We start from the raw sequence: 57,671 nt of genomic DNA on the forward strand, positions 1-57,671 counted from the left end.
AGAATGTTGGCATTAGTAGCGAGATGTGGGTGAGAATCCCACAGGCCGAATATCTAAGGTTTCCTCAGGAAGGTTCGTCCGCTGAGGGTTAGTCGGGACCTAAGCCGAGGCCGAAAGGCGTAGGCGATGGACAATCGGTTGATATTCCGATACCACTACTGATCGTTATTATCGATGGTGTGACGGAGAAGGATAGAGTGTGCTAGCTATTGGATGCTAGTCTAAGCGTTTAGGGAGTTAGGAAAGGCAAATCCATCCTAACAATTCTGAGGCGTGATGGGGAAGGTTTTACGGAACCGAAGTACTTGATTCCATGCTTCCAAGAAAAGCATCTAGAGAGAGATGTAGTGCCCGTACCGCAAACCGACACAGGTAGATGAGGAGAGAATCCTAAGGCCGGCGGAAGAATCACAGTTAAGGAACTAGGCAAATTGATCCCGTAACTTAGGGAGAAGGGGTGCCTGTGAGAGCAGGCCGCAGAGAATAGGCCCAAGCAACTGTTTAGCAAAAACACAGGTCTCTGCTAAAGCGAAAGCTGATGTATAGGGGCTGACGCCTGCCCGGTGCTGGAAGGTTAAGGGGAACACTTAGCGCAAGCGAAGGTGTGAACTTAAGCCCCAGTAAACGGCGGCCGTAACTATAACGGTCCTAAGGTAGCGAAATTCCTTGTCAGGTAAGTTCTGACCCGCACGAATGGCGTAATGACTTGGGCACTGTCTCAACTGTGAATCCGGCGAAGTTGTAGTGCGAGTGAAGATGCTCGCTACCCGCGATTGGACGGAAAGACCCCGTAGAGCTTTACTGTAGCTTAGCATTGAATTTCGGTATTGTCTGTACAGGATAGGTGGGAGACTGGGAAATCAGGGCGTCAGCCTTGATGGAGTCGTCCTTGGGATACCACCCTGACAGTACTGAGGTTCTAACTGGATGCCATGAATCTGGTGACAGGACATTGTTAGGTGGGCAGTTTGACTGGGGCGGTCGCCTCCTAAAAAGTAACGGAGGCGCCCAAAGGTTCCCTCAGAACGGTCGGAAATCGTTCGAAGAGTGCAAAGGCAGAAGGGAGCCTGACTGCGACACCCACAAGTGGAGCAGGGACGAAAGTCGGGCTTAGTGATCCGGTGGTACCTCGTGGGAGGGCCATCGCTCAACGGATAAAAGCTACCTCGGGGATAACAGGCTGATCTCCCCCAAGAGTCCACATCGACGGGGAGGTTTGGCACCTCGATGTCGGCTCGTCGCATCCTGGGGCTGAAGTAGGTCCCAAGGGTTGGGCTGTTCGCCCATTAAAGCGGCACGCGAGCTGGGTTCAGAACGTCGTGAGACAGTTCGGTCCCTATCCGTCGCGGGCGTAGGAAATTTGAGAGGAGCTGTCCTTAGTACGAGAGGACCGGGATGGACTGACCTCTGGTGCACCAGTTGTTCCGCCAGGAGCACAGCTGGGTAGCTAAGTCGGGAAGGGATAAACGCTGAAAGCATCTAAGCGTGAAGCCCACCTCAAGATGAGATTTCCCATAGCATAAGCTAGTAAGACCCCTTGAAGAACACGAGGTTGATAGGTCAGAGGTGTAAGTGCAGTAATGTATGTAGCTGACTGATACTAATAGGTCGAGGGCTTGACCAAGTTAAAGAAATTTCAAATTATTATGTGCAATTTTCAGAGAACAACTCTGATTAAGGAATACAATCCTAAGGGATTGCATACGTTTCAGTAACCAAATATAAAATTTGGACTGTCAGACATCTGGTGATGATGGCATAGAGGAAACACTCCTTCCCATACCGAACAGGAAAGTTAAGCTCTATAGCGCCGATGGTACTGCATGGGAGACTGTGTGGGAGAGTAGGACGTTGCCAGGTAATATTGTGGGGGTATAGCTCAGTTGGGAGAGCACCTGCCTTGCACGCAGGGGGTCAAGAGTTCGAATCTCTTTATCTCCACCATAAAGGACTACGAATGTAGTCCTTTTTTATTTTGTCTAAGGTTATGCTTAATAATGTGTATATTTGTTTTAATATTAAAAAAATTTAATAAATAAAAATAAGAGGTAATCAGGAACCTATAAAACGGGTGGTAATGCTTTCGTACCACTTTGCAAACTGCTGCACCTCAAAGGTGATTTGTTTTTTACTTCCTTTTACCGAATCACCAGTAAACAAGTCAATATATTTATTTAAATTATGCTATAGCTTTTTATATATTCTTTTAAATACTCATCGCTAAAAGCTATTTAGAACCATATCTGTAGCAGATAGGATTCAAAATACAATAAATAATAAGACTCGCTTATGCGAGTCTTATTATTTATTTATTAGATTTATTATTTCATCTATTTTTTTAGCCCCAAAGTATACATCTTTATTATTTACTATTATAGCTGGTACGCTCATAAGTTTATATTTAGTTTTTATTTCATCAAAGTTTGCTAAATCCAACATTTCTGCCTCTACATTAGGATTTTCGATTGCTATTCTTTGAGCAGATGCAACGACATCTGGACAAAGGTGACAAGAAAGTGAAACACATACCTTAAGATTGATTTTATTATTAATGTTTTTTATAGCCTTTAAATTTGTAGGCTCAATTGCTTGACCAGGTCCTGATAAATTATATATAGCTAATATAAATGAATTTAATTCGTGACCACCAGGAACACCGTGGAATTTAACACCACTATAATTTCTATCTTTATCTAATAGTCCTACTACTGGATATTTATCGGCATTTATTTTTTCTTCGATTGACTTAGTATTACCTTTGATATAAACTTCAGCTTTTAGTTTTTCACCTAAGTCAGCTATATCAAGAACCAAATCTCTAAGCTCAATTGACTTACTATTATTAGGATCTACTATAGTTATAAGAGTAACTTCATTTTGCATTTTTGATAATATAGAAGATAATTGGTTTCTTAAAGAATCATTTAATAAATGGCTTCTTCCTGATGAAGATGGCTTTAAAATTTCTTTATTAGGTTCTTCTTTTTTGGGCAAAGTTTTTTCTTCGGTAGGTTCATCAATTATACCTAAACGTTCTTTTTCTTCTGCAATATATTTTTCAGCATCAGTAGCAGCAATAGCGCCATCAGCTACAGCAGTAACAACTTGTCTTAATGCTTTAGGCCTTAAGTCACCAGCCGCGTATATACCATTAATATTAGTTTTCATATTATCATCAGTTAATATATATCCAAAGTTATCTAAATTAAGAACATTTTTAAATATTGAAGTTTGAGGAACATATCCAGCAAAAATAAATATTCCAAAAGTTCCATCTTCCTTTGGTGGATGATATTCTGATTTTTCTCCAGTTACATTATTAATTAATTTAACTGAACGTAGTAAATCATCGCCAACTGCCTCTATAACTTCAGTGTTAAATTTAACATGGATTTTAGGATTGGATTTAACCTTATCCCCAATAGTTTTTGCACAAGTAAATTCAGGCTCTCTAGCTATTATAGTAACTTTCTTAGCAAATCTAGTTAGATAAATAGCTTCTTCACAAGCAGCAAATCCAGCACCTATAACCAGAACTTCGAGCCCTTTAAAGAACTCACCATCACAAGTAGCACAGTAAGCTACACCTCTTCCCCCAAATTCTTCTTCACCAGGGAAACCAAGTTTTCTTGGACTAGCTCCTGTTGCTATAATAACACTTCTGCTTTGGATTTCTCCTATATCAGTTTTTAAAATTTTTACTTCTCCTGAGAAATCTACATCAGTAACTTCAGCTCTTTGAAATTTAACACCAAAGTATTCAGCTTGCATTCTCATTTCTTCCATTAGTTCATGTCCAGAAGTTTTTCTGATAGCAGGGTAGTTTACTATTTCAGAGGTTTTAGTTATTTGTCCTCCTGGTTGTCCTTTTTCTAATATCAATGTATTTAACTTTGCTCTACCTGCATATATACTAGCAGAAAGTCCGGCTGGACCAGCCCCTATAACGATTAAATCATATATTTTATTATTCATATTAAAATCCTCCCTTTCAAAAAGTATTTAAAACTTTTTTATAAAAAATCTTAAATATTTTTTGAAATAAAAGCGTGGCTCAATTAGCCACGCTTTAGTTAAAAGAATTATAGCTTACCTACTAAATCTAAGCTTGGTACTAAAGTTTCAGCACCTGGAGTCCACTTAGCTGGGCATACTTGGTCACCATGTTCGGCCACGAATTGAGCAGCTTGAACTTTTCTTAATAATTCTTCTGCATTTCTTCCGATTCCTAAATCATGTACTTCATAAGCTTTAATTTCTCCTTCTGGATTAACAATGAAAGTTCCTCTCAAAGCTAACCCTTCTTCTTCAATCATGACTTCAAATCCTCTAGAAAGAGTTCCAGTTGGATCCCCTAACATTGGATATTGAATTTTAGCTATTGTTTCTGAAGCATCAGCCCATGCTTTGTGTACAAAATGAGTATCAGTAGATACTGAGTAAACTTCACATCCAATTTTTTGGAAGTTTTCATAGTTATCAGCTAAGTCACCTAATTCAGTTGGACAAACAAAAGTGAAGTCTGCTGGATAAAAGAAGAATACTCCCCACTTACCTTTAACATCTGAAGATGTTACTTCCTTAAAATCTCCGTTATGATATGCTTGAACTTTAAATTCTGGTATTTGTTTTCCGATTAATGACATAATCTAAATCCTCCTAAAAATATATTTTTTTGCTTTGATAATTATTATCAATTACTTATGTATTAATAATAATTATTAATTAGTAATTTGTCAATATGTTTTAGTAAAAAATAATTATTATTAGTTAATAAAATTATAGTTACTTATATAGGCAAATTAAATCTTATATGATAAAATAGATAATAATTATTAAATAATAAAGGAGATTGAAATATGAGTATGATTTTTATAGAATATCCAAAGTGTACAACATGTATAAAGGCAAAAAAATTCCTAAAAGAAAACAATGTAGAATTTATTGATAGACATATAGTAGAAGAGAATCCTAGCAAAGAAGAGCTATTAAAGTGGATAGATATGAGTGGGCTAGAAGCTAAGAAGTTTTTTAATACTTCAGGAAAACTATATAAGGAAATGAATTTAAAGGATAAGGTTAAGAGCATTACAAAGGAAGAAGCTGCAGAATTATTATCAACAAATGGTATGTTAGTAAAGAGACCTATTCTTATAAATGGTGATAAGGTGCTTGTTGGTTTTAAGGAAGATTTATATAGGGAGATACTATAGGTGAAAGTATGTTAATGATTTTATCTCCAGCCAAAACTATAAATACAAAGATTAATAATATAGAAACTTCTAATAAGAAATTGGCTTTTGAAGAGGATACTAAAGAGTTAGTTTCTATACTAAAGAAATTTTCATTAGATGAATTATGTTCATTAATGAAAATATCAGATAAATTAGGAATATTGAATTATGATAGATATAGAAATTTTTATAATGAAGATACTAAAGAATACACAGCTATTCTTGCCTTTAAAGGGGAAGCCTATAGAGGTATAGGTGCAGAAGATTTCTCAGAAGAAGATTTTCTTCATTCTAATAGTGTATTAAGAATATTATCAGGATTATATGGGGTTATTGAACCATTAGATAAAATTAAAGAATATAGATTAGAAATGGGTACAAAGCTTAAAAATAATAGGGGCAATGATCTTTATGAATTCTGGGGAGATAGGATTACAGGTAAGATTATGGAAGCAATAGATACATCCCCAGGTGAAAAGGTACTAGTAAACTTAGCTTCAAAAGAATATAGTAGTGTCTTGAATGTGCCTATGATAAATGAAAAATATAGAATAGTAGATGTGAATTTTCTAGAATATAAAGATGGAAAACATAAGATGGTTAGCATGTATGCAAAAAAAGCAAGAGGAATGATGGCCAGATATGTTGTTCAAAATAAAATTAATACAGTAGAAGAAGTTAAAGATTTTGATTTAGATGGATATACTTATAATGAGGTTTTATCTAATGAAAATGAATTAGTATTTACTAGATAGAGAGGTGAAGATATGAGCAGACCTTGTATAATTATTTGTAACTTTAATGATAAAGAAGCAAAGCTATTGAAAACTTATGGAAGTATTATGGGATTAAAGGACCAGATAAGAGTTAACTGGACCAATGGAAATACTTTAGTAAAAGACATTTTAGAAGATAATATTTCTTCAGAATGTGAAGAAGAAATAAGAGATAGAGCAATTATATTTAATGATTTATCTAACATGAAGGTAAGTATGTTTATAGATAATATGAAAAAAATGAGAATTGCTCCTGCTATGAAGGCTATTGTAACAGAAACATCAATAAATTGGACTTTATCTCATTTATTAAAGAACCTTATAGAAGAAAGAAAGGCTGAAAGGCAAGGAAGAGAAGCAAAACACATAGAGGAATAGTAAAGATATAGGACTAGTTTGAAATTATAATAATTTTGAACTAGTCCTTTTTCTTAACATTATGAATTAATTATGGCATCTATAGTTATTTGCATTTTTTCTTCTAAGTTTTTATCTTCTAATAATACAGTAGATATTAAATCTAAAAGATACATAGTAGAAAACTGAGAGTTTATAAACTTATGTCTACCTATGAAACGAGTATTATAAACTTTTAATATTATATCCGAATAGACTGTTACTGAACTTTCATCAAAGCTTGTTATACAAGCAGTTTTAGCACCATTTCTCTTAGAAACCTTTAAAGCATTTACAACCTCTTTTGTTTCACCTGATATAGATAATCCTATAACAAGGTCTTCTGAGGATGCTATTGAACTATTAATAATCATCATATGAGAGTCTGAGATACAATGTATATTAAATCCCATTCTTATTAATCTTTGCATCATTTCAGTAGCTGTTAAACCAGAACTACCAACTCCATAAAGATATATTTTATTAGCCTTTTTTATTTCTTCAACTATATTAAATATAGCGGATTTATCTATAATTGAATTTGTTCTTTCAATTACTTCATTGTAATGACTATAGACACTTGAAAAAATATCATCACTATCAATAGATTCGCTATCATTAGTACTTAAATTAATCTGCATTTTCATTTCAACAAAGCTATCGCAGCCAATTTTTTTAGAAAATCTAGTAATAGTAGCACCAGAAGTGCCTATTATTTTAGCTAATTCTGTTATATTTATATTTTTAATCATATCAGGTTGATTTAAGATATAATCAGCAATAGCTTTTTCTTTATCTGAAAAATTATTATATTTTTGTTGTATCTCGCATATAATGTTCAATTAAAAACCTCCATAATACAGTGATATATTTAATGATACCATAATTCTTTTTTTTATAAAATAAGAGATAGGGACTTAATAGTCTCTATCTCTTTGGTATGAGTATTCTATAATGCTTTCTGAACTTCTTCACTAAATTTCTTTGCTATAAGTTGTGGTCTAGTAATAGCTCCACCAACGACTACTGAATAAGCACCAATTTCTAAGGCTTTTCTAGCCTTTTCAGGAGTATCAAAATTACCCTCTGCTATAACTGGAACATTACAGTTCTCAATTAGTGTAGAAAGAACTTGGAAGTTATTCATACCCTTAGATTGTTCAGTATATCCAATTAATGTTGTTCCTACAAAATGGAAGCCTAATTTTTCGGCTCTTAAACCTTCTTCAACAGTTGAAATGTCAGCCATAAATTTTTGTTTTGGATACTTAGCTATAACTTCTTTAAGGAAATCTTCATCTTGATTTATAGTTGCATCTAAAGCTACTACATCTATACCTTCTTTAACTAAAGCATCAACTTCCTTCATTGTAGGAGTAATATATGGAATCATATTATCATAATCCTGTTTTATTATTCCGATGATAGGTAGATCAACTTCTGCTTTTATTGCTTGAATATCAGCTATAGTGTTAGCACGTATACCAATTGCTCCACCTTCTTTAGCTGCTAAAGCCATTCTACCCATTATGAAGGAGCTATGTAGTGGTTCATTTGGTAGTGCTTGACATGATACGATTAATCCTTTATTCATTACTTTCACTCCTTATAAATTATTCTTTATCGATTATTTCATTAATTTTTTGTTTTAGAGGATCTGCTTTTGCTCCAAATATAGCTTGGATTCCACCTTTAACTTCAAGGACAGCAGTAGCCCCTAGAGCTTTTATCTTATCTTTATCTACTTTACTTACATCTTTAACGGCTACTCTTAATCTTGTAATACAAGCATCAACATCATCTAAGTTTTCTTTTCCACCTAGTGCAGCTAAGATTTCAGCAGCAGTTTCGCTCATAGAATCTTTAGTAATAACTTTAACTTCCTCACCGTCGGATTCTCTACCTGGAGTAGGAACATTGAATTTAGTTATTAAGAATCTAAATGTTACATAGTATAATACGGCCCATGCAATACCTATTAATATTACATAAATCCAGTTTGTTTTTTCGTTACCTTGTAATACACCAAATAGTGAGAAGTCAATTAATCCACCAGAGAATGTATTACCAATTGATACATTTAATATATCTGCTAAGAAGAATGATAATCCATCGAAGAAAGCATGCACTACATATAGCCAAGGAGCTACGAATAAGAACATGAATTCAATTGGCTCTGTAATACCAGTTACAAATGATGTGATTGCAGCACCTAAGAATAAACCAGCAACAGCCTTTCTCTTATTCTTTGGAACACAATGATACATTGCTAAACAAGCAGCTGGTAGACCAAACATCATTGTTGCAAAACGTCCAGCAAAGAATCTAGTACCTTCAGTAAATAAACCTACGTGATTTGGGTCAGCTAACTCAGCAAAGAATATGTTTTGTGCACCAGTTACAGTTTGTCCAGCAACTTGAGCAACTCCACCTAATTCTGTATACCAGAATAATGGGTAAATCATGTGATGTAATCCAACAGCACCAGTTAATCTTAATAAGAATCCATAAAGGAAAGTTCCTATAGGACCTAAGTTAGCAATACCATTTCCAGCGCTAACTAACCAACCTTGGAAAGTAGGCCAGATTAGGAAGAAGATTGCACCAACACCAATGGCTGCAAATGAAGAGACTATTGGAACAAATCTTGATCCACCAAAGAATCCTAATACTGCAGGTAATTGAATGTTGTGATATCTATTATGTAGATATGCAACTAATGAACCTATAACTATGGAACCAACAACCCCTGTATCAATTGATTCAACAGCAGGGTTGAAAGCACCAATCATTCCTTTAATAGAAGCATTCATTACAAGGAATGCAACAGCACCAGCTAGTGCAGCAGTACCTTTATCTTTCTTAGCAAGTCCAACTGAAAGACCAATACACATTATAAGTGCTAAGTTACCGAATACTACGTCTCCAGCAGATGACATTATTTTAAATATACCTTGTAACCAAGGAATATCTAAGAACGGATAAGCTTGTACAGTGTTAGGATTTGATAGTGCACCACCAATTCCAAGTAATAAACCAGCTGCAGGTAATATTGCAATTGGCAACATAAATGATTTTCCGATTTTTTGAAGTTGTTTAAACATAACATCCTCCTTCATTTTATAAAATTATTTTCATGATTGCAACATCAGTAAAAATATTTTTCACTGAATATGTTTACAATATACCATGAAATTATTTTCATTGCAATAGGGAAAGTGAAAAAAATTTTAAAAAATTCGTTCAATGTGATTTTTATTATTAGCTACATTTGTGATAAATATGCAAATATATTTAATCTTAAAAAAACTTGATTTCTTTATAAGAAACCAAGTTTTTAATTATACCATATATTTTTTTCGTTTAAATTTATTAGCCAATATACATGCTATACTTATTACTACAATAGATGATAATACAAAAGCCATTTCTAGAGTTGATATACTTTTATTGGAATTAAGATTGTTTTTATCCATATTACCCATAGCTGGCTTTGTTTTGTCATTTGGAACTGGTATTTGTTGCTGATTATCTTCTGGCTTAGGTAATTTATTGTTACTACTTTCAGTTTGTTGCATCATCATATCATTATCAATAGGTGGAGCAGTCATACCATTCTGATTATTATTGTTAGGAGAAGGTATATTACCATTAATTCCTCCTTGATTTATATCCATATCGGGAGGATTCATATTGCCATTTGTAGCATTATTTATTTGTGGTGGTATATTAGAAGAAATATTAGAATCAGTATTTTGATTCATAGCATTTACCTTGTTTGCGTCTCCTTTTCCACCACCCATAGATCCAAGAAGACTCATATTTACTAGGTTGGATCCAAGATATTCATCAAGGTTAACTTGATTTTGTGCTTCTTTAGTAGATGGTATAACTCCTGTAAGTTGAAGAGATATACTTTTTGATCTATAATTTCCAAGTTTATATAGTTCGTCTAAAGAATTTTTAAATTGACTATAGCTATAGAAGGCTGTAGAATCATTTTTTACATATTCATCTATAAGAGAAGCTGTAGAATATAATTTATTTTTAAATATGCCACTATCAAAATAAGTTGAAACAATATCATTAAGATATTTATGATATAAATCTTTATACTCATTAACTTCTAATAATTTTTCTAATAATGGGCTATCTGACAAGTTGGTGCTTGTAGGTTCATCAATAGGAAAATGTATGGTAGATAAATCGCTACTTGTTCTTTTTGAATTATTCATTTCACCTCTGTTTCCACCACCCATTTCAGCAGAAAATCCACCAAAGGATAGGTTTAAATCCCAAGGGAGAATGGTGCAAATCCCATCTTTCTCATATATATAGTAATTATGAAATAGATTAGATTGATAGCTATCTAAATTAACAAGTGTTGTACTTACTGCAAAATACCTTAATGTGGCATCTATATCAATATATTTTTCTAAGTTAGTTCCATTGTTTAAGTTTTTAATCATATCTATAATTTTTTGAAAATCATCATCTGTTATAGCCGTTATTGCATTATCTTTAAGTCCAGAATAATTACTTTGAGTTTCTCCAGTGTATTTTAAATTTGTTCCTGTCCCTTCAGCTTTATATAAATTTCCATGGTCATAGCCATAATTTCTTTCTAGATAAGACTCTTGTAATCCTTCAATAGCCAGATATAAACCATAGTTATTATCATTAATAGTTATATTTGAGAAAGAGTTTTCAGGTGTAGTAACTCCCATAAACTCAAACAAGTCATATGATAGGTATTCTTTTAAATATGTTGCATCTGCATAAATATTATTTAGGTTTAGCATATCTAGGCCATAGTAGCTTTGTCCAGTTACGTATTTATCAAATTTAACTTTAAAGCTATATCTTTCTGAATCAGAAGAGGCAACTTGAGATAAACTTGTATTTCCTTTTGTTCTAATACCAACATTATAAAAAGTTTCTCCATTAATTGTTATATCAGCTTTGTGATACTCCTCTTTTAGGGGATTAGATAACATATCTTGCCAGTCATCATCAGATATATTAATTTTAATATCAGAAACTTTTGTGTTATCGAAAAGTAAGGTTGAATATTGGGCAGAACTTGCATTTGATACTTCCTTTGGATAAACCAATAGAAAGGATGTAAATAGTAGAGCACATACCATGAAAATACAAGCAACTACCTTGAATTTATTACTTTTAATCAAAGTTTTATAAAACAAGGGGATTAGCCCATGTAGTCTCCATTGTAGCTTACTAATACAGCGTTATTAACACCATCAATAGAAGCTAACTTATTTATAAACTCTGTGCTCATATCCTTTAATCTTATATCAAGTGTTAGTTCGATTTTAAAGTCAGAAGAAATAGTTTTTGATTTAATAACATGCTTTTTTACGTGTTGTTTTACATAATCAACAGCTTTTTTTTCACTTTCATTATCATAGCAATTTAAAACTAAGATATAAGGATTATCTGAAGTTTTTCTGTTTACAAATATAATCATAAATAAACCTATGAAAAGAGAACCTATAACAGCTAGAGGAATTAATCCAGCACCAAGTACTATGCCAACACTAATTGACCAAAATATATATACTATATCCATAGGCTCTTTAATTGCACTACGGAATCTAACTATTGATAGGGCACCTACCATACCAAGTGATAAAACTACATTAGATGTAACAGCAAGTATAATTAATGTAGTAACTAAAGTCATTGCAATTAGGGAGGTTCCAAAATTTGCAGAATACATAACTCCATTAAAAGTCTTTTTATATATTATGAAAATAAACATACCAATTGTTAAAGCTAAAGTAAGAGCAATAAAGGTATCTAATATTGAAAAGCTTGAAGCTTTTTCTAAGAAACTTGATTTGAAAATATCATTAAATGTTAGTGATTTATCCATTTTAATTCTCCTTTTTATCCATAAATTCTACTTGCAGCATATTTAGATATAGTTGCTGCTTTTCTGTTATTTGTTTGGATGGCATTATTAATAATTTCAGGTAAAAATTCATCATATTTAACTTCTAATATAATTAAGTTTGTATCAGTTGGAGCAACAGGAAGTGAAGGATTAAAGATATTGTTTGAGTATATTCCTGTTCTAATATCCATATCAAAGGTTATTCTTACATTACCTAGTTCATATACAAAAGCCTCTCTAACGTAATCTACTATTGTTTTAGGTTTTAATAATTGATATTTACACTTACTATAAAATTCAAGAAGTAGATTATCCGTAGAATCTTTTATCCAATGAAGATTATTATTTATAATGTCTTTACATTGTTCCTTTGTTAAAATAGTACTTTCCTTTAAACAAAGTCCATTATTTTTACTTTTCTTTTCTAGTCTTATAAATGATGTATCATTATTATAGAAACGTATTCTAAATTTTTCACGCGTATTGAATCCATTAATTTTCTCCATTAAAACTTTGTCATAAATATTATCAAAATATAAACTTCTTATTTTATATCTACCATTAGAAGTGCTAGATGTATCTATCGATGCAATATGTTTTAATCTATTTCTAATTTGCAAGTAGTCAGAATAATTAATGAAGTGTTTAACTTCATGTCTATATTTTGGAGTATTCATTTAATTCACCTCCTTTTCTTATGAAGGAATTATATAGTTTAAAGCTTAAATAAAACTTAAAATATTTCTGAAAATTTTGTAGAATAATGTTGACAGGCTATAAATGAGATGATAATACAATAAATATAAAACGTATACACGGATTGTTACTGGTAATGCAGGCAAAACCTATTTCATAATATTTTTTTGTTATGGGATGGTTTTGTCTTTTTATATTTTTGAGGAGTGGAGGTTAGCTAATGAAAATTGAAAAAATACTTAATAATAATGTTGTAGTCTCAATTAATGACAAAGGACAAGAAGTAATTATTATGGGACGAGGCCTTGCTTTTCAAAAGAAGATTGGAGCAGAAATAAATGAAGGTAATATAGAAAAGATATTTACAATAACCAATAAGGATATTACTGATAAGTTCCAGCAATTGCTACAAGAGATTCCAAGTGAGTATATGTTGTTATCTGAAAAAATAATTACTTACGCTAAGTCAGAACTAGGTAAGAAGTTAAATGAAAGTATATTTATTTCATTAACTGACCATATAAATAGTACAATTGACAGATATAAAAATGGTATCCAGTTAAAAAATGCTTTATTATGGGATATAAAAAGACTTTATAAGGATGAGTTTTGTATTGGTGTTGAAGCATTAAAAATGATAAAGGAAGATTTAAATATAGAGCTTCCAGAAGATGAGGCTGCATTCATAGCCCTTCACATAGTTAATGCAGAATTAAATGAAGAAATGCCAAACCTTATGAATATGACTAAGGTTATGCAAGAAATTTTAAACATAGTTAAATATCATTATAGAATAGATTTTGATGAAGAATCATTAAGTTATTACAGATTCATAACTCACTTAAAATTCTTCGCACAAAGATTATTTAATGGAAAGACTTATACTGATAAGGATGATGAAATCTATGATATGATCAAGATTAAATATCCTATTGCACATGAATGTGTAAAGAAAGTAGAAAAATTTATAAAAGAAAAGTATACATATGATTTAACAAAAGAAGAAAAATTATATCTAATGATTCACATACAACGTGTGACAGAAAATAAATAATTAGCAGGATTGTTACTGGAACGGCAGGCAAAACCTAGATTATTCTTAGAGCATATATATTTCACCCTTTTTGCTCTAGGATTAGTTTAGGTTTTTTCTTTTAGCCAAGTACAGACAATATATATTTTTAGGATTGTTACTGGTAAAGCAGGCAAAACCTTCATTATTAATAATTTAAATAAATGGAGGAAAGAAAATTATGAATTACACAGAATTAGCAAAACAAATTCTAGAGAAAGTCGGAGGAAAAGAAAACGTTGCATTCTTAACTCACTGTGCAACAAGATTAAGATTTAACTTAAAAGATGAGACTAAAGCAGATATGGACGCTTTAAAGAAAACAAAAGGCGTTATGGGAGTTGTAAATAAGGGTGGACAATTCCAAGTTATCATAGGAAGTGACGTAGCAAGTGTTTATAAGCCACTTACTGAGCTAGGAAACTTCGCAGATGGAAATGATAATAAAAATGACGGGGAAAAGAAAGGTAAATTAGTACAAGTGTTTGATACAATAGCAGGTATCTTTACACCAATTATACCAGCAATCACTGGTGCAGGTATGATTAAATGTGTATTAGCACTATTAGTATCATTTAATTTAATAGATACATCATCACAAACATATTACATTTTAAACTTTATGGGAGATGCAGCGTTCTACTTCTTACCATTCTTACTTGCAAGCTCAGCAGCTAAGAAGTTTAAGTGTAATGCATATTTAGCAATGACAATAGCAGGGGTACTATTACACCCTAACTTTGCAGCATTAAAAACAGCTGGTGATCCAGTTTCATTCTTAGGATTACCAGTAACTTTAGCAGGATATTCTTCATCAGTTATTCCAATAATTCTTGGAGTATGGTTTATGTCATTTGTAGAACCAATAGCTGATAAAGTATCACCAAAGGTAGTTAAATTCTTTACAAAACCACTTATTACAATTTTAGTTACAGCACCAGTATTACTTATAGTTTTAGGACCTTTAGGAACTATTCTAGGTGATGGTATAGCTAGTGCAATAGCATTCTTAGATTCATATGCAAGTTGGTTAGTTCCATTTGTTGTTGGTACATTCTCACTATTATTAGTTATGACAGGAATGCATTATGGATTAATTCCAATAGGAATAAATAATGTTGCTACAGCAGGGTTTGATACAGTAGTAGGACCTGGTATGTTAGCTTCTAACATAGCTCAAGGTGGAGCAGCATTATGTGTTGCATTAAAATCAAAGAACAAAGACTTAAAGCAATTAGCAGGATCATCAGGACTTACAGCAGTTTGTGGTATTACAGAACCAGCAATGTACGGTGTTAACTTAGCATTAAAGAAACCTTTATATGCAGCTATGATAGGTGGAGGAGTTTCAGGTTTATACCTTGGAATTACAGGAGTAGGTAGATTCGTTACAGGTTCTCCAGGATTATTAGCATTACCAGGATATATTGGAGGAGAAGGATCAGCTAATATAATAAATGCATGTATAGGTGCAGCAATTGCATTTGTAGTTTCTTTCATAGCAGCTTGGATTATAGGATTCGATGATCCAGTAGAAGAAGGGAAAGAAGAGATATCAGCAACAGAAACTGTAGATAGATTAGTAGAAAAAGTTGAAATAGCATGTCCAGTTAATGGAGAAGTTATTGCTTTAGATAAAGTAGAAGATGAAACATTTGCATCAGGAATTATGGGTAAGGGTGTTGCAATTATACCTGTTGATGGAAAAGTAGTTTCACCAATAAACGGAACAGTTCAAACAATATTTAAAACTAAGCATGCAATTGGATTATTATCAGATGAAGGTGTAGAAGTATTAATTCACATAGGTATGGATACAGTTCAATTAAATGGAGAACATTTCACAGCTCACATTAAAGATGGAGATAGAGTAAAGGTTGGAGACCCATTAGTAGATGTAGATTTAGAAGCTGTAAGAGCAAAAGGATATGAGACAGTAACTCCAGTTATAATAACAAATTCAGATCAATATTTAGATATAGTAGGGAAATGTGATGAAAAGGCTAAAGTAGGAGAAACAGTAATCACAGTTCTATAAGCAGTAAGGAGATTAATTATGAAAAATATAATTCCAGAAAATTTCTTATGGGGTGGAGCTATAGCAGCTAACCAATGTGAAGGAGCTTATCTTGAGGATGGAAAGGGCATGTCACCGGTAGATATTCTACCGGGAGGTGCCTTAAGAAAAGAGGCTTTATCAGATGCTAAAAGAGCAATGGATACAGATTATGGATACTATCCATCTCATGTATCAATAGATTTTTACCACAGATATAAAGAAGATATAAAGTTATTTAAGGAAATGGGATTCAAGTGTTTAAGAACTTCAATATCTTGGGCTAGAATATTCCCAAATGGAGATGATCAAGCTCCAAATGAAGAAGGATTAAAGTTCTATGATTCATTAATAGATGAGTTAATAGCAAATGGTATTGAACCAGTTATTACTATTAATCACTTTGATACACCATTAGAATTAACAAAGAAATATGGTGGGTGGAAGAATAGAAAGCTAATTGATTTCTACTTAAATTACTGTAAGGTTATATTTAACCGTTATAAAGGTAAAGTTAAGTATTGGATGACATTCAATGAAATAAACATGATTCTTCATATACCTTCCTTTGGTGGAGGACTTATATTTGAAGAAGGAGAAAATGTAAATCAAATTAAGTATCAAGGAGCGCATCATCAATTAGTAGCAAGTGCTTTAGCAACTAAACTAGGTCATGAAATAGATCCAGAAAATAAGATAGGATGTATGCTTGCAGCAGGACAAATATATCCGTATACTTGTAATCCAGAAGATATTCTAGAAGCTCAAGCTAGAAATAGAGATAACTACTTCTTTATTGATGTACAAGCAAGAGGTAAATATCCAGCTTATGCAAATAGAATGTTTGAAGAAATGGGCTTCAATATAGAAATAACTGAGGAAGAAAAGAAAATATTAGCTGAGAATACAGTTGATTATGTAGCTTTTAGTTATTACTCAAGTAGATTAAGAAGCGCAGATCCAGTTGTTATGAGCCAAAAGCTTACTGGAAATGCTTTTAAGAGCTTACCAAACCCATACTTAAAGCAATCAGAATGGGGATGGACAATAGATCCAGTTGGATTAAGAATTACAATGAATGAATTATATGATAGATATCAAAAACCATTATTTATTGTTGAAAATGGACTAGGCGCTGTAGATAAAGTTGAAGAAGATGGTTCAATAAATGATGACTATCGTATTGAATATTTAAGAAAACATATTGAGCAAATGAAAGAAGGAATCAAGGATGGAGTTGAACTTATAGGGTACACTCCTTGGGGATGTATAGATTTAGTAAGTGCATCTACTGGTGAAATGAGCAAAAGATATGGTTTCATATATGTTGATAAAGATGATAATGGAAATGGTACATTAGAAAGAAGAAAGAAAAAGAGTTTTGATTGGTACAAAAAGGTTATATCAACTAACGGAGAGAATCTTGAGTAATAAATAATAGAAATAGGCTTACATTTGTAAGCCTATTTTTTTTACCTTAAGTACGAGGGGATAAATATCTACCCCACATTTTTTAGTTTCATTTAAGTTTTCTATGGTAATATTATTAATAAAGAAGGTGAAAAAATGAGAATTTTAATAGTTGAAGATGAAGCGCAATTATCAGAGGCACTTGGTGCAATTTTAGAAAAGAATAATTATATAGTTGATAGAGTTTTTGATGGAGAAAGTGGATTAGACTATATTTTATCGGATATATATGATGGAGTTATTTTAGATATAATGCTACCTAAATTAAATGGAATAGAAGTATTGAAGAAGGCAAGAAAAGAGGGAATATCAACACCAATTATCCTTTTAACAGCTAAGGGGGAAGTGGAGGATAGGATTCTTGGATTAGATTGTGGTGCAGATGATTATTTACCTAAGCCATTTTATGTTGAGGAGCTTATGGCAAGAATTAGAGCCTTAACTAGAAGAAAAGGTGAGGTACAAAGTGATAACCTATTGTCTTATGGAGATATTAATTTAAATATAGGTAATTTAGAATTAAGCTCAAAAGAAAATAGTATTAAGCTTACTGCAAAGGAATCTGGACTTTTAGAATTATTAATTAATAGGAAGGATATGATTTCAAATAAAGATGATATTATAAGTAAGCTTTGGGGATATGAATCAGAAGCAGAACATAATAATGTTGAAGTATATGTATCATTTTTAAGAAGGAAACTATCCTATTTAAAATCTAAGGTAGCTATTAAAGCTATAAGAAATCTAGGTTATATTTTAGAATATAAAGATGGAGAATAATGATGTTTAAAAAGTTAAGGGTTAAATTTGTAACTACTTTAATGATTCTTTTTACAGCAATAGTAATAGCTATATTTTCTGCTATATATATTGGAATAAGCAAAAATGGAGAATACATGATATTTACTCAATTAAGTGATACCTTAAATGGGATGAAGATGTCTCCTAACGGAGAGATAGATTGGAGGGGCAAGCCTTTTAATAATACAACCTTTATTATCTATGACTCTAAGAATTCAAGATTACTTTATAATGATGCTTATAATATGGATGAAGATACCTTAGTAAATATAGTTCAAAAAGCAATCAATAATAAGAAGGAAAAAGGATTTATAAAATATAATAGTTATAATTTTGCGTATCTATATAGAAATGGGCCAAGAGGGATTGAGATGGTATTTCAAGATAGTACTATTCACCTAAATACTATAAAGAGATTAGTAATTACTTCATTTATAGTTGGACCAATTAGTTTGATTTTTTTATTTATAGTAAGCATATTTATAGCTAATAAATCAATAAAACCAGTTGAGGCAGCTTATAATTCACAAAAAAGGTTCATAGCAGATGCGTCACACGAACTTAAAACACCATTAGCTATAATTAATACTAATATAGAGCTAATTAATAGTAATGAAGAGGATACAATAAAGAATCAGAAGAAATGGATTAATTATATATCCTTTCAAACTGAAAGAATGTCAAACCTAGTTAATAATCTACTTTATCTTGCGAAAGCTGATAATAATGAAGTTCTTGGAGTAATATCTAAATTTAATTTAAGTGATGCAATTATGAGTCAATTATTAAGCTTTGAAGCAATAATGTATGAAAATAACTTAATGTTAGATTCAGATATTCAAAATGATATAGAGTTTATTGGAGATAAGGAGAGCATAAATCAATTAATAGGAATACTAATGGACAACGCCATAAAACATTCCTATGAAAAAAGTTCTATAAAGGTAGAGTTAAAAGAAAGAAAACAAAAAATATTATTATCAGTAACTAATGAAGGAGATACAATTCCTAAAGAGGATATAGATAAAATATTTGATAGATTTTATAGGGTAGATAAAGCAAGATCAAGAGAAAAGGGGGATATGGATTAGGTCTTTCCATTGCTAAGTCTATTGTGGAAAAATATAAAGGAAAAGTTGGAGTAACAAGTGAAAATAATATTACAACTTTTAATATTGAATTAATCAATAAGGAAAAAGAATAACCAATTTAAAAGAATTACTTTCTAAAGGTAGTTCTTTTTTCTTTACAATAGGTTGATATTGTTAAATGTAGGTTAATATATATAAGTTATGTTAAAAATAGTGATATAATTGTTAGAAATTAATATTTTGGAGGGAGTTATGGGTTTCTTAAAGGATTTTATCTATGGAGTAATAATAAGTATATCTCAAATAGTACCAGGTATTAGCGGTGGGTCTATTGCCATGATTTTAGGTATATATGATAAGTTAATACATGCAGTAAATAATATAGTTAAGGACTTCAAAAATCAATATAAGATTTTATTTAGGGTAGGACTTGGAGCAATAGTAGGAATAATTTTATTTAGTAATATATTTAAAACTTTATTGGAGAGATATCCTATTCCATTGGGATATATGTTTATAGGAATTATTTTAGGTGGAGCTCCATTAATGTTTAGAAAAGCTACTGAGAAGAAGTCATTTAGTCAAAGGTCTTTAGTTTATTTAGTTATTGGATTTGCAATTGTACTACTTATGTCAGGAGATTACAACGGATATTCAGATGCTATAGTTAGTTTAACACCATTTATATTTATATGGTTATTTGTTGGAGGAGTAGTTATAGCTGTAGCTTTAATTTTGCCAGGAATAAGTGGATCATTTATGTTATTAATTTTAGGTTTATATAATACTGTAATAACTGCAATAACTGATTTTAATATTCCAATACTTATTCCTATAGCATTAGGAGGAATAGTTGGAACAGTTTTAAGTGCAAGATTAATAGAGATGCTATTAAATAGATATCCTGAACAAACTTATATGATAATCTTTGGATTTATTTTGGGTTCTGTCTTTGGAGTGTTTCCAGGCTTTGATGGAATAAATAGTTTAATAGGAGTTGTCCTTGGAATCTTTGGATTTATTGTAACAAGCTATATATCTAAAGAAGAGAGAGAAGAATAGTAAGGATAATAGAATTAATAAAAATAATAATGATGAAGAAGAAACATTACTAAAGCTGGTGTTTCTTCTTTGATTTTATGGAGGAGTATTGAAATTTAAAATTTAAATTGAGTTCCATGAAACTTAATAAGCTCTAAGAAATAAGAAGAGCGAATTTTATTAATGCTTTATTAGATTATTTATATATTTATATGAACATAACAATATATAAATATATAAATATATAGGAAAATTGGGTGATGAGCTGCAAATGAGATATAATTAATTTGGATAAAAAATTGGGGGAGAAGTTTATGAATAGAAAAGAAATGTTAGAGAAGGTGAAGGAACAATTATCAAGAGATTATAATTGTAGTATAGAGGATTTTAATAAGGAAGAGAATTTAATAACAGATTATAAGTTAAGAAAGGGAAGAAGAAATTATGGTGATGATGATAGTCCTATAAAAATACTTGTATTTGGTAAGAAAGCTGTAGTATGTGTAGGTGAAGAGTTAAGAGAATGGTGTGTGGAAAAGTTATTAAACTTTCCAGGTGAGTGGATATTTTCTTTTAGAGTGTTAGGAGCATTAGAAAAGAAGTTAAATGATATTGGATATGAGATAGATGACACCCATCAGTATTATTTGCCAAAGGAAACTGTAGAAGAGATTAAGCCGATTACAAAAATAAAGTGGTATAATCAAGAAGAAATAAAACAGTTTGAAGATGATGATAGATTTGATGAAGCTTTTGTTTTTGATGAAAACTACCCAGATATTTTAGGGGTTGCAGCATTAGATGAAGATGACAATATAATTGGGATGGCAGGAGCTAGTAGGGATTCAGAAAACATGTGGCAAATAGGAATTAATGTTTTTAAAGGATGGGAAGGAAAAGGAATTGGGACAAACCTTATTTATCTCATAAAGCAAAAGATAGTAAGTCTTGAAAAAGTACCTTTCTATGGAACTAGTCAATCTCATGTTATATCTCAAAATATAGCAATTAAATCAGGATTTTACCCAGCTTTTTCTGAACTTAAAGCTAGAAAAAAGAAAGATTAGTAATAAATAAGAATAAAAAAATATATATTTTATTAATAACATGGAAAAATTAGAAAAGTGTTTTGTACCAATGGTAGTTGTGGTATAATATTCACGTTAATTAAGGAAAGCGGGGGATAAGCTAATGAAACATATTAAGACTATTAACAAGACTAACATTAAAAACAGCTTATGCAAACCAGGTTGTAAGGAGTGCGCTAACTCATGTCAATCTGCTTGTAAGACTTCTTGCACAGTTGCAAACTTAGAGTGCGAAAACTAATTATCAGAAGCAGTAACTTTAGTAAAGAAGTTACTGCTTCTTTACTAAGAGTTTGGAGGAGAAATAAATGTCATTAATTCATAAATTTGAGCAAGGTGGAAACTATTTTATACTAGATGTTAATACAGGTGCTGTTCACATGGTGGACGAGCTTGTTTATGACATATTAGATGATTCAAGTCTAAAATCAAAGGAAGAAGTATTAACTAATCTAAAAGGAAAGTACGAAGAAAATGTTATTGGAGAAGCATACGATGAAATAGAGGAACTGGTTAAAGAGGGAATCCTTTATTCTGAAGATCAATATGAAGAAATAGCCCATGGATCAATGGATGATAGAGATTATATAAAGGCTGTTTGTTTAAACATAATTCATGGATGTAACTTAAGATGTAAGTATTGTTTTGCTGATGAGGGGGAATACCATGGACACAAGGGTGTTATGGATATAGACACAGCAAAGAAGGCAATAGATTATGTTGTTAAGAGAAGTGGTCCAAGAAGAAATATTGAAATAGATCTATTTGGTGGGGAGCCAACTATGATCATGGACACAATAAAAGAAATCATTGCTTATGCTAGAGAGCATGAAAAGGAATGGAAGAAGAACATTAGATTTACTATGACTACTAATGCTACTCTTTTAAATGATGAAATGATGGAATTCATGGATAAGGAAATGGGTAACATAATTCTTTCTTTAGATGGAAGAAAAGAAGTAAATGATAATGTAAGAATTAAGGTTGATGGAAGTGGTTCTTATGATGATATACTTCCTAACATAAAGAAGATGATTGATAAGAGAACAGAAGGAAAGATGTACTTTGTAAGAGGAACATTTACTAGAGCAAATACTGATTTTTATGAAGATGTTAAAGCTATGGTAAATGAAGGCTTTAGAGAAATATCAATAGAACCAGTTGTTCTTGAAAATGGACATCCTTTAGCTTTAAGAGAAGAAGACCTTCCAACTATATTTGATAACTATGATAAGTTATATGAAGAAATGAGAAGAAGAAAGGTAGAAGGAGATGAGTTTAAATTCTACCACTTTAATATAGATCTACAAGGTGGACCATGTGTTTATAAGAGAATTTCAGGTTGTGGAGCAGGATTTGAATATGTTGCAATAACACCACAAGGTGAAGTTTACCCATGTCACCAGTTTGTAGGTAAGGAAGAGTATAAGCTAGGAAGCATTTGGGATGATACTTATGATGCTGAATTAGGTAAGAAGTTTAAGAAGGCTCATATCTACAACAAACCAAAATGTAAGGATTGTTGGGCTAGATTCTACTGTAGTGGTGGATGCCAAGCTAACAATGTAAACTTTAATGGAGATATGAATATTCCATATGAAATAGGTTGTAAAATGCAAAAGAAGAGAATTGAATGTGCAATAGCTTTAAAAGCTGAAGAATTACAATCTTAGGAGAAAAGTTATGAAGGAATTCATCTTAGATAATGGAATGAAATTAATTTACGAGAATAGGCCTTCAATGTTAACCTCAGTTTCTATTGGTTTAGAAGCTGGGGCTTCTGTTGAGGAAGGGCTTTTAGGTTTAGCGCATGCTACAGAGCATATGATATTTAAGGGCACTAAAACTAGAAGTGAAAAAACAATAAATGAAGAGTTAAGTAAAATATTTGGATTTTCTAATGCTATGACAAATTTTCCTTATGTAATTTATTATGGAACTTTATTAGGAGAAGATTTATATAAGGGGTTAGATATTTTTAGTGATATTTTATTAAACCCAAGTTTTCCAATAGAGGGATTTAAGGAAGAGATGGATTCAATCAAGGAAGAGTTAAATGAATGGGATGAGGAGCTACAACAATTTTGTGAGGATAAGCTTCTCATCCATTCTTTTAATAAAAATAGATTGAAGTACCCTATAATAGGAACAATAGAAGATTTAAATAAAATTACTTTAGAGGATATTAAAGAGTTTTACAAAAGATATTATTCTCCTAAAAATGCTGTAATAAGTATAGTATCAGCTCTACCTTTTGAAGAAGTAAAAGAAAAGGTTGAAAGATATTTTGGGGGATGGCAAGGGGAAGAGGTAGAAGTGCAAGCTTCTCTTGAAGTGCCTAGATTAGGAGAATATATAGACTTTAGGGAAGGTATAAACTCCTGTAGAGTAGAGATGATTTTCACTATAAGTAATTTAACTCATGAAGAAATTAAGTCTTTTAGAATATTTAATGAATTCTTTGGAGAAGGAATGAACTCTATACTTTTTGATACCTTAAGAACTAAAAATGGGCTAGTTTATGATGTTATAACAACAATATCAAATGAAAAGCATATAGGGCTTTATAAAATAGAGTTTAGTACATCTAAAGAAAAGTTAGATAAATCACTAACTTTAGTAAAAGAAGCTTTTAATAATGTTGAGGAATATGAGAAGGACCTCACTAAGGAGAAAATAGAGGAACTTTATAAGAGTATAAAGTTAAAGAAATTATTTAAAGAAGAACAAAGCATTAGATTAGCAAATAGTATGACTACTTATGCCATAATGTTTAAAGATACTAATATTTTCGTAGATATGTTAGAAGGAATAGAAAAATTAACATCCAAAGACATAATTAATGCAGCTAAAAAGGTTTTAAAAAATCCTTCTATAGAAATTATTATGCCAAGGGGGCTTTATGAATAAAGAATTACCATTATTACAAGCATTAATAGATTATCATAAAGAAGAAAACATTATTTTTTCTATGCCAGGAAATAAGTGTGGCCTTGCTTTTTCTAGAGATGAAATAGGAAATTACCTAAGAGAAAATTTAGGAAGTCTAGATATAACAGAAGTAGATCCATTAGATAATCTTCATCATCCCGAAGGAGTAATTAAAGAGTCACAAGAACTGTTAGCAAAGTACTATGGAGTTAAAAAAGCATATTTTTTAGTAAATGGAAGTTCAAGTGGCAACCTATCTTCAATATTTTCTGCCTTTAATGAAGGTGATGAAGTATTGGTAGAAAGAAACTGCCATAAATCAGTTTATAATGGACTGATATTAAGAAAACTGAAGGTAAGATATATTGAACCGGTGGTTTTTGGTGATGGGGGATTATTCTTACCTCCAGATAAGAATAATATATATTCTGCCCTTGAAAAGTGTGACAATCCTAAGGGAATTATCTTAACTTACCCTAATTACTTTGGAATATCTTATGATATGGAAGATATAATTAAAGACCTAAAGAAAAGAGGTTTAAAGATAATTATTGATGAAGCCCATGGAGCACATTATGGATCATGTAAAAACTTACCAAAGAATATTGCCCCCCTTGCAGACTATACTGTAGTAAGTGCTCATAAGACTTTACCAGCATTAACAGGAGGAGCTTATCTCTTAGTTAATGATGAGAATGAGAATATTGATTTCTATATAAGTGCATTTATGACTACATCACCATCTTATTTAATAATGGCATCTTTAGACTATGCAAGATTTTACTTAAGTAAATATGGAGAAGAGGATTATAGAAATTTAATTAAGAAAGCTGAAAAAGAAAAGAAGAAAATTAATGAATTAGGCAAGGTAAGAGTTCTTTCAAAGGAAGAGTTACCTAAAGGGTATGATATAGATTTAAGTAGATACGTATTAGTTTTACCTAAAGGATATAGTGGTGGCAAACTTCAGGATTATTTAAGAAGTAAGAAGATACAATGCGAAATGAGCTTTTTCTCTGGAGTTGTATTAATTTTATCACTTGCTAATGTTGATAGGGGCTTAGAAAAACTTTACAAGGCTTTAGAAGAATTAGATATGGATTTACTTATGAATGAGGAAAAGTCTATAAAGTTTAATTCTGTTATTCCTGAAAAGGGAATGGAGCCTTATGAGGTGTTTAATCATAAAGGAGAATTAGTTAATCTTGATTATGCAAAGGGAAGAATTGTTAAGGAAGCTATTGTACCGTATCCCCCTGGGATACCACTAGTTTCTAGTGGGGAGAAGATTACCCAGGAAATAATTGAAGAAATAAAGGGATATTTGAATGAAGGAATAAGTATTTTAGGAATTCATGGAGATGAAGTTTTACTTGTTAATAAATAAAGTAAATAATATTAGGTAACAGACGAATAGGAGGTTAAATATATGAATGAGAATAAGTTTAATGGTATGGGAAAAATATATTCTAAATATCGTCCATCATATCCAATCAATTTTATTGATTATCTTTTTACAGATGTAGGAATATCTCAAAGTAGTATTATTGCTGATATAGGTTCTGGTACTGGTATTTTAACTGGGCAATTACTTGAAAAAGGCAGTAGGGTATATGGTGTTGAACCTAATGATGATATGCGTGCTATTGCTGAAACTAATTTAAGTAATTTTATTGGATTTACATCTGTTAATGGAAATGCTGAGAATACTACTATTGATGATAATAGTGTTGACTACATCACTGTTGCACAGGCTTTCCCTTGGTTTGATAGGGAAAAATTTAAAAAAGAGTGCCAGCGTATTTTGAAACCTGAAGGAAAAGTGATTTTGGTTTGGAATAATAGAGATAATAAAAATGAATTAGTGATAGAAAACTATGAAGTTAATCGTAAATATTGCCCAAATTTTAAGGGCTTTTCTGGTGGAATGCATGATAAAATTAGTGAAGATGATTTTTCAGACTTTTTTAATGGTAAATATGAAACAAAAGTTTTTTCTAATGATTTAATTTTTGATATGGATGGATTTATTGGACGCAATCTATCAGCCTCATATTCACTAAAAAGTAATGATGAACAGTATAATAACTACATTAATGAATTAAAAAAGATTTATGAAAAATATAGCCATAAAGGACAGCTTATAATGCCGAACTTAACACGTAGCTATGTTGGAGATGTGTAGAAAAATAAATAAAGATATTATAGTCTTAGCCAATAAAATTACTTGGTTAAGGCTATTTTTATAGATGAGAATATTGTATCATAAGTAATATATTGTAAACAAAATTGTAATTTATAAGGTCATATGATAAAAATTATGGTGTAAAATATTATAGAATAATATAAAGGGATAAAAAAATAGGAGGAGTTACATGAGTAAATTTCAATGGGAGATAATCAACAAGTCAATTAAGAAAGTCAATGAAGATATTGCCTATGCAGATGAAAATATGGCATGGGTATTAGATGGAGCTACAGGATTAACAGATAAAAAATTAACCTCATTTGAAAGTGATGCAAGATGGTTTGTAAATGAATGGGATAAATATTTAAAAGATAATTTAAATGATAAATGTAAAACTATAAGAGATATAATTTTAGAAGGGATAGTAATAATTAGAGATAGATTTTATAAAGAGTGTGGTTTAGATTATATAGAAGAAATAAAAAGGCCATCAGCATCTATATCAATAGTTAGGAAGAATGAAGATATAATTGAATACTTTATGCTTGGAGATTGTACACTTCTAATAAAGGATATAGATAATAATGTAACTAAAATTAAAGATATATCCCTAGAGAAGTTTGATAATAGGGCTATAAGTGAAATGCTTAAGATAAGAGATGAAAATAATATAAGTTGGGTAGAAGCAAGGAAGATTATTAATCCAACTTTAATAGAAAATAGATTGTTGAAAAATACTCAAGATGGGTATTGGATATTAGAGTTTAATGAAGAGGCTGTTAATCACTGTATTGAAGGAAAGTTCTTAGATAAGGAAGTTAAGAATTTAGCTCTAATGAGTGATGGATTTGCTGCAATAGTTGATACTTATAAGTATTTTAATGAAGCTGAATTAATAGAAAGATTAATTGATTTAGGGGCTGAAAATACTTATGAGTTAATAAGGGAAATTCAAGAAGAAGATAAGGATATATTAAAGTATCCTAGATTAAAAAAAGGGGATGATTCCTCTATAGTTTTTTTAAATAATTATGAATGTTAACACTTAAGTTTAATAATATTGAAGAGATAATATGATTAGATAGGGATAAAATTACTTTTCTTGCTAAAAATATAATTGTATCTTAGGATAGGTGGGTAATTTTATGTATAGTAGCATATTATTTAGCACAATAATTAAAGGGATCTTAGTATATATATTAGCATTAGTTCTCAGTAAGTTAATTGGTATTAAAATTATTTCACAAATGAATTTCTTTGATTTCGTAATGGGAGTATCTATAGGATCAATGATTGCGAAAATTATAATTGATAAAGACCATGTGGTTTTTTCAGGAGTTATAGCATTAATAGTTTTTTCATTGTTAACTATATCAACTAGCTATTTAAATTTAAAAAGCTATATAGCTAGAAGCATAATAAATGCAAAGACTTTAATATTAATAGAAAATGGGCGTATTATTGATAAGAATATAAAAAAACTTAGAATTACAATAAATGAGCTTATGATGAAGTTAAGGGAGAAGGATGTTTTCAATATAGAAGATGTACAATTTGCAATAATGGAAAGCAATGGCCAGTTATCAGTTTTGATTAAAGCAGATAAAAAGCCAATAACTCCATATGATATGAATATAAAGGTAAAGAGTCTTTCTCTGATAAATGATATTATAATTGATGGAAAAATAGTGGATAAAAATCTTCAAATAGTAGGGATAGATGAAAAGTGGCTAAAATCTGAACTTAAAAAGAAAAATATAAATGCTATTGAAGATGTTTTTTATGCAGGTGTAGATCAAAATAAAAAACTTACTATTTCAGAAAGGTATCCTGATAACTTTAATCCAGAGAAAAAGTTTGGTATAGAGTAGGGATAAAATATTTAATAATGTTATATGTATTAAAAAAGAGATGTTTTTGTTAATAACAAAAACATCTCTTTTTTGAGGTAAGGAAAGATAAAAACTTTTCTTCTGCATCAGATAAACAATAATTTTTTCTTACCACAATGTTATAGTTAAAGTCTGTATTAAAGTCTTTTATATTAATCTTCTTTAAAGATCCTGTTCTAAGCTCATGAGTAATTGATAGTTCAGGCATAAAAGCAAATCCTCTACCTGATATAACCGATGATTTTATAGCTTCCGATGAATTTAATGAAAGTAATACATTTAAGTTATTAGTTGAAATGTTTTTCTCACCTAATGACTTTTTTAATATTGATAATGTTCCAGATCCATCTTCTCTTAAAATTATAGGTAGTGTTGTTAGTTCATCTATAGTAATATTCTTAAGCTCTGACTTATTACTTCCTACTAAAATAAGTTTGTCTGATATTATCTTTTCTGTAACTACATTATCAGGAATATTGTCTAATTCATGTATTATACCTAAATTTGTATCATGGTTAAGTAGCTTTCTTAATATGTTTTCAGAGTTATCTACATCCATTGAAACATTTATATTAAAGTAAATTTCTTTGAAGGTATAAATACTGCAAGGAAGTATTTGTTCTCCAAGACTACTACAAGCTGAAAGAAATAATCTGGATTTCTTTTCCTTTAGGCTTTTAAGTTTTTTATCCAAATTATGTTGCAATGAAAGCATTGATTCTGCAAATTCAAAGACAACTTGTCCTTCTTCTGTAAGAGAAACACCCTTATTACTTCTTATTAATAGTTTTTCTCCAATTTCATTCTCAAAGTTTTGCAATTGCATACTCAATCCAGGTTGTGTTAAATGTAGTTCCTTTGCTGCTTTTGAAATACTATTACATTTAACCGTTGTATAGAACGATTGCATATAGGATAAATTCATATATACTCCTCCACCCTTTTCTTTTAGTATTTATCAACATAATTATACCATTAATTTTAATTAAATTTATTATATATAATAAATTATTATTGTGCATAAGGGATTCTTATTATGCAAGGCGAAAATAGGATGATAATATAGAGATAAGAAGACAAGAAAAGACAAATATACTCTTGAAAGATAAAAAAATAACAAACTATAAATAAAGTTAGAGGGATGATAAAAAATGGGGAAGAAAATTGTTATAGTTGGTGGAGTAGCTGGAGGAGCATCTGTTGCAGCTATATCCAGAAGACTAGATGAAAGTAATGAAATAGTAATGTTTGAAAGAGGACCTCACGTTTCTTTTTCAAATTGTTGTTTACCATATCATTTAAGTGGAAAAGTAGAAGATCATGAAGATTTAGTGTTAATGAAGCCTGAACAATTCTTTAATCAATATAGAATTGATGCAAGAGTTTTCACAGAAGTAGTATTTATAGACAGAGAAAATAAAGAAGTAACAGTTAGAAACGTTGTTACAGGGAAAGAATATAAGGAAAGCTATGATAAGTTAATCTTATCTCCAGGGGCTAAGCCTATAGTACCACCTATTCCAGGCATAAATAATGCTGATATCTTTACAGTAAGAAATGTTGTTGATATAGCTAAGCTTAATACCTTTATAAAAGAAAATAAGTGCAAGAATGTTTCTGTAATTGGTGGAGGGTTCATTGGAGTTGAAGTAGCTGAGAACTTAAAGGAAGCTGGTTATAATGTATCCCTTATAGAAGCTATGGATCAAATAATGAAGCCATTTGATGCTGATATGGTACAAGTTTTACATAAAGAGATTTATGATAAGGGAATTAATTTAATTTTAGGGGATAAGGTTGAGGCCTTTGAAGGAAATAATGTTGTTTTAGCTTCAGGAAAGAGAATTGAATCTGATGCTATAGTTATGGCTATTGGGGTAGTTCCAGAAACTGATTTAGCTAGAGAAGCAGGATTAGAAGTTGGAGTTACAGGAGCAATAAAAGTAAATCAAAACTACATGACTAATGATAAGGACATATATGCTGTTGGGGATGCAATAGAGGTATTTAGTGCATTAACTAGAACAGCTACAAAGCTTCCACTTGCAGGCCCAGCGCAAAAGCAAGCAAGAGCAGTAGCAAATCATATTCATGGTATACCAGTTAAAAATACAGGATTTATTGGGTCATCATGTATTAAAGTATTTGATTATAACGGAGCTTCAACTGGTTTAACAGAAGGTCAAATTAAAGCTCAAAAATTAGATATTAATTATGACATAGTGAGAGTTATACCTCAAGATAAGGTCGGGTTAATGCCAGAAAGTGAACCGCTTCACTTCAAGCTTATATTTGAAGTGCCAACAGGTAGAATTTTAGGAGCACAAGCAATAGGTAAGGGAAATGTAGATAAGAGAGTTGATATTATAGCAACTTTAATTAAGTTCAATGGTACAGTTGAAGATTTAGCTGATTTAGAACTTTGCTATGCACCACCTTTTGGAACTGCCAAGGATGTAGTTAATCATGCAGCTTTAGTAGCATCAAACATTCTACAAGGAACTTTTAAACAAGTATATGTTCAAAATGTAAGAGAGTTAGTAGAATCTGGTGCATTCATAGTTGATGTTAGAGAAAAAGATGAGTATGAATTAAGTCATATTGTTGGAGCTAAAAATATTCCTTTAAGTGAAATAAGAGATAGATTAGATGAAATTCCAAAGGATAAAAAGGTTTATTTACATTGCAGAAGTGCTCAAAGAAGCTATAATGCTTGTTTAGCATTAGGACATTTAGGATTCGACAACATATATAATGTTTCAGGTGGATTTATGGGAATAAGCTTCTATGAATATTTCCATGACCAAGTAACAGATAGAGAAAAGATAGTTACAGATTATAATTTTGACTAAGTTTATTACAAAGGATAGTTATTACTATCCTTTGAAAGATAAAAACAATGATTGATAATTAACAAACAAAAACTAATGATTTTAGGGGGAAGAAAATGAAAAAAGGACAAGTTTTTATTGGTCTAGGTGTATTAGCAGCAGTTACTGCATTTGGTGCAATACAGTATAAGGAAAACAGTAAATTAGCTTTATTCTTATTAACAGGTTTATTACTAGGTTATGTTTTACAAAGAAGTAGATTCGGATTTGCCGGTGGAGTTAGAAAGATTGCTATGACTGGTGATGGAAAATTATCAAAGGCATTATTATTCTTATTTGCTATAACAACAATAGGAGCTGCTGGTATACATTATGGAGCTTTTTCAAAAGGTGCAGAAGCAGCATTTAGAGCAGCTGAAGGAGTTGCAACAATTCCAGGTACAGGAAGCGTATCTGCAATTAACTTAGCATTCATAATTGGTGGTTTACTATTTGGTATTGGTATGATTATAGGTGGAGGATGTGCATCTGGTACATTATCTGATACAGGTGAAGGTTCTGGAAGAGGTATTATAGTATTGTTCTTCTTCTGTATAGGTGGTATGCTTGGAACATGGCATTTACCAAAGTTAAAGAAGACTTTCCTTTTTGAAAATGGATATACACTTTATTTACCAGATAAGTTTGGATACATAGGAGCAGTAGTTGTTTCATTACTTTTATTAACTGTATTATACGCAATTGTTAAAACTTATGAAAATAAGAGAAAAAATGCTGGAACTCAAGTTTTAGAAGTAGTTCCAGAAGATGAAAGACCAATGGAAGAAACTAAAGAATATAAGTTCTTCAGTAAAGAAACTTATCACAAATTCTTTGTAGAAAGATGGTCATTCTATGTTTCAGCAGTATTAATTGGAATATTATTCTTATTCATAATAAATACAACAGGGTCAAGTTGGGGAGCATCAGGTCCTTACACTCATTGGGGAGTTGCGTTATTTAGTAAGTTAGGAATTGATTTCTCTGCTATTGATGGATTTGCAGGAAGTGTTAAGGTTGTTAATGGTGGAATATTAAATGATCCAGTTTCAGTTAGAAATATAGGTATTATATTAGGAGCATTAATCTGCATGCTATTAGCTGGAAAGTGGAAGTTCTATGTAAACTTTAAAGCTAAAGATACAGTATTCTATGCTTTAGCAGGTATCTTAATGGGATATGGAGCTAAATTAGCAGGTGGATGTAACGTTGGAGCATTATTCTCAGGTATTGCTAACATGTCATTATCAGGATGGGTATTCCTTGTTATGTTAGTAATTGGAGGATTAATAGGTATACAAATAGTTAAGAAGTTTGATATACCAGCTTAATATTTAAATTAATAAGGCAGAGCAAGGAAACTTGTTCCTGCCTTTTAGTGCTATAGAACATAAGATAATTCAGTGTTGGAGGAAGAGTAAGTGAAGAGAAGTCTTGGGAAATTTGATATTTTTGCAATTGTACTTGGAGCAATTATTGGATGGGGATCCTTTATGCTGCCTGGAACAAAGTTTTTAAAAGAGGCTGGAGTGATTAATACAGCTTTAGGGCTTATTCTAGGAGCCATATGTATAATATTAATTGAAAAAAATTATGCTGTTATGATAAATTCTCAAGATGAAGAGGGAGGAGAATTTTCTTACACATATAATAATATGGGAAAGAAGCATGGTTTTATAGTAGGATGGTTTTTAATATTAGCTTATCTTAGTATGATTCCATTAAACGCTACTGCATTTCCCTTAGTAGTCAAAAAGTTAATAGGTCCGGTATTTGAAGTAGGGTATTTATATACTATTGCTGGATATGATGTATATTTAGGAGAAATCATATTATCTACATTTATTATTTGTTTATTTGCTTATGTAAATATAAAAGGTATAAGTGGAACTAGTAAAATTCAAAATATAATAATAATGGCACTGATATCAAGTGTTTCTATAGTATTTATTGGCATGGTATTCAAAGGTGATAAGACAACTTTTATGAATAACTATATCTCTAATTATAAATTTGATTTAGGGGGAATAGCCAAGGTATTTTCAATAACACCTTTTGCTTTTATAGGATTTGATGCTATACCACAGCTATCAAAAGAATTTAAGTTTTCTAAAAAGAAGGCTTCATTTGTGGCTATAGTATCATTATTAATTGGAACATTAATATATAATCTTTTAAATATCATTACAGCATTAGCTTTTTCACCATCAGAAGCAGTTGCATTAGATTGGGCGGCTGGAAGCGCTGTTATACAAGTTCTAGGTAAGTGGGCTTTCCTTTTACTTATAATAGCTTTATGTGCAGCAGTATGGAGCGGAATAAATGGATTTATGATTTGTAGTTCTAAGCTTTTAGGGTCTATAGCTAAATATGGATTAGTTCCTTCTTCTATAGGAAATATAAATAATAGTGGGGTATTTAATAATTCTATTAAATTTGTAACCATTGTTAGCTTGGTTGCCCCTTGGTTTGGTAGAGAGGTAATAATATGGATAGTAGATATGTCATCTTTAGGAGCTGCTATTGCATATTTTTATGTATCATATATTTCAATTAAAAAAGTTAAAACTAAAGGTGGTAAATTAATAGGATGTATTGGGGTAGCAATTAGTATTTTGTTTATGCTACTTTTATTAGTACCAATATCTCCAGCTGCCTTAGGAATTGAGCCTATAGTTGCGTTAATAATGTGGTCTTGTTTAGGTATTATATTTTATAGAGTAAAAATAGGAAAAAAGAATATATAAACTTAAATTATTACAATTGTGTATCAAATTGAAGTTAAATTGATACATGATTGTAATTTTTTTTAAACTATATATTAAATTTTATTATATATACTAAGTTAGTGAGAGAACTAATAAGATATGTGGGTGAGGAAAATGATAAAAAAGTACAAAAGAGAGGTCATATTATGTACAATTTTCGTATTGTTAATTAGTAGATTTGTAAAAAGTTCATATGTATCCAGTAGAGAATCTGTAAGTGGTGAATTAGAGCATGGAGTACATATATTAAAAGAATTAGAGGAGAAGGACATTTCAAAGATACAAACAAAAATTGATAATATGCATAGAGAAGAGGAACTAAAAAAGAAAAGAGAAGAAATTAAAAAAATGGTACGAGAGAAGAAAATAGACTATAAAATTATTTTTAAAGGAGATATTTTTTGGGGAGATTCTATTGTTGAAGCATTATCGGAATATGAATATCTAAATAATTATTCAGTAGTAGCAAAGAAAGGGAAGGATGTTTTAAAAGCTAGAGAAGATATAAATACCATAATAAAATTATCTCCAGAAAGATTATTTATTCTTTTAGGAATGAATGATTTGTTAGTTTTTGAAGACTTAAGTTCATTTATTGATAATTATAAAGTGCTTATTGATAGAGTAAAAGAAGGAAGTCCTAATACAAAAATATATATAAATTCTATCTTGCCTGTAATGGACAAGGTTAGTTCTAAAAATCTTTTGTATAAAAAAGAGAGAATTATAGAAGCGAATAAAAGATTAAATGAACTAGCTATTAATGAAGGAGCTACATTCGTTGATATAAGGTACATAATTGAAGAAAATAAAATGTTGTATGAACCAGATGGAATTCATGTAAAAAGCTCATTTTATCCAAAGTGGCTTAATGAATTGATTAAATATAACTTAGAGGGTGAATAAATTGAGAAAGTTATCTTTTCTTATGATTATATTAGCTATGTTCACTATGAGTGGATGTGCTAAGAGTTATAAGAATATTACCACAGATGAAATATCTAATAATATTTTACAGAAAGATGAAAATTTACAAAAGTCAGATAAAAAGATGTTAAAAAGACTTTATGGTTTAAATAGTGATGATTATGAGGAATTTTCATTATGTATTTCTAAATCTACCATGGAAGTTAATGAATTGTTGATTATAAAAGTAAAAGATAAAAATCAAATAGAAGCCATAGAGTGTGCAATGGAACAAAGAGTTAGTAATCAATTAAATAATTTTGGTGGATATGCCCCAAAGCAAGCAAAAATCATAGAAGATTATGAATTAATAGCAAGAGATAAATTTGTATTTTTATGTATTGGAGAAAATGCAGAAAATAACAAACAAATATTTATAGAAAGTATAAAAGTTTAGGAAGAGGGGACAAGATGGTATTTAGTAGTATTATTTTTATGTTTACATTTTTGCCTATTATTCTAGTTACATATTATCTGTCTCCTAGAAAATTAAAAAACTTTATTTTATTATTAGGAAGTTTAGTTTTTTATGCTTGGGGGGAACCAATATATATAATTTTGATGATATTAACAATAGTCATTAATTATGTTTTAGCTTTATTAATTAAAAATCAAAAAGGGAGAAGAAAAAAGTGTATATTTATATTAACTTTAGTTCTTAATGTTGGGATGCTTGGATTCTTTAAGTATTATGATTTTATAGTAGGAAATATAAATAGCATTTTTTCTTTAAATATACAATATAACAATCTATCATTACCCATTGGTATATCCTTTTATACATTTCAAACTATATCATATATAGTAGATGTTTATTTGAACAAAGTAAAAGTTCAGAAAAACATAATATCATTTGCTACCTATATTTCAATGTTTCTTCAGTTAGTAGCAGGTCCTATAGTAAAATATACTGATATAAATGATAAGCTTGAAAAAAGAAAAGAATCAATAGATGAATTTGGATATGGGATTGAGAGATTCATTGCAGGACTTGGAAAAAAAGTTCTGTTAGCCAATAATATAGGATATTTGTGGAGTGTAATTAGTGTATTAGATATTAATAATATTTCTGTAGCTACATCATGGATAGGCATAGCTGCGTATACATTTCAAATATATTTTGATTTTAGTGGTTATTCAGACATGGCCATTGGTTTAGGGCATATGTTTGGGTTTACATTTAAAGAGAATTTTAAATATCCATATATATCAAAAAGTGTTACTGAATTTTGGAGAAGGTGGCATATATCATTAAGTACATGGTTTAAAGAGTACGTATATATTCCCCTTGGAGGCAATAGAGAAGGAATAAAAAAACAATGTAGAAATTTAATGATAGTTTGGACATTGACTGGGTTATGGCATGGAGCAAGTTATAACTTTATTATTTGGGGAATGTATTATGGTGTAATTTTGATTATAGAAAAGTTCATTATAGGAAGATATATTAAAAACTTACCAACTATATTTAGAAGAATATATACACTTGTTATAGTTATGGTTGGATGGGTATTCTTTGGTATGAATACATTATATGAAGCTCTAAATTATTTAAAAGTTATGTTTTTTATATCAGGTAATACAATAATTGATAATACAGCTTTATATTATTTAAGTACTAATATAATTTTATTCATTATATTAATAATAGCTTCAACACCAATGCCAGCATATATAGTAAAAAAGGTAAAATCTTATAATTCTATAACGTGCTATACAATGATAGGAGCTGTAAATATACTTATTCTTATAATAGCTACTGCATATTTATTAAGCTCAACATACAATCCATTTATATACTTTAGATTTTAAATATGCTTGGAGTGAAATTAATGAGAAAGAAATATAGAAATGTCTTAGCTATAGTTTTTGTAATATTTATTTTTGGATTCTTTATTATTAATATATTTAATAAAGATATGGAGTTTTCTAACTTAGAAAATAGGTCATTGGCTAAAATGCCTACTTTTAAAATAGATAGGCTAATTGAAGGTAGATATACAAAAAATTACGAGAAGTATAAAAATGATCAGTTTTTTATGAGAGATACATTTATAAAATTGAAGAGTGAGATTGATGTTTTATTAGGGAAAAAGGAGAATAACAATATATATCTGTGTTCAGATGGTTCTTTAATTGAGAAATTTCTAGAACCTAATAAAGAAAGTTTAGAGAAGAATATTAAGGCTATAAATGAATTCTCTAATAAGCATTCAGAAATAAAGATAAATTTTATGATGGTTCCTAATGCTATTAGTATATATAGTGAAAAACTACCTAGATATGTATCTGAATCTAAGCAGGTAGAGTATATAAATAACTTTTCTAATAAGTTAGATAGAAATATTTCATTTATAAATCCATACAATTATTTTATAGAAAATAAGGAAGAAGAAATTTTTTATAGAACAGATCATCATTGGACAACTAAGGGGGCTTACTATGGATACCTAGCTCTTTGCGATAAGATGAACTTAAAAAAGAATGAAGAGAGTTATTACGATATTGAACTAGTATCAAATGATTTTAAAGGTACTTTATATTCACGTAGCTTGTTTGATATTAGTAAAGAGGATGAGATAAAAGTATATATTCCTAAAAATGAAGATGATGAAGTTATAGTTAATCAGTTAGAAGAAAAGAAAGTAATTCCATCATTATATGATAGTTTAAAGCTTGGCACCAATGATAAATATGGAGTATTTCTTGGAGGCAATAAGCCTATAATTAAAATTCAAACTACAGCTAAATATAATAACAAATTACTTTTAATTAAAGATTCTTATGCAAATAGTATAGTTCAGTTTTTAACGCCTTATTTTGAAGAAATCGTAATGGTAGATCCAAGATATTATTATGGAAATATTGAAGAATTAATTAAAGAAGAGAAGTTCAGTGAAATTTTATTTTTATATAATGCAAATACTTTTTTTCAAGATAATTCATTATATGGAGTGTTAGAAAATTATTAAAAAGTACAAATAGTATAAAAATATAAACTTAAAGTATGATTTCTGTTAAATCATGCTTTTTTCACTTAGCATAACTGTACGTAAAACATAACATAAATAGCAATTAAAATAGATGCGTTATGTTTATATAATAATACTATACAGAAAACAAATTTCTGTATAGGAGGTAATATTTGTGAAAAAGGTTAAAATTAGAAAAGCAAAAAAACAGGATGTAGACACGGTGGCTCACCTGATATACTATACAGAAGTGAAACCTCATGATGTATGAGGGGGAGAGTCTAAACAGGAGTGTTTAGAAAATTTAAAAGAACTTGTAAAAGATGAAGAATCAAGATATAGTTTGGATTATATTATGGTTGCAGAAGTGGATGAAAAAGTATTAGGAGCAATGGTTTTAATACCTTATGATGAATTAGATAGATTAAGTCTTGAAACTGAGTTTAAGCAATTTAAGAGAGTAGATGGTTTATTAGATAAACTATATTTTATATTTAATGATATAAAATATATATTCTTAAGGGAATGTAGAAGAGGGGACCTTTATATAGCAAACATAGCTACTTCCAAAGAAGCTAGAGGCCTTGGGATTGGAAAGAAATTGATGAAATATGCAGAACAGGTTGCAAAGAAGGAAGAGTATGAAGGTATATCACTTTTAGCAAAGGATGAAAATGTAACTAAGTTCTACGAAAAGCTAGATTACAATAAAGTTTTTGATAAGGTTCTTTTTGGTGAGAGAATAATAAAAATGGTTAAATGTTTTTAAAAGAAAGTTGTACTTGTTATTAAAGCAAGTACAACTTTTTTTGTGATAAAGGGATAAATCCCCTTTTTATATATTGAATAATAAGGGGATAAAAACACTTGGATTAATTATACTTAAAACAATCAGAATTAACATCATAAGTCTTACCTTGAAAGCACAAGTATATATACAAAAACTATAATTAAAATAATAAAAATAATATTTAAGGTCATGCTTATTTGAACAAAGTTTAGAAAGTAAGCAACATAATTAAGTAGTATTGCGAATATTCCAATGGAAGAAAGAATTCTAGATGCCTTTTTAAGATCTAAGTTCATATATAAGCCCCCTTGATAACATATATTTACATTAATAAATTTTAGTTTACAGGAGATAAGAACACAATGCTTTTAGTATAAAAGTATAAAAATAGAGCACAAAATTCTAGACAAACTAAATTTGACATATTTTTTACAATAATTTGTAAAAAGAGTGAAAATTAAATATAATAGTGTTAGGGTGAGAGTATGAGGATTTTAATAGTAGAAGATGATGTTGTTCAGAGAAATAATTTAATAAAAATAGTAGAAAGTAGATTTAAAGATGTACAAGTTTTATATTCTGATTCTGTAAAAGAGAGTCTCTTTTTATTAAAAGAAAGAAAAATTGATTTATTCATGTTAGATATAAAACTTAAGGATGGATCTGGTATAGAGCTTGCAGAAGAAATAAGAAAAATTAAAGGATATGAGTTAACAGGAATTATATTTTTAACTACCGAAAAACAATTAATATTAGATGCCTTTAAAAAAACACATTGTTATGAATTTATTGTGAAGCCTTATGAAAGTAAGGAGGTTGTAGATATAATAAATATCTTTAATGAAAATAAAAAAATGGATAATAAGAAAGTAGATGAATTTCTGCTTATTACCTTAGAGAATAAGGTAAAATATAAATTGAGAATTAAAGATATTATTTTTATAGAGTATTTATCAAGAAGATGTGTAATACATACAACAAAGGGTGTTCTTACTACAAGAGAATATACTTTAAATAAAATTAGTACTTTAATTAGCTGTGAAAATATAGTTCAAACTCATAAGTCTTTCTTAGTTAATTGCACTTATATTCAAAAAATAGAAAAAGAGTATTATAAGCTTTGGAAAATTCATTTTGATAGTATAGATGATACAGCATTGCTATCGCTAAATTATAAGAATAATTTAATGGAATTATTAGGAGAGTATAATGTGGATTAATTTATTTATACAATGCATCTCTTTGGGGATTATTTATAATATAGTATCTAAAAGAAAGAGTATTAGAGATTATATTGTAATAGTAATTATATCTTTGCTTTTTTCAACTATAGGCAGCAACATGAATATATGGATTTTTTTTATTAATTTTATGTATGGACTAGTTTTATCATTAATTAATAAGGAAAAAATACTTGATAATCAAATAAAGCTATTTATGGCTTTTATAAGCTTAGCAGTTGCAGAAAGTATATTAACAATAATGTATCAATTTTTAAAGATTAATATTACAGCTAGTAATATGATAATATCGCAAAGTATTATCAATACCTCAGTAATACTGCTTATATATTCCTTTAACAAAAAAATGACTATTAATTTTATAGATATAGTAAAGAAGAATATAAAAATATTTATTATGGTTATTTTACAGTGCTTTATGATTTTCTTTTTGTTTCAATATATAAATACAACAACATGGTTAAGTAGTATTGAAAAAGTGTTAATATTGCTTTCTATATTAAGCTTTATTTTAGTGGGAATATTTTTATTTGTTGATATATTTAGACAATTTAAGAAGACAGAAGAGGATAAATTGAAGTCAAGATATAACGAGGTTCTTGAAGAGTATTTTGAAAAAATGAGGGCAGATTCACATGAGTATAAAAATCATCTTAATGCTATATATGGTGTATTGCAGGTTGGTGATTATGATCAGATAAAAGATTTAGTTAAGGGGTATATTCAAAATGTATCAAATGAGGATCATTTAATAGAATTATCGAAGATAAATAATCAACTAATAAGGGCCTTAATTTACAGTAAAATATCTTATGCAACTTCGATAGGAATCAATTTTAAATATTACATAAAAAGTAGTTTGAAAGATATAAGTATTTCTGATTCAGAACTTGTAATTATTATGTCAAACATTTTAAATAATGCAATAGAGGCAAGCTCTGAAAGTTATGATAAGTATGTAGAACTAACTTTGAGTAAAAAAGATAATAAATATAATATAGTGGTTAAAAATTCAGTTAATAATGAGGATGTTATAAATGTTTTAGAAATGTTTAACTATGGGTATTCTAACAAAGGCGATGAAAGGGGAATTGGACTATATAATGTTAAGACTATAGTTTACAATAATGGAGGAGAAATATTAGTAGATATTGATGAAAATATCTTTACTATGGAAATAAATATTTAAATTTCATAAGGTATACATAATTAGTCTAGTTTGATATAATTCTAATATTAATTGGATGAATTTATATATCTATTATAAGAGGTGAAAAAGTGAGAGAACTTAAAGGTATAGAAGAAAGAATTTTAGATAGAGCATTATATCTTTTTGGAAAGAATGGGTCATCAAGCGTTCCCATTAGAGCTATTTCAAAAGAAGCTGGAGTTAATGTAAGTGCTATAAATTATTATTTTGGTAGTAAGGATGAAATGGTGAAAAATGTACAGGCGTTTTATATAGAAAATATAGTTTCAGCTTATTCTGAGCTTGATAATGAAGAACTTAGTGATGAAGAAAAGTTAATTCTATGTGCTAACGAAATAATGGAATATGCACTAAGATATCCAGGAATTTTTGTAATGCAAAAGGAAGCAGCAACTTCATATGAAGATGATGAGATTGCAAAAAAAATCATAGACGTTACAGAATCTATGAATAAAAAGTTAGATGAGATTTTGAAAAGAGTTGTTAAATCATCAAAGAATGAATTTTCATATATAAAAATGATATTTTTATCATCACTTATTTATCCAACTACCGATTTTAGTGCAACAGACTTAAATAATGAACTTATAACTAATAAAGATGGACGAATTAAGTATATAAAATATATATTAAGTATATTAAGATAGAATAAGCAAATAAGCCAGGAATATATTTATGAAAAGATAAATATATTCCTGGCTTATTTGCTGTCTAAGAAAGTATAAAATTAAAACAAAATGTTTAAAACGTATTGATTAAATTTCCGGAATGAAATATAATTGCATTAAGGAAAGATTGTTAATTAGTTAACTATATAAATTTTAGGAGGTATATTATGTATTACAATCATGTATTTAGCCCTATAAAGGTAAGAGGGTTAGAAATTAAAAATAGGGTAGTTTTCCCTGCTATGGGTACGAAGATGCTTAATGGAGATAGCTATGTAACTGATCAACTTATTGATTACCATGTAGCTAGAGCAAAAGGTGGAAATGGCTTAAACTTTACAGAAGTTTGCTCTGTATATAGCAAATCATCGCCAAAGAATTTTCTGGCAATATCTGATGATAAGTATATACCAGGAATGAAGAAGTTAGTTGATGCAATTCATGAAGCTGGAGGATTAGCTGGAGTACAATTATGGTTAGGTGGATCAGCAGTACTATTTGGGGATCCAACTGCAATGGTTGTAGTACCTAGTGATTTTCAAGCAGCTCCTAATTATGTAATACCTGGAGCAAGCGTAGAAACAATTAAGGAAGCTGTTGAAGCTTTTGGAACAGCAGCAAAGCGAGCAGTAGAAGCAGGATTTGATACTATTGAATTTCATGCAGGACACAATTATACTCCACACTCATTCTTAAGTAAGGCATTTAATAAAAGAACAGATGAGTATGGTGGATCTTTAGAAAATCGTTCAAGATTTTTGCTAGAATGTATAGAAGCCATACGTAATAATATTCCAGAAGATATGCCTCTATTCATGAGAATAGATGCCTTTGATGATTATGTTGAAGATGGTTTAACTATTGAAGAGGTAATTGAATTTTGTAAATCAGCTAAAAATGCAGGAGTTGATGTAGTTGACGTTTCAAGAGGAAATTTCTCAAGTGCAGCTATTAAATATGAAGTGCCACCAGTAGATTTACCAAGAGGCTTTAATGTTGATAATGCAACAAGAATAAAGAATGAGACAGGATTAGTTACAATTGCTGTAGGAAGAATAAATGATCCAGGGCAAGCTGATGAAATAATTAAAGATTGTAAAGCAGACATGGTTGTAATGGGAAGAGCACAACTTGCAGATCCAGAGTTCTGTAATAAAGCTATGAGAGGGGAAGCAGATAGCATTATACGTTGTGTAGGTTGTAACCAAGGGTGTTATGATGGCTTTTCTGATAAGGATGTTCCTTTTATAACTTGTTTAAGAAACCCAGCCTTAGGAAGAGAGAAGGAATATGAGTTAAGAAAAACTGAAGCACCTAAAAAGGTATTAATTATTGGGGGAGGAGTTTCTGGTTTACAGGCAGCAACTACTTTAAAGGAAAGAGGACATATTCCAGTAGTATGTGAAGCAAGTGATTCTTTAGGGGGACAATTTGTACTAGCTGGTGCCGCACCAAGAAAAGAAGAAATGAAATTAGCAGCTATTCATATGGGAGAAGTATGTGAAAAGGCTGGAATTGAAATAAGGCTTTCTACAAAGGTAACTCCTGAAGTTATTAAAGACGTAAATCCAGATGAAGTTATAGTAGCAGTAGGATCTTCTCCAATGGAATTAAATATACCTGGTTCAAAATTAGCTAATGTTACAAATTCTCATGATGTATTAGCTGGTAAGGTTAAGGTAGATGGAGATGTTGTAGTAGTAGGTGGAGGATTGGTAGGTCTTGAGGTGGCTGAATATCTTTCAGGTAAAGTTGGAAAGATTACTGTTGTTGAAATGTTAAATGAGGTTGCTAAGGATTTAGGACAACTTCGTAAAATATGCGTAATGGAAAATTTATATAAAGAAGGAATAACTACTATAACTAATGCTAAATGTGTAGAGATAAAAGATAAAGCAGTTGTTATTGATAAAGAAGGAGCTTTAGAAGAAATTCCTTGTGATTCTGTAGTTGTTTCAATAGGCTCAAGAGCCCGTGACTATGATGAAATATCAGTTTACTGTGGTAAGAATAATATACCTTGCCATACAATAGGAGATGCAGTTAAAGCTCGTAGAGCATTAAATTGTATTAAAGAAGCAGTAGATGTAGCTAGAGAAATATAGTAAAATTAGTAGTTAATTTTATGATGTATAGAAACCCAAGTTTTGCGCTTGGGTTTCTTTTTATTTTATATATGATATAATATGCTATTAGAAAATACATGGATAAGGTGTGTAGTTATGGAAGATTAAAAAAAATCAATTGAAGAAATGATAAAAGAAGAATTAATTAAAATAGTTATAAGCAATAAACTTAATAAAGATGTTAAATATAATAAGATTACTTTTCTGCTAAAAGAAAATAAAAAAGAAAAGTATTATCAAATAGAGCAATACACAGATAAACAAGTATTTCATGAAAACATAAAGTTTGATGAAATATCTTCAAAACTTTTAGAGTGTATTGAAGGAAAATATAAGCAAGTTTCTGCATGGTCAAATGACACAACATTTGATATGAAGATATCTAAAAAAGGTAAGATATTTCTAGGCAAAAAGAAAAGTAGTAATGAAAAGCTAGCTAATAAAAGTCACAACAGAGAGAAAAATTATATCTTAAAGGAAGGTATGATAATTGAACCTCTTATAGACTTAGGGGTATTTACTAGAGAAGGAAAAGTAGTTAATTCTAAGTATGATAAATATAAGCAAATAAATAGATTTGTAGAGATAATAGATGATGAAATAAAGAAAAATGATTATAAAGAGCTTACTATATTAGACTTTGGATGTGGAAAATCTTATTTAACTTTTGTACTTTATTATTACTTTGTAGAAATAAAGAAAATCAATGTAAAAATGATTGGATTAGATTTAAAGGAAGATGTAATTAAGAAGTGTAATGATATAGCTAAAAGGTACAAGTATGATAATTTACATTTTGAACTTGGAGATATAAATGGTTTTAAGTATAACAATAAGGTGGATATGGTTATAACATTACATGCGTGTGATACTGCAACGGATTATGCTTTGTATAATGCAATAAAATGGAATAGTAAGATGATATTCTCTGTTCCATGTTGCCAACATGAATTTAATAAACAAATGAAATCAGATGAGTTTTCTATATTAACTAAATATGGAATAATTCAAGAAAGAATGGCAGCTCTTATGACTGATTCTGTTAGAGCAAACCTTTTAGAAGCAATGGGATACAAAACACAGTTGTTAGAGTTTATTGATATAGCCCATTCTCCTAAAAATATATTAATTAGGGCATCTAAGAGTAAAATATCTCTTGATAAGAAGAAAGAGGCTTTAGATGAGATCAATAGATTAAATAAAGAATTTAATTTTAGTCCAACATTATATAAGTTGTTGGAAAATGACTTAAAAAACTTAAAATAATATCATAAATATTTACTATTATTATAGAAAATGTATACAGTAAAGTTATACATATTACGGGAGGGTAATAATGGTAAATATTAATAGTTGGAATAATTATGGGATTAAGAATACATTTTAATAGAATAACTATGTTTCAAGGAATAATAATGTTTGTAACCACAGCAGCAGGCGTTGGATTAACCTTAAAAGGGCTATTTGGAAGGAAAAGAAACTAATAGAAATTATTATAGGGCTATGGCAATAGGAAATTAATTTTTTCTATTGCCATAGTTCTTTTTGTACTTTAAAGAAAGTAGTGAGAGTGATAGTGTGAAAACTCCTAGATTCACTAGGAGTTTTCATTGACTTTCTAATTAGTGACTACTATAATAACTACTTGTAAGTGGTTACTAAGGTAGTTACTAGTTAGGAGGGGTAAAAAAGTGTTAGCAGAAAAATTAGTATTACGTGAAGAACGAGAAGAAGGAATAAAAGAGGGGTTAAGGGCGGCAGCTCCATTAATTATAGGATATATACCAATAGCCATGGCCTTTGGTATTTTAGGAAAAACTGCAGGAATAACATTTAGTGAGACAGTAATGTTTTCAGCCTTTGTATCAGCGGGTGCAAGCCAGTTTATGGCATTAAATCTATTTATGGCAGGGGCAGGACTTTTACAAATTATATTAACTACATTTTTGGTGAATTCTAGACACTTTCTAATGAGTGCATCCCTTTCAAGAAAGGTTAATGATAGACTTCAAAAGTGGACACCTCTTGTGGCTTTTGCAATGACTGATGAAATCTTTTCAATTGCTTCTTTTAAGAAGGAAGAACTAACGCCTAAGTTTATGTTAGGATTTGAAGGATCAACATATTTAGTATGGGTTTTAGCTACTGCTGGAGGATTTTTATTAGGTGAAGTTTTACCGCCAGTGGTTCAAGACAGTATGGGAATAGCTTTATATGCTATGTTTATAGGCATATTAATACCAGAAGGAAAAAAGAGTAGAAAATTATTAGGACTAGCTATTTTAGCTGGAATTTTAAATACAATATTATCTTCAGTTTCTTTTTTACCAGCAGGATGGAGTGTTATTATTTCAATAATATCAATATCAGCTTTAGGAGCATTTATGAAAGAGGAGGTTCAAGTTAATGAGTAAAGTTATTATTTTAATACTTGGAATGATGATAGTAACTTATCTACCAAGACTTATTCCATTTTTAATGGGAAATCAAAAGGAACTTCCAGAAAAGTTTAATAAGTTTTTGTCATATATTCCGGCAACAGCTCTTGGTGCATTAATTTTACCGGGAGTTTTTAATGCTACACCAGATAAACCAATAGCAGGAATAGTAGGAATTTTATTTGCTATTGGATATTCATGGTATAAAGGTGGTATAATATTACCAGTAATAGGAGCAATATTATCTACTTTTATTGTATTAGTGGCGTTTTAACGTAGGAGGGAACATGGGAGAGAATTTATCAGTAATTCAAGAAATGAAGTCTTTAGGACTAAGTGAGTATGAAGTTAAGGCTTATTTGAGTCTTTTGGAAAAAAATCCTCTAAATGGATATAGTTTAAGCAAGGAGTCAGGAATACCAAGGTCAAGAATTTATGAAGTTTTAGATATGCTTAAGAGTAAAGGAATGGTATTTGAACAAAGTGATGAGAAGACTACAGTTTATTATCCATTAGAACCAAAGCTTTTAATTTCAAAACTTGAAAAGAGCTTTACTCAAACTCTAAGTAGTGTTGATAAATATGTTAATAGTATTTATAACAAGAAGGAGCAAAAAAATACTCTTACTATTTTAGAGGGAAGAGAGAAGATTATTGAGGCGCTAAATTTATTGATTTCTCATGCTCAAAAGAGAATAGCTCTTTCAATATGGGAAGAGGAAGTAAAAGAAATTGAAGAAGAGTTAATTAAAGCAAAAGAAAGAGGAGTGATTATTAAGGGGATATACTTTGGAACAAGTAATACTTTTAATGAACTTACTCCTCATAGAGATATAGAAACCTATTTGCAAGAAAAAAAGGAAAGATATATGACTGTTACTATTGATGGAGAACACGCTTTGTATGGCGTAATCTCAAGAGGTGAAGATAGTAGGGTTACTTGGACTCAAGATGAAAGTTTAATTGATGTAAGTGAAGATTACATATGTCATGATCTGATGGTTAATGAATATTTCTATCAGCTTAATGAGAAAAAACAAGATGGGTATGAGAACTTTATGAATGAAGTTAGAAAAGATTATTTTGGATATAGTGATATCTAAATATAAAAAGGGGGCAAAAAATGATTTCAAAAAAGATGAATGAACTAGTTAAAAATAGTTCTGTAATTAGGGCGATGTTTGAAGAAGGAAAAAGATTATCAGCTATATATGGGGAAGAAAATGTTTTTGATTATAGCATTGGTAATCCAAATGTAGAACCACCAAATGAAATTAAGGATGCAATTCTTGAAATCCTAAATGAAGAATCTCCAAATTTAGTACATGGATATATGAACAATTCAGGTTATGAAGATGTACGAGAAGAGATTGCTAAATTTATAAATACTAAAAATAACCTTAATTTATCTTACAAGAATATAGTAATGACATGTGGTGCAGCAGGTGGACTAAATGTTATCTTAAAAACTTTATTAAACCCAGATGATGAAGTTGTAGTTCTTGCACCATACTTTGGGGAGTATGGAAATTATGTAGCTAATTTTGATGGAAAGCTTGTTGTGGTACCAGCTGAAACTAAGACATTTCAACCTAATATTGAAGGCTTAGAAAAAGCTATAACTTCTAAAACTAAGGCTGTAATAATAAATACTCCAAATAATCCAACAGGAGTTGTTTATTCAGATGAATCCTTAAAGAAGATGGCTAAGGTTTTAGAAGAAAAGGAAAAGGAACTTGGAATTAATATTTATCTTATTTCAGATGAGCCATATAAAGAAATTGTATATGATGGTGTAGAGGTGCCTTATATACTAAAGTATTATAAAAATTCTTTTATAGGATATTCTTATAGTAAGTCACTATCTCTTCCTGGTGAAAGAATAGGATATATTGTAGTAAATAGTGAAATGGATGATTTTGATGATGTAATTGCATCATTAAATGTAGCAAATAGAATACTTGGATTTGTTAATGCACCATCATTGTTCCAAAGAGTAATAGGAAAAACATTAGGTGCAGAAGTAGATGTTAATATATATAAGAAGAACAGAGATTTATTATACAATCATTTGGTAAGTTTAGGCTTTGAGTGCATTAAGCCAGAAGGGGCATTTTATTTATTCCCTAAAGCATTAATACAAGATGATAAGAAATTTGCTGAAGAAGCTAAGAAGTTTAATTTGCTTATAGTTCCAGGGTCATCCTTTGGATGCCAAGGATATTTTAGGCTTTCTTACTGTATTGGATATGATAAGATTGAAAAATCTTTGGAGGCCTTTAGTAAACTGGCGAAGCAGTTTGCTTGATGAATAATAATTTAATGAATGATGGATAATTTGTGAGGAAACTGCTTTCGCAGTTTCTTTTTTTATATAACACCCGTAAAGTGAAAAAGGAAATAATTAATATAGAAGAAAAGAGGAGAATATAATAAGTGATAATTTTTACATGGTTGAAGAAATAAGTAATAATTTTCTGGATGAAAATATCTCGGTTTTTAAGATTGAGGGAGTAACAGAGGATAAACTAAAGCAAGAATTTAATAAACCAATGTTACAAGTTTATTATTAAACAAATTTACTTGACTAAATTCTCCATATATTAGATAATTAGTATAATAAAATTATAGGATAAAGATAGTGATGAGGAAGAGTATATAAATTAAGTCTTTTAGAGAGCTAGGGGGAGGTGGAACCTAGTAGATTAGTTTATAGAAAGCAGCCTTTGAATCGCGTATTGAGAACTAAGATTAAATCTTAATGTAGATACAGACGTGTCCCTTACGTTATAAAGGAGAGGATAAGAAATTATCCTTACTGAGTGAGTAAAAATATTTTACTTATTAGGGTGGTACCGCGAATTTTAGCTTCGTCCCTTATTTGGGATTGGAGCTTTTTTTATTAAAAAAAATTATAGGAGGTATAAGTAGTGGAGGAAATTTTAGAGATATTAGAACAAAATAGTAGATATACTGATGAACAAATAGCATTGATGGCTGGAAAAAAAGTAGAAGAGGTTAGAGAAGCCATTAGGGATTATGAAGAAAAAAGTATAATAGCTGGATATACAACTCTTATAAACTGGGAAAATACAGGAAAAGAAACAGTAACAGCGCTTATTGAAGTAAAGATAACACCTCAAAGAGATGTTGGATTTGATAAAGTTGCTGAAAGAATATATAAGTTTGATCAAGTTAAGGCGTGTTATTTAATGTCTTCAGGAGGATTTGACTTAACAGTAATAGTAGAAGGAAAAACAATGAAAGAGGTAGCGCTATTTGTATCAGAAAAACTTGCATGTCAAGAAGCTGTTACAGGTACTGCAACACACTTTGTTTTAAAGAAATATAAAGATCATGGAACAATATTTAAAGAGAAGAAGATTCAAGATAGGGAGGCTATATTTGTATGATACTAGAAAATATGATTAAAGATGACGTGAAGAATATGCCACCATCTGGGATTAGAAAATATTTTGATTTGATAAATGAGATGGAAGATGTTATTTCATTGGGGGTTGGAGAACCTGATTTTGTAACACCTTGGAATGTAAGAGAAGCAGGGATATATTCTCTAGAACAAGGTCATACTCATTATTCGTCTAATGCAGGTTTTATAGAGTTAAGAGAAGAAATAGCAAACTATTTAAATAGGAGATTTGACTTAACTTATGATCCTAAGAATGAAATCATAGTAACTGTTGGGGGGAGTGAAGGAATTGATATAGCTTTAAGAGCATTAGTTGGACCTGGAGATGAAGTTATTGTCCCAGAACCAAGTTTTGTTGCTTATAAAGGGTGTACTGCATTTACAGGAGCTACTTCTAAGGTTATAAATCTGAAGGCAGAAAATAACTTTAAACTTACAGCTGAAGAGCTTGAAGAAGCAATAACAGATAAAACCAAGGTTGTTATAATTCCATTTCCTAATAATCCTACAGGAGCAGTAATGACTAGAGAGGATTTGAGACCTATAGTTGATGTTTTAAAGGATAAGGATATAATAATTCTTTCAGATGAAATTTATGCAGAGTTAACTTATGGTGAAAACCATGTGTCTATAGCAAGTTTTCCAGAAGTTAGAGAAAAAACTATACTTATAAGTGGATTCTCTAAGGCATATGCAATGACTGGATGGAGATTAGGTTATGCGTGTGGACATCCTGTTCTAATTGATGCAATGAAGAAAATTCATCAATATGCATTGATGTGTTCACCTACTACTGCACAATATGCAGCAATTGAAGCTTTAAAAAATGGTGATGAGAGTGTAGGAAAGATGGTGAGGGAATATAATAGGAGAAGAAGAGTGCTATTAGATGGATTTAGGAAGCTTGGATTAGAATGTTTTGAGCCACATGGAGCGTTCTATATGTTCCCTTGTATTAAATCTACAGGTATGACTTCTGATGAGTTCTGTGAAAAACTACTTATGAGTGAAAAAGTATTAGCAGTTCCAGGTAATGCATTTGGAGATTGTGGTGAAGGATTTATTAGGACATGCTATGCTTCCTCTATGGATAATATTATTGAAGCATTAAAGAGAATAGAAAGATTTTTAGAGAAACAAAAAAAATAAAGACAAAGGCTATATTAAAGTAAGATTTATTTTAATATAGCCTTTTTTAAATTATAGTGCCGTTGTAGAACGACAAAAATAAATTTTGGAATCTGTGGTGTAACTAAAAAAAGAGACAAGACCCTGGGGGGAACTTGTCTTAAATAAGGTTTAATTTATGAATTAATTTAGCTAATTTTATTATATGGTATTTTTTCAATTATGATAGCCTTAATTTTTATCATAAATAGTGTCTATTTTTTGCATACTACTTTAATTATATAGAAAAAAGGAGCTTTGAAAAAAGCTCCTTTAAATTATCCTAGTAGTAAAGAAACTATTAGGATTAATGTAAATGTCCAATGTAGGTTGTTTGTATATGGAATTCCAAGTTTTTGGAATGTAGTAACAGCTCTAAGTGCTTTAACAGCAAGAGGGAGAGTTATAAATACAACTAGTGTAGATAAAGGGTATAATCCATTAAAAACAAATAATAGGGATAATACATAAACTCCATAAATAAGCGACCTATACAAAATTGAACTAAATCTGCTTCCAAGTCTAACGCTTAATGTTCCTAGGCTTAGTTTAGTATCCCTTTGGAAGTCTCTCATTTCATTACTAATCATTAATGCTGGTATTATTAATGATGCTGGTAAAGCTATTAGTATAGGATATACATTTAAGTTTTGACTAAATGGGAAATATGCACCAAGAACCATTAGTGGCCCCATTAATATAAATGAAAGGGGTACTCCTAATCCCTTAGTTTTATATACAAAAGGTTCTCCTGTATAGGCATAAGCTCCTATTATTCCAACAAGTCCAATCCAAAGCATTCTTATATCTGTAAGATATATAAGAACTAGTCCAATTAATGCTGCACCAGCAAAACATGCCATAGCAAGTAAGAATACATAAATATCGAAGTAAGTTCTTTCTACACCTAAAAAATTTCTCTTTCTTCCTGAAGGTCTGTAATATCTAAAGTCACCTTCAAAATAATCATTAACAAGATTAGCTCCACCTTGAGCAAGTATTCCGGCTATAGTAATTATAGTAATAAGGAAAATATTATAGCCTAAAGAATAATTTTTCATAGAACCATCCAAATATGCTGCTATTATTCCAAGGGTTGTAGAACCAACAGCTAAAGTTAATGATAATGGTCTAAATGCTATCCAACTATCTTTTGTGAATTTCTTCAAGTAATCTTTCGTTAAATTTTTCATAATGATTCATCCTATCTCTTTAAAATAACTAGTATATTATTGCATATAATTTGTCAAATTTAAAGAGTAAATGTTTTAAATTCCTTGAATTATTAAATATACTTAAATATAATGGTAAATGGATTAAAAAAGTTTGTAGGAGGATTAACAAATGAAAAACTTAAAGAGATGGATAGTGTTGCTTATTATAACAGTATTTTCCTTAACTGTTATAGGGTGTACAAGCAAGGATGATCTATCAAAAGAAAGTGAAGAAAATAGAACCTTAAAAATAGGATTAATGCCAGCAGTGGATACTGCACCAATATTAATAGCAGAGAAAAATGGATACTTTAAGGATGCTGGAATTAATGTGGAAATAGAAATTTATTCTAATGCTCAAAACAGACAAAGTGCACTTCAAAGCTATCAAATAGATGGTGCTATGACAGATTTTATTGCGGTTGCTACAAATGTTGATGGCGGCTTTGATATAAAAGCTACTACTATGACAGATGGTATGTTCCCTGTTCTTTCTAAGGGAGATGTATCTGGTAAAAAGGATATTAAGGTTGGAATGATGGAAGTAAGCGTATCAAACTATCTTATAGATAAGTGGCTTAGTAAGGACTATAACATAGAAAAAGTATTTATAAATGAAATACCAGCAAGACTTGCAGCTATACAAAGCGGTGAGTTAGATATGGGGTTATTCCCAGAGCCAGTTGCTTCAAATGGAGAATTAAAAGGATTAAAGAAAAATTTATATGGTATGGATGATGAGTTTTCGCCAGATTGTTTAGTGTTTACAGGAAAAGCAATAGCTGAAAAAGAAAAGGCAATAAAGGCTTTCCATGAAGCTTATAATAAGGCCGTTGATGAGATAAATAAAAACCCTCAAATAGCAAGAGATATTCTTGTAGAAAAAATACCAAATACTAATCCAGAAGTTAAGGATATTATGGTATTACCAACATACAAGAAAGCAGCTATTCCAAGTGATGAATACTTACAAAGTATTATTGATTGGACATCAAAGACTTTAAATAAAGATTTAACTGTAAAACCAGAAGCTTTATTAGAAGGAAAGTTTGTAAAATAGAATGATTAATATAACTGATTTAACAGTAAGGTATAAAGAAGAAGTAGCAATAGATAGGATTAATTTATCTATTGAAAAAGGAAAGTCTTATGCCATTATAGGAGAATCAGGATGTGGAAAAACAACCCTGCTATTTACTATGGCAGGGCTTATTTCTAATTATGAGGGAAAATTAGAAATAGGGGGAAACACATCTTTAATACTTCAAAATTTAGGTCTTTTTAATTGGTTTACAGTAGAAAAAAATATAGAGCTTGGCTTAAATAATATAAAGCTGGCCAAGGAAGAAAAGAAAGAGTTAGTTAATAGAATTCTTAAGGAATTGGGGTTATATCAATATAAAAATAAATATCCAAAAGAATTAAGTGGTGGACAGAAACAGAGAGTTGCAATAGGAAGAACTCTTATAAGTAACCCTGAAATTTTGCTTTTAGATGAAGCAACATCTGCATTGGATTCTATAAATAAGGAAAAGATACAAGATTTACTTTTAGATATAAAGAAAACTAGGAACAGTACAATGGTATTAGTTACTCATAGTATTGAAGAAGCAGTATTTTTAGGGGAAGAAATTGTTGTTATGAAAAAAGGAAAAATTCATAGAATAATTTCTAATAGGTATTTTGGGGATAAAGATATAAGATGTAAAAAAGAGTATATAGAAGTATGCAGTAAGGTGAGGGAGGAATTATATGATTAAAAAGATTATACCACCTTTATATGGTATAGCTATGGTTCTTATATTATGGTGGGGATTAAGTTTTGCAATAGGTTCCAATATGGTTCCAACACCATATGATACCCTTAAAGAGCTTGTTGAATTGTTTCAACAGGATTTTTTATTTCATATAATATACAGTTTTTATAGAATAATATCTTCCGTAACAATGTCCTTACTTATAGGAATACCAGTAGGAATTCTGTTAGGTGTAAATAAATATATAGATAAAATAGTGTCGCCTATTACTTATTTACTTTATCCCATACCTAAAATAGCATTTCTTCCTATTTTTATGGTGGTGTTTGGAATAGGGGATAAATCAAAAATTATTCTTATGATTACCATAATAATATTTCAAATAATAATTGTAACAAAAGATGGAGTAAAAGAAATAGATAAGGATATATTAATATCGGCAAAGGTAATGCATTTTAATTGGATAGATATGATTATTAAGGTTATTTTACCAGCAATATTGCCAAAGGTTTTTTCAGCTTTAAGAGTTAGTATTGGAATAGCTATTTCTGCATTATTTTTTAGTGAAAATTATGCAACTAGATATGGGTTAGGATATTTTATAATGAATTCTTGGTCTATGGTTGATTACAAGGGAATGTTTGCAGGAGTTTTGGCATTAAGCATTATGTCTTTAATAATATTTAAAATTATTGATTATTTAGAGAAGAAAATATGCCTTTGGAATAGCTAGAAATTGACATTGACATAAAAAGTGAGAGAAGTTATCATATAAAAGTTAAAAACAGGGTTGAATAATTATTTACTTTTGCACTATTAAACGAACTAGGAGGACGCACTAATGAGACAATTTTCAGAAAAACTAGCAGAAATACTAGGACCTATAGCAAACAAATTTTCGTCAAATAGATATCTAGCTGCTATTAGGGATGGTTTTATAACTGTAATGCCACTTGTAATTATAGCTTCATTTTTTGTTTTAATTAACAATGTAGTTTTAGATTCAACAAATGGTTTATTAGGTAACTTAGGAAACTTTGATACTTATAAGGATATAGGAGTAAGTGTTTATAATGGAACTTTAGGATTTTTATCAATATTTTTAGCATTTGGAGTTGCTTACAAGCTTGCTAACCATTATGATATGGATGGAATAGGAACAGGATTTGTAGGTGTTGCATCAACTGTGGCATTAATGCCAGGAGCTATAACAGTAGGTGGAGAAACTGTAGGAGCTTTCTCAAGTACATTTACATCTCCAACAGGATTATTTGTTGCAATTATAGCTTCAATATTATCAACTGAGCTTTTAAGATTATTCCAAAAATCTAATGCTTTAAAGATAAGTATGCCAGATTCAGTACCACCAACAGTATCTAAGAGCTTTAATTTACTAATTCCAGCTACATTTACACTAACTATATTTGGATTAATTTCGTTTTTAACTATAAAGTTTACAGGTATTGATGTATATGAAATTATAACTAATGTTATTCAAACACCAATTAAAGCAGTATTCCAAGGACTACCGGGTATAATAATTGTTGTTATACTTCAAGGCTTGTTATGGAGCTTTGGGTTACATGGAGCTTTCGTATTAAGCCCAATTACAGAACCTACATTACTTACTGCTATTGATGAAAATATAAAGGCTTTAGAAGCTAATCAAGTTATACCAAACATAGTTACTAAACCATTCTTAGATGTATTTGTAAATATGGGTGGAGTTGGAATGACAATAGGGTTAGTAATAGCTTTATTAATATTTAGTAGGAAAGAATCTGATAGAGCAATATCTAAGTTAGCTTTTGCTCCTGCTTGCTTCAATATTAATGAACCATTAATGTTTGGATTACCAGTTGTATTAAATCCAATTTACACATTACCATTAGTAATAGTACCAGTTATATGTTTAGTTATTGCTTATCTAGCAACATCAGCAGGAATTATAGCTAAGACAGTAGTTATGGTTCCATGGACTACACCACCAGTAATTTCAGCATTCTTAGCTACAGGTGGAGACTGGAAAGCAGCTGTGCTTGCAATATTATTAATTGTATTATCAGTTATTTTATATATGCCGTTCGTAATCGCTGCAAATAAGATGAAGGATGAATATTAAAATATCTATATTAGGAACTATATCATAATTTGATATAGTTCCTTACTTTTAGTATACCATTAACATTATTTTTAAATTATCTAACTTAAATTTTAAAGTATCGTATGAAAACATTTAAATTTTAAGTATTTGTCAAAAAAAATCTAAATGTGTATAAAGTGAATATTTTTATGCTATAATGTTCGCATATAATAAATATGCTCGTATATCATCGGAAATAGGGTCCGAAAGTTTCTACCTGCTAACCGTAAATTAGCAGACTACGGGGTGAGATTGGTTAAGAAAAATATTTAACTGGAATTTCTACACCTCAAATTGTAATTAATTTGAGGTGCTTATTATTTTTTATTAATCTTCCACTAATACGTATAAACGAGCTATTGATAAAAATACATTTAGATGGGAGATAAAACATAATGGAAAAAAACAGACAAGCAGTTGGTAGCGATGAACTATTATATGGAATAAATGATAAGCCAAAGTTAGCTACTCAAATCTTATTAGGGTTTCAAAATATATTTGCAGCTTTTGGAGGAATAATAGCAGTACCACTTGTGATTTCAAGTGCTTTAGGACTTGATGGAGCAACATCTACAGCTGTTTTAAGTGCAACAATATTAGCATCTGGTATAGCAACAATAATTCAATCAAAAGGTATAGGAAGAATAGGAGCGAGAGTTCCATGTATAATGGGTACAGATTTTACATTTGTTTCTCCAGCAATTACAGTGGGTTCGGTGGCTGGATTACCAGGAATAATTGGTGCAACTATTTTAGGATCAATTGTAGAAGTAGTACTAAGCTTTTTTATTAAACCTTTAATGAAGCTTTTTCCACCATTAGTTACAGGAACAGTTGTATGTTTAATTGGTTTAACTTTAATACCAGTATCTATGGATTGGGCTGCAGGAGGAGTAGGAGCTGCAGATTATGGTAGTTTAAGAAATGTTGTAATAGCAATGACAGTTTTAGTAATAACATTACTTTTAAATAGATATGGAAAAGGAATGGTAAGTACAGCTTCGGTTCTTATTGGTATGGTTGTTGGATATATTATTTGTATTCCATTTGGCATGGTTGATTTTTCTTTAGTAAATGAAGCAAAGTGGTTTGCACTTCCTAACATATTTGAATATGGAGTAAACTTTGACTTTAAAAATGTTATTGCATTTATACCAGCTTATATAGTAACAACTATTGAAACAGTAGGATGTTTAGCAACTATATGTCAAGTATCAAAGATTAAAGCGGATGATAAGATAATTGGTAGAGGAGTTTTATCT

The 57,671-nt window shown here is 30.2% G+C and carries 53 protein-coding genes, 1 tRNA gene, 2 rRNA genes, 1 riboswitch and 1 other annotated feature (2 of these 58 cut by a window edge); of the genes, 45 read left to right on the forward strand and 11 right to left on the reverse strand.

The genetic code is table 11. From position 1 onward, the window contains the following. From DR024_RS07025 to DR024_RS07035, 3 genes are all read left to right on the forward strand, one after another. Positions 1-1,624, forward strand: a 23S ribosomal RNA gene (locus tag DR024_RS07025) (it extends 1,284 nt beyond the left edge of the window). 119 nt (positions 1,625-1,743) lie between these two features. Next, positions 1,744-1,860, forward strand: a 5S ribosomal RNA gene (rrf, locus tag DR024_RS07030). Between the two features lie 8 nt (positions 1,861-1,868). After that, positions 1,869-1,944, forward strand: a tRNA-Ala gene (locus DR024_RS07035). A gap of 357 nt (positions 1,945-2,301) precedes the next feature. On the opposite strand, the gene trxB is transcribed toward DR024_RS07035, so the two are convergent. Then, entirely contained in the window at positions 2,302-3,975 is a 1,674-nt protein-coding gene (trxB, locus tag DR024_RS07040) for a thioredoxin-disulfide reductase (protein ID WP_111918402.1), read from the reverse strand. Positions 3,976-4,082: 107 nt separating this feature from the next. Further along, positions 4,083-4,646 carry an alkyl hydroperoxide reductase subunit C gene (ahpC, locus tag DR024_RS07045; protein WP_027099254.1) on the reverse strand — a complete coding sequence of 188 codons (564 nt, stop codon included), beginning with the start codon at positions 4,644-4,646 and terminating at the stop codon, positions 4,083-4,085. Between the two features lie 213 nt (positions 4,647-4,859). On the opposite strand from ahpC, the gene DR024_RS07050 reads away from it, so the two are divergent. The 3 genes from DR024_RS07050 to DR024_RS07060 are packed head-to-tail and all read left to right on the forward strand — an operon-like array spanning position 4,860 to position 6,388. Then, positions 4,860-5,213: an arsenate reductase family protein gene (locus DR024_RS07050; RefSeq protein WP_027099255.1), complete on the forward strand. Its 354-nt coding sequence runs from the start codon at positions 4,860-4,862 to the stop codon at positions 5,211-5,213. 8 nt (positions 5,214-5,221) lie between these two features. Further along, entirely contained in the window at positions 5,222-5,989 is a 768-nt protein-coding gene (gene yaaA, locus DR024_RS07055) for a peroxide stress protein YaaA (RefSeq protein WP_055185144.1), read from the forward strand. Between the two features lie 12 nt (positions 5,990-6,001). Continuing rightward, positions 6,002-6,388 carry a DUF3783 domain-containing protein gene (locus tag DR024_RS07060; protein WP_051196037.1) on the forward strand — a complete coding sequence of 129 codons (387 nt, stop codon included), beginning with the start codon at positions 6,002-6,004 and terminating at the stop codon, positions 6,386-6,388. Positions 6,389-6,447: 59 nt separating this feature from the next. On the opposite strand, the gene DR024_RS07065 is transcribed toward DR024_RS07060, so the two are convergent. The 6 genes from DR024_RS07065 to DR024_RS07090 all read right to left on the reverse strand — a co-directional run bounded on the left by DR024_RS07065 (position 6,448) and on the right by DR024_RS07090 (position 13,000). Continuing rightward, positions 6,448-7,248, reverse strand: coding sequence for a MurR/RpiR family transcriptional regulator (locus DR024_RS07065; protein WP_027099257.1), 801 nt, complete (start codon positions 7,246-7,248; stop codon positions 6,448-6,450). A gap of 107 nt (positions 7,249-7,355) precedes the next feature. After that, positions 7,356-8,000 (reverse strand): N-acetylmannosamine-6-phosphate 2-epimerase, encoded by a 645-nt coding sequence (locus DR024_RS07070; RefSeq protein ID WP_027099258.1) that lies wholly within the window; start codon positions 7,998-8,000, stop codon positions 7,356-7,358. Positions 8,001-8,019: 19 nt separating this feature from the next. After that, a complete protein-coding gene (locus DR024_RS07075; protein ID WP_027099259.1) occupies positions 8,020-9,510 on the reverse strand; it encodes a PTS transporter subunit EIIC in 1,491 nt (496 codons plus the stop codon). Positions 9,511-9,747: 237 nt separating this feature from the next. Continuing rightward, a complete protein-coding gene (locus tag DR024_RS07080) occupies positions 9,748-11,595 on the reverse strand; it encodes a CotH kinase family protein (protein WP_111918404.1) in 1,848 nt (615 codons plus the stop codon). Positions 11,596-11,615: 20 nt separating this feature from the next. After that, entirely contained in the window at positions 11,616-12,302 is a 687-nt protein-coding gene (locus tag DR024_RS07085) for a DUF4956 domain-containing protein (protein ID WP_111918406.1), read from the reverse strand. A 14-nt stretch (positions 12,303-12,316) separates the two neighbouring features. Further along, complete coding sequence (locus DR024_RS07090) at positions 12,317-13,000, reverse strand: polyphosphate polymerase domain-containing protein (protein WP_099330254.1); 684 nt, start codon at positions 12,998-13,000, stop codon at positions 12,317-12,319. Positions 13,001-13,239: 239 nt separating this feature from the next. On the opposite strand from DR024_RS07090, the gene licT reads away from it, so the two are divergent. The 15 genes from licT (at position 13,240) to DR024_RS07165 (ending at position 28,628) form a co-directional block, all read left to right on the forward strand. Further along, positions 13,240-14,073, forward strand: coding sequence for a BglG family transcription antiterminator LicT (licT, locus tag DR024_RS07095; RefSeq protein WP_099330255.1), 834 nt, complete (start codon positions 13,240-13,242; stop codon positions 14,071-14,073). A 199-nt stretch (positions 14,074-14,272) separates the two neighbouring features. Beyond that, entirely contained in the window at positions 14,273-16,129 is a 1,857-nt protein-coding gene (locus tag DR024_RS07100; protein WP_111918408.1) for a beta-glucoside-specific PTS transporter subunit IIABC, read from the forward strand. A gap of 18 nt (positions 16,130-16,147) precedes the next feature. Beyond that, on the forward strand, positions 16,148-17,578 hold the full coding sequence (locus DR024_RS07105; RefSeq protein WP_099330257.1) for a 6-phospho-beta-glucosidase: 1,431 nt from the start codon (positions 16,148-16,150) through the stop codon (positions 17,576-17,578). Between the two features lie 135 nt (positions 17,579-17,713). After that, positions 17,714-18,397 (forward strand): response regulator transcription factor, encoded by a 684-nt coding sequence (locus tag DR024_RS07110; RefSeq protein WP_049177797.1) that lies wholly within the window; start codon positions 17,714-17,716, stop codon positions 18,395-18,397. Between the two features lie 2 nt (positions 18,398-18,399). After that, the gene (locus DR024_RS07115) at positions 18,400-19,509 is read left to right on the forward strand and encodes a sensor histidine kinase (protein ID WP_172458926.1); all 1,110 of its coding nucleotides are present in this window, start codon (positions 18,400-18,402) and stop codon (positions 19,507-19,509) included. 23 nt (positions 19,510-19,532) lie between these two features. Then, the gene (locus DR024_RS17990; RefSeq protein WP_242983092.1) at positions 19,533-19,622 is read left to right on the forward strand and encodes a hypothetical protein; all 90 of its coding nucleotides are present in this window, start codon (positions 19,533-19,535) and stop codon (positions 19,620-19,622) included. 139 nt (positions 19,623-19,761) lie between these two features. Further along, complete coding sequence (locus DR024_RS07125) at positions 19,762-20,571, forward strand: DUF368 domain-containing protein (RefSeq protein WP_049177801.1); 810 nt, start codon at positions 19,762-19,764, stop codon at positions 20,569-20,571. 293 nt (positions 20,572-20,864) lie between these two features. After that, complete coding sequence (locus tag DR024_RS07130) at positions 20,865-21,617, forward strand: GNAT family N-acetyltransferase (RefSeq protein ID WP_111918414.1); 753 nt, start codon at positions 20,865-20,867, stop codon at positions 21,615-21,617. Between the two features lie 124 nt (positions 21,618-21,741). After that, the gene (gene scfA / locus DR024_RS07135; RefSeq protein ID WP_003371542.1) at positions 21,742-21,879 is read left to right on the forward strand and encodes a six-cysteine ranthipeptide SCIFF; all 138 of its coding nucleotides are present in this window, start codon (positions 21,742-21,744) and stop codon (positions 21,877-21,879) included. Positions 21,880-21,946: 67 nt separating this feature from the next. After that, entirely contained in the window at positions 21,947-23,311 is a 1,365-nt protein-coding gene (gene scfB / locus DR024_RS07140) for a thioether cross-link-forming SCIFF peptide maturase (protein WP_049177808.1), read from the forward strand. A 10-nt stretch (positions 23,312-23,321) separates the two neighbouring features. Beyond that, positions 23,322-24,548, forward strand: a complete 1,227-nt coding sequence (locus DR024_RS07145; protein WP_049177810.1) for a M16 family metallopeptidase — start codon at positions 23,322-23,324, stop codon at positions 24,546-24,548. Further along, positions 24,541-25,956, forward strand: a complete 1,416-nt coding sequence (locus DR024_RS07150) for an aminotransferase class I/II-fold pyridoxal phosphate-dependent enzyme (protein ID WP_049177811.1) — start codon at positions 24,541-24,543, stop codon at positions 25,954-25,956. The genes DR024_RS07145 and DR024_RS07150 overlap by 8 nt, the downstream gene beginning before the upstream one ends. Positions 25,957-25,998: 42 nt before the next feature. Then, on the forward strand, positions 25,999-26,754 hold the full coding sequence (locus DR024_RS07155; protein WP_111918416.1) for a class I SAM-dependent methyltransferase: 756 nt from the start codon (positions 25,999-26,001) through the stop codon (positions 26,752-26,754). A gap of 190 nt (positions 26,755-26,944) precedes the next feature. Then, positions 26,945-27,799, forward strand: coding sequence for a protein phosphatase 2C domain-containing protein (locus DR024_RS07160; protein WP_111918418.1), 855 nt, complete (start codon positions 26,945-26,947; stop codon positions 27,797-27,799). A gap of 103 nt (positions 27,800-27,902) precedes the next feature. Continuing rightward, the gene (locus DR024_RS07165; RefSeq protein WP_049177815.1) at positions 27,903-28,628 is read left to right on the forward strand and encodes a DUF421 domain-containing protein; all 726 of its coding nucleotides are present in this window, start codon (positions 27,903-27,905) and stop codon (positions 28,626-28,628) included. A gap of 49 nt (positions 28,629-28,677) precedes the next feature. On the opposite strand, the gene DR024_RS07170 is transcribed toward DR024_RS07165, so the two are convergent. After that, positions 28,678-29,574, reverse strand: a complete 897-nt coding sequence (locus DR024_RS07170; protein ID WP_111918420.1) for a LysR family transcriptional regulator — start codon at positions 29,572-29,574, stop codon at positions 28,678-28,680. Between the two features lie 226 nt (positions 29,575-29,800). Between DR024_RS07170 and DR024_RS07175 the strand changes: the two genes are divergently transcribed. The 8 genes from DR024_RS07175 to DR024_RS07210 all read left to right on the forward strand — a co-directional run bounded on the left by DR024_RS07175 (position 29,801) and on the right by DR024_RS07210 (position 38,994). Next, the gene (locus DR024_RS07175; RefSeq protein ID WP_111918422.1) at positions 29,801-31,501 is read left to right on the forward strand and encodes an FAD-dependent oxidoreductase; all 1,701 of its coding nucleotides are present in this window, start codon (positions 29,801-29,803) and stop codon (positions 31,499-31,501) included. A 95-nt stretch (positions 31,502-31,596) separates the two neighbouring features. Beyond that, positions 31,597-32,850 carry a YeeE/YedE family protein gene (locus DR024_RS07180; protein ID WP_049177820.1) on the forward strand — a complete coding sequence of 418 codons (1,254 nt, stop codon included), beginning with the start codon at positions 31,597-31,599 and terminating at the stop codon, positions 32,848-32,850. 90 nt (positions 32,851-32,940) lie between these two features. Continuing rightward, complete coding sequence (locus tag DR024_RS07185) at positions 32,941-34,266, forward strand: APC family permease (RefSeq protein WP_099329060.1); 1,326 nt, start codon at positions 32,941-32,943, stop codon at positions 34,264-34,266. A 135-nt stretch (positions 34,267-34,401) separates the two neighbouring features. Continuing rightward, positions 34,402-35,193, forward strand: coding sequence for a GDSL-type esterase/lipase family protein (locus DR024_RS07190; protein ID WP_172458927.1), 792 nt, complete (start codon positions 34,402-34,404; stop codon positions 35,191-35,193). A 1-nt stretch (position 35,194) separates the two neighbouring features. Then, positions 35,195-35,650: a DUF4358 domain-containing protein gene (locus DR024_RS07195; protein WP_049177828.1), complete on the forward strand. Its 456-nt coding sequence runs from the start codon at positions 35,195-35,197 to the stop codon at positions 35,648-35,650. 164 nt (positions 35,651-35,814) lie between these two features. After that, positions 35,815-37,065, forward strand: a complete 1,251-nt coding sequence (locus DR024_RS07200) for an MBOAT family O-acyltransferase (RefSeq protein WP_316074263.1) — start codon at positions 35,815-35,817, stop codon at positions 37,063-37,065. A 20-nt stretch (positions 37,066-37,085) separates the two neighbouring features. Next, positions 37,086-38,225 carry a DHHW family protein gene (locus DR024_RS07205; protein WP_172458928.1) on the forward strand — a complete coding sequence of 380 codons (1,140 nt, stop codon included), beginning with the start codon at positions 37,086-37,088 and terminating at the stop codon, positions 38,223-38,225. Between the two features lie 343 nt (positions 38,226-38,568). Beyond that, entirely contained in the window at positions 38,569-38,994 is a 426-nt protein-coding gene (locus DR024_RS07210) for a GNAT family N-acetyltransferase (RefSeq protein WP_242983093.1), read from the forward strand. Positions 38,995-39,137: 143 nt separating this feature from the next. On the opposite strand, the gene DR024_RS17660 is transcribed toward DR024_RS07210, so the two are convergent. Beyond that, positions 39,138-39,311, reverse strand: a complete 174-nt coding sequence (locus DR024_RS17660) for a hypothetical protein (RefSeq protein ID WP_153246617.1) — start codon at positions 39,309-39,311, stop codon at positions 39,138-39,140. A gap of 189 nt (positions 39,312-39,500) precedes the next feature. Between DR024_RS17660 and DR024_RS07215 the strand changes: the two genes are divergently transcribed. The 11 genes from DR024_RS07215 (at position 39,501) to DR024_RS07265 (ending at position 51,277) form a co-directional block, all read left to right on the forward strand. Continuing rightward, a complete protein-coding gene (locus DR024_RS07215; RefSeq protein ID WP_049177837.1) occupies positions 39,501-40,235 on the forward strand; it encodes a LytR/AlgR family response regulator transcription factor in 735 nt (244 codons plus the stop codon). 151 nt (positions 40,236-40,386) lie between these two features. Further along, positions 40,387-41,445: a sensor histidine kinase gene (locus DR024_RS07220; RefSeq protein ID WP_161799079.1), complete on the forward strand. Its 1,059-nt coding sequence runs from the start codon at positions 40,387-40,389 to the stop codon at positions 41,443-41,445. 89 nt (positions 41,446-41,534) lie between these two features. Further along, positions 41,535-42,113 carry a TetR/AcrR family transcriptional regulator gene (locus tag DR024_RS07225; RefSeq protein WP_049177840.1) on the forward strand — a complete coding sequence of 193 codons (579 nt, stop codon included), beginning with the start codon at positions 41,535-41,537 and terminating at the stop codon, positions 42,111-42,113. 188 nt (positions 42,114-42,301) lie between these two features. Then, positions 42,302-44,239, forward strand: a complete 1,938-nt coding sequence (gene baiCD, locus DR024_RS07230) for a bile acid Fe-S flavoenzyme BaiCD (protein ID WP_049177842.1) — start codon at positions 42,302-42,304, stop codon at positions 44,237-44,239. A gap of 147 nt (positions 44,240-44,386) precedes the next feature. After that, on the forward strand, positions 44,387-45,526 hold the full coding sequence (locus tag DR024_RS07235) for a class I SAM-dependent methyltransferase (RefSeq protein ID WP_111918424.1): 1,140 nt from the start codon (positions 44,387-44,389) through the stop codon (positions 45,524-45,526). A 425-nt stretch (positions 45,527-45,951) separates the two neighbouring features. After that, the gene (locus DR024_RS07240) at positions 45,952-46,674 is read left to right on the forward strand and encodes an AzlC family ABC transporter permease (protein ID WP_034866934.1); all 723 of its coding nucleotides are present in this window, start codon (positions 45,952-45,954) and stop codon (positions 46,672-46,674) included. Next, positions 46,667-46,972, forward strand: a complete 306-nt coding sequence (locus DR024_RS07245; RefSeq protein WP_027099291.1) for an AzlD domain-containing protein — start codon at positions 46,667-46,669, stop codon at positions 46,970-46,972. Before DR024_RS07240 ends, DR024_RS07245 begins: the two co-directional genes overlap by 8 nt. Positions 46,973-46,985: 13 nt before the next feature. After that, positions 46,986-47,801, forward strand: coding sequence for a TrmB family transcriptional regulator (locus DR024_RS07250; RefSeq protein WP_027099292.1), 816 nt, complete (start codon positions 46,986-46,988; stop codon positions 47,799-47,801). Between the two features lie 20 nt (positions 47,802-47,821). Beyond that, positions 47,822-49,006, forward strand: coding sequence for a pyridoxal phosphate-dependent aminotransferase (locus tag DR024_RS07255; protein WP_027099293.1), 1,185 nt, complete (start codon positions 47,822-47,824; stop codon positions 49,004-49,006). A gap of 324 nt (positions 49,007-49,330) precedes the next feature. Next, positions 49,331-49,579: a binding site (T-box leader), on the forward strand. 49 nt (positions 49,580-49,628) lie between these two features. After that, positions 49,629-50,111, forward strand: a complete 483-nt coding sequence (locus DR024_RS07260; RefSeq protein ID WP_055185099.1) for an Lrp/AsnC family transcriptional regulator — start codon at positions 49,629-49,631, stop codon at positions 50,109-50,111. Next, positions 50,108-51,277 (forward strand): aminotransferase class I/II-fold pyridoxal phosphate-dependent enzyme, encoded by a 1,170-nt coding sequence (locus tag DR024_RS07265; protein WP_027099294.1) that lies wholly within the window; start codon positions 50,108-50,110, stop codon positions 51,275-51,277. Before DR024_RS07260 ends, DR024_RS07265 begins: the two co-directional genes overlap by 4 nt. A 296-nt stretch (positions 51,278-51,573) precedes the next feature. Here DR024_RS07265 and DR024_RS07270 read toward each other — a convergent pair whose 3' ends face one another. After that, positions 51,574-52,488, reverse strand: a complete 915-nt coding sequence (locus DR024_RS07270) for a prenyltransferase (RefSeq protein WP_034866936.1) — start codon at positions 52,486-52,488, stop codon at positions 51,574-51,576. Positions 52,489-52,639: 151 nt separating this feature from the next. Between DR024_RS07270 and DR024_RS07275 the strand changes: the two genes are divergently transcribed. The 5 genes from DR024_RS07275 to DR024_RS07295 all read left to right on the forward strand — a co-directional run. After that, complete coding sequence (locus DR024_RS07275; protein ID WP_027099296.1) at positions 52,640-53,569, forward strand: ABC transporter substrate-binding protein; 930 nt, start codon at positions 52,640-52,642, stop codon at positions 53,567-53,569. 1 nt (position 53,570) lies between these two features. Next, complete coding sequence (locus DR024_RS07280) at positions 53,571-54,269, forward strand: ABC transporter ATP-binding protein (protein ID WP_027099297.1); 699 nt, start codon at positions 53,571-53,573, stop codon at positions 54,267-54,269. Further along, complete coding sequence (locus DR024_RS07285) at positions 54,262-54,999, forward strand: ABC transporter permease (protein ID WP_027099298.1); 738 nt, start codon at positions 54,262-54,264, stop codon at positions 54,997-54,999. The genes DR024_RS07280 and DR024_RS07285 overlap by 8 nt, the downstream gene beginning before the upstream one ends. 108 nt (positions 55,000-55,107) lie before the next feature. Further along, the gene (locus DR024_RS07290; protein ID WP_034866939.1) at positions 55,108-56,388 is read left to right on the forward strand and encodes a PTS sugar transporter subunit IIC; all 1,281 of its coding nucleotides are present in this window, start codon (positions 55,108-55,110) and stop codon (positions 56,386-56,388) included. Between the two features lie 181 nt (positions 56,389-56,569). Next, a riboswitch (purine riboswitch) is annotated at positions 56,570-56,671 on the forward strand. A gap of 133 nt (positions 56,672-56,804) precedes the next feature. Then, positions 56,805-57,671: the 5' portion of a uracil-xanthine permease family protein gene (locus DR024_RS07295; RefSeq protein WP_027099300.1), read on the forward strand. 483 nt of this gene lie beyond the right edge of the window; 867 of the gene's 1,350 nt are visible here — the first part of the coding sequence; its start codon is at positions 56,805-56,807; its stop codon lies off the right edge, out of view.

The organism is Clostridium paraputrificum (genome assembly GCF_900447045.1).
GTDB classification, from domain to species: Bacteria; Bacillota; Clostridia; order Clostridiales; family Clostridiaceae; genus Clostridium; species Clostridium paraputrificum.

Bases quoted from the DNA above. Each gene is read 5' to 3' on its own strand.
- trxB (WP_111918402.1), bottom strand. From the start codon at position 3,975: ATGAATAATAAAATATATGATTTAATCGTTATAGGGGCTGGTCCAGCC.
- ahpC (WP_027099254.1), bottom strand. From the start codon at position 4,646: ATGTCATTAATCGGAAAACAAATACCAGAATTTAAAGTTCAAGCATAT.
- DR024_RS07050 (WP_027099255.1), top strand. From the start codon at position 4,860: ATGAGTATGATTTTTATAGAATATCCAAAGTGTACAACATGTATAAAG.
- yaaA (WP_055185144.1), top strand. From the start codon at position 5,222: ATGTTAATGATTTTATCTCCAGCCAAAACTATAAATACAAAGATTAAT.
- DR024_RS07060 (WP_051196037.1), top strand. From the start codon at position 6,002: ATGAGCAGACCTTGTATAATTATTTGTAACTTTAATGATAAAGAAGCA.
- DR024_RS07070 (WP_027099258.1), bottom strand. From the start codon at position 8,000: ATGAATAAAGGATTAATCGTATCATGTCAAGCACTACCAAATGAACCA.
- DR024_RS07075 (WP_027099259.1), bottom strand. From the start codon at position 9,510: ATGTTTAAACAACTTCAAAAAATCGGAAAATCATTTATGTTGCCAATT.
- DR024_RS07085 (WP_111918406.1), bottom strand. From the start codon at position 12,302: ATGGATAAATCACTAACATTTAATGATATTTTCAAATCAAGTTTCTTA.
- DR024_RS07090 (WP_099330254.1), bottom strand. From the start codon at position 13,000: ATGAATACTCCAAAATATAGACATGAAGTTAAACACTTCATTAATTAT.
- licT (WP_099330255.1), top strand. From the start codon at position 13,240: ATGAAAATTGAAAAAATACTTAATAATAATGTTGTAGTCTCAATTAAT.
- DR024_RS07100 (WP_111918408.1), top strand. From the start codon at position 14,273: ATGAATTACACAGAATTAGCAAAACAAATTCTAGAGAAAGTCGGAGGA.
- DR024_RS07105 (WP_099330257.1), top strand. From the start codon at position 16,148: ATGAAAAATATAATTCCAGAAAATTTCTTATGGGGTGGAGCTATAGCA.
- DR024_RS07110 (WP_049177797.1), top strand. From the start codon at position 17,714: ATGAGAATTTTAATAGTTGAAGATGAAGCGCAATTATCAGAGGCACTT.
- DR024_RS07115 (WP_172458926.1), top strand. From the start codon at position 18,400: ATGTTTAAAAAGTTAAGGGTTAAATTTGTAACTACTTTAATGATTCTT.
- DR024_RS07125 (WP_049177801.1), top strand. From the start codon at position 19,762: ATGGGTTTCTTAAAGGATTTTATCTATGGAGTAATAATAAGTATATCT.
- DR024_RS07130 (WP_111918414.1), top strand. From the start codon at position 20,865: ATGAATAGAAAAGAAATGTTAGAGAAGGTGAAGGAACAATTATCAAGA.
- scfA (WP_003371542.1), top strand. From the start codon at position 21,742: ATGAAACATATTAAGACTATTAACAAGACTAACATTAAAAACAGCTTA.
- scfB (WP_049177808.1), top strand. From the start codon at position 21,947: ATGTCATTAATTCATAAATTTGAGCAAGGTGGAAACTATTTTATACTA.
- DR024_RS07145 (WP_049177810.1), top strand. From the start codon at position 23,322: ATGAAGGAATTCATCTTAGATAATGGAATGAAATTAATTTACGAGAAT.
- DR024_RS07150 (WP_049177811.1), top strand. From the start codon at position 24,541: ATGAATAAAGAATTACCATTATTACAAGCATTAATAGATTATCATAAA.
- DR024_RS07155 (WP_111918416.1), top strand. From the start codon at position 25,999: ATGAATGAGAATAAGTTTAATGGTATGGGAAAAATATATTCTAAATAT.
- DR024_RS07160 (WP_111918418.1), top strand. From the start codon at position 26,945: ATGAGTAAATTTCAATGGGAGATAATCAACAAGTCAATTAAGAAAGTC.
- DR024_RS07165 (WP_049177815.1), top strand. From the start codon at position 27,903: ATGTATAGTAGCATATTATTTAGCACAATAATTAAAGGGATCTTAGTA.
- DR024_RS07170 (WP_111918420.1), bottom strand. From the start codon at position 29,574: ATGAATTTATCCTATATGCAATCGTTCTATACAACGGTTAAATGTAAT.
- DR024_RS07175 (WP_111918422.1), top strand. From the start codon at position 29,801: ATGGGGAAGAAAATTGTTATAGTTGGTGGAGTAGCTGGAGGAGCATCT.
- DR024_RS07180 (WP_049177820.1), top strand. From the start codon at position 31,597: ATGAAAAAAGGACAAGTTTTTATTGGTCTAGGTGTATTAGCAGCAGTT.
- DR024_RS07190 (WP_172458927.1), top strand. From the start codon at position 34,402: ATGATAAAAAAGTACAAAAGAGAGGTCATATTATGTACAATTTTCGTA.
- DR024_RS07200 (WP_316074263.1), top strand. From the start codon at position 35,815: ATGATATTAACAATAGTCATTAATTATGTTTTAGCTTTATTAATTAAA.
- DR024_RS07205 (WP_172458928.1), top strand. From the start codon at position 37,086: ATGAGAAAGAAATATAGAAATGTCTTAGCTATAGTTTTTGTAATATTT.
- DR024_RS17660 (WP_153246617.1), bottom strand. From the start codon at position 39,311: ATGAACTTAGATCTTAAAAAGGCATCTAGAATTCTTTCTTCCATTGGA.
- DR024_RS07215 (WP_049177837.1), top strand. From the start codon at position 39,501: ATGAGGATTTTAATAGTAGAAGATGATGTTGTTCAGAGAAATAATTTA.
- DR024_RS07220 (WP_161799079.1), top strand. From the start codon at position 40,387: ATGTATGGACTAGTTTTATCATTAATTAATAAGGAAAAAATACTTGAT.
- baiCD (WP_049177842.1), top strand. From the start codon at position 42,302: ATGTATTACAATCATGTATTTAGCCCTATAAAGGTAAGAGGGTTAGAA.
- DR024_RS07235 (WP_111918424.1), top strand. From the start codon at position 44,387: ATGATAAAAGAAGAATTAATTAAAATAGTTATAAGCAATAAACTTAAT.
- DR024_RS07245 (WP_027099291.1), top strand. From the start codon at position 46,667: ATGAGTAAAGTTATTATTTTAATACTTGGAATGATGATAGTAACTTAT.
- DR024_RS07250 (WP_027099292.1), top strand. From the start codon at position 46,986: ATGGGAGAGAATTTATCAGTAATTCAAGAAATGAAGTCTTTAGGACTA.
- DR024_RS07255 (WP_027099293.1), top strand. From the start codon at position 47,822: ATGATTTCAAAAAAGATGAATGAACTAGTTAAAAATAGTTCTGTAATT.
- DR024_RS07265 (WP_027099294.1), top strand. From the start codon at position 50,108: ATGATACTAGAAAATATGATTAAAGATGACGTGAAGAATATGCCACCA.
- DR024_RS07270 (WP_034866936.1), bottom strand. From the start codon at position 52,488: ATGAAAAATTTAACGAAAGATTACTTGAAGAAATTCACAAAAGATAGT.
- DR024_RS07275 (WP_027099296.1), top strand. From the start codon at position 52,640: ATGAAAAACTTAAAGAGATGGATAGTGTTGCTTATTATAACAGTATTT.
- DR024_RS07280 (WP_027099297.1), top strand. From the start codon at position 53,571: ATGATTAATATAACTGATTTAACAGTAAGGTATAAAGAAGAAGTAGCA.
- DR024_RS07285 (WP_027099298.1), top strand. From the start codon at position 54,262: ATGATTAAAAAGATTATACCACCTTTATATGGTATAGCTATGGTTCTT.
- DR024_RS07290 (WP_034866939.1), top strand. From the start codon at position 55,108: ATGAGACAATTTTCAGAAAAACTAGCAGAAATACTAGGACCTATAGCA.